Source organism: Arthrobacter sp. YAF16 (genome assembly GCF_052113385.1).
Lineage (GTDB): Bacteria > Actinomycetota > Actinomycetes > Actinomycetales > Micrococcaceae > Arthrobacter.
Map to the genome: position 1 here is coordinate 54,985 of NZ_JBFRDC010000011.1, position 47,779 is coordinate 102,763.

At 67.6% G+C, this 47,779-nt stretch carries 38 protein-coding genes and 3 rRNA genes (1 of these 41 cut by a window edge); 30 read left to right on the plus strand and 11 right to left on the minus strand.

Annotated features, from left to right (window positions below; all coding sequences use genetic code 11):
* The 3 genes from rpmI to AB4Y91_RS16060 all read left to right on the plus strand — a co-directional run.
* On the plus strand, positions 1 to 189 hold the 3' portion of the coding sequence (gene rpmI, locus AB4Y91_RS16050; RefSeq protein ID WP_009358635.1) for a 50S ribosomal protein L35. 6 nt of this gene lie to the left of the window's left edge; only the last 189 of its 195 coding nucleotides appear in the window; its start codon lies off the left edge, out of view; it ends in the stop codon at positions 187 to 189.
* Between the two features lie 119 nt (positions 190 to 308).
* Positions 309 to 779, plus strand: a complete 471-nt coding sequence (rplT, locus tag AB4Y91_RS16055; protein ID WP_175323251.1) for a 50S ribosomal protein L20 — start codon at positions 309 to 311, stop codon at positions 777 to 779.
* Positions 780 to 844: 65 nt separating this feature from the next.
* Entirely contained in the window at positions 845 to 1,744 is a 900-nt protein-coding gene (locus AB4Y91_RS16060; RefSeq protein WP_441419415.1) for a TrmH family RNA methyltransferase, read from the plus strand.
* A 111-nt stretch (positions 1,745 to 1,855) separates the two neighbouring features.
* Here the strand turns inward: AB4Y91_RS16060 and AB4Y91_RS16065 are convergent, their stop codons facing one another.
* Positions 1,856 to 2,122 (minus strand): GlsB/YeaQ/YmgE family stress response membrane protein, encoded by a 267-nt coding sequence (locus AB4Y91_RS16065; protein ID WP_441419416.1) that lies wholly within the window; start codon positions 2,120 to 2,122, stop codon positions 1,856 to 1,858.
* Positions 2,123 to 2,352: 230 nt separating this feature from the next.
* Here AB4Y91_RS16065 and AB4Y91_RS16070 point away from each other — a divergent pair, with 230 nt between their 5' ends.
* Complete coding sequence (locus AB4Y91_RS16070) at positions 2,353 to 3,273, plus strand: cation diffusion facilitator family transporter (RefSeq protein ID WP_441419417.1); 921 nt, start codon at positions 2,353 to 2,355, stop codon at positions 3,271 to 3,273.
* 56 nt (positions 3,274 to 3,329) lie between these two features.
* Here the strand turns inward: AB4Y91_RS16070 and AB4Y91_RS16075 are convergent, their stop codons facing one another.
* A complete protein-coding gene (locus tag AB4Y91_RS16075; RefSeq protein ID WP_441419418.1) occupies positions 3,330 to 4,538 on the minus strand; it encodes an MFS transporter in 1,209 nt (402 codons plus the stop codon).
* Positions 4,539 to 4,724: 186 nt separating this feature from the next.
* Here AB4Y91_RS16075 and AB4Y91_RS16080 point away from each other — a divergent pair, with 186 nt between their 5' ends.
* The 4 genes from AB4Y91_RS16080 to AB4Y91_RS16095 are packed head-to-tail and all read left to right on the plus strand — an operon-like array spanning position 4,725 to position 8,088.
* On the plus strand, positions 4,725 to 5,168 hold the full coding sequence (locus AB4Y91_RS16080; RefSeq protein ID WP_441419419.1) for a (deoxy)nucleoside triphosphate pyrophosphohydrolase: 444 nt from the start codon (positions 4,725 to 4,727) through the stop codon (positions 5,166 to 5,168).
* A gap of 42 nt (positions 5,169 to 5,210) precedes the next feature.
* Positions 5,211 to 6,368 carry a Re/Si-specific NAD(P)(+) transhydrogenase subunit alpha gene (locus tag AB4Y91_RS16085; protein WP_441419420.1) on the plus strand — a complete coding sequence of 386 codons (1,158 nt, stop codon included), beginning with the start codon at positions 5,211 to 5,213 and terminating at the stop codon, positions 6,366 to 6,368.
* On the plus strand, positions 6,368 to 6,718 hold the full coding sequence (locus AB4Y91_RS16090) for an NAD(P) transhydrogenase subunit alpha (protein WP_441419421.1): 351 nt from the start codon (positions 6,368 to 6,370) through the stop codon (positions 6,716 to 6,718). Before AB4Y91_RS16085 ends, AB4Y91_RS16090 begins: the two co-directional genes overlap by 1 nt.
* On the plus strand, positions 6,715 to 8,088 hold the full coding sequence (locus AB4Y91_RS16095) for an NAD(P)(+) transhydrogenase (Re/Si-specific) subunit beta (RefSeq protein ID WP_441419422.1): 1,374 nt from the start codon (positions 6,715 to 6,717) through the stop codon (positions 8,086 to 8,088). The genes AB4Y91_RS16090 and AB4Y91_RS16095 overlap by 4 nt, the downstream gene beginning before the upstream one ends.
* A gap of 58 nt (positions 8,089 to 8,146) precedes the next feature.
* On the opposite strand, the gene AB4Y91_RS16100 is transcribed toward AB4Y91_RS16095, so the two are convergent.
* Positions 8,147 to 9,274, minus strand: a complete 1,128-nt coding sequence (locus AB4Y91_RS16100; protein WP_441419423.1) for an Rv2578c family radical SAM protein — start codon at positions 9,272 to 9,274, stop codon at positions 8,147 to 8,149.
* Positions 9,275 to 9,367: 93 nt separating this feature from the next.
* Here AB4Y91_RS16100 and pcp point away from each other — a divergent pair, with 93 nt between their 5' ends.
* Positions 9,368 to 10,009, plus strand: coding sequence for a pyroglutamyl-peptidase I (gene pcp / locus AB4Y91_RS16105; protein ID WP_441419424.1), 642 nt, complete (start codon positions 9,368 to 9,370; stop codon positions 10,007 to 10,009).
* A gap of 36 nt (positions 10,010 to 10,045) precedes the next feature.
* On the opposite strand, the gene AB4Y91_RS16110 is transcribed toward pcp, so the two are convergent.
* Positions 10,046 to 10,684: an SIMPL domain-containing protein gene (locus AB4Y91_RS16110; RefSeq protein WP_441419425.1), complete on the minus strand. Its 639-nt coding sequence runs from the start codon at positions 10,682 to 10,684 to the stop codon at positions 10,046 to 10,048.
* Positions 10,681 to 11,175 (minus strand): hypothetical protein, encoded by a 495-nt coding sequence (locus tag AB4Y91_RS16115; RefSeq protein ID WP_441419426.1) that lies wholly within the window; start codon positions 11,173 to 11,175, stop codon positions 10,681 to 10,683. Before AB4Y91_RS16115 ends, AB4Y91_RS16110 begins: the two co-directional genes overlap by 4 nt.
* A 202-nt stretch (positions 11,176 to 11,377) precedes the next feature.
* Here AB4Y91_RS16115 and pheS point away from each other — a divergent pair, with 202 nt between their 5' ends.
* The 3 genes from pheS to AB4Y91_RS16130 are packed head-to-tail and all read left to right on the plus strand — an operon-like array spanning position 11,378 to position 15,717.
* The gene (gene pheS, locus AB4Y91_RS16120) at positions 11,378 to 12,439 is read left to right on the plus strand and encodes a phenylalanine--tRNA ligase subunit alpha (RefSeq protein WP_441419427.1); all 1,062 of its coding nucleotides are present in this window, start codon (positions 11,378 to 11,380) and stop codon (positions 12,437 to 12,439) included.
* Positions 12,440 to 12,441: 2 nt separating this feature from the next.
* A complete protein-coding gene (gene pheT / locus AB4Y91_RS16125; RefSeq protein ID WP_441419428.1) occupies positions 12,442 to 14,985 on the plus strand; it encodes a phenylalanine--tRNA ligase subunit beta in 2,544 nt (847 codons plus the stop codon).
* 54 nt (positions 14,986 to 15,039) lie between these two features.
* A complete protein-coding gene (locus AB4Y91_RS16130) occupies positions 15,040 to 15,717 on the plus strand; it encodes a 4'-phosphopantetheinyl transferase family protein (protein ID WP_441419429.1) in 678 nt (225 codons plus the stop codon).
* A 28-nt stretch (positions 15,718 to 15,745) separates the two neighbouring features.
* On the opposite strand, the gene AB4Y91_RS16135 is transcribed toward AB4Y91_RS16130, so the two are convergent.
* The 4 genes from AB4Y91_RS16135 to AB4Y91_RS16150 form a co-directional block, all read right to left on the minus strand.
* Entirely contained in the window at positions 15,746 to 17,122 is a 1,377-nt protein-coding gene (locus AB4Y91_RS16135; RefSeq protein WP_441419430.1) for a M1 family metallopeptidase, read from the minus strand.
* Between the two features lie 66 nt (positions 17,123 to 17,188).
* Positions 17,189 to 21,121: a Pls/PosA family non-ribosomal peptide synthetase gene (locus AB4Y91_RS16140; RefSeq protein WP_441419454.1), complete on the minus strand. Its 3,933-nt coding sequence runs from the start codon at positions 21,119 to 21,121 to the stop codon at positions 17,189 to 17,191.
* A 94-nt stretch (positions 21,122 to 21,215) separates the two neighbouring features.
* On the minus strand, positions 21,216 to 22,181 hold the full coding sequence (locus tag AB4Y91_RS16145) for a quinone oxidoreductase family protein (RefSeq protein ID WP_441419431.1): 966 nt from the start codon (positions 22,179 to 22,181) through the stop codon (positions 21,216 to 21,218).
* A gap of 128 nt (positions 22,182 to 22,309) precedes the next feature.
* Positions 22,310 to 23,413: a fatty acid desaturase family protein gene (locus AB4Y91_RS16150; RefSeq protein WP_441419455.1), complete on the minus strand. Its 1,104-nt coding sequence runs from the start codon at positions 23,411 to 23,413 to the stop codon at positions 22,310 to 22,312.
* Positions 23,414 to 23,598: 185 nt separating this feature from the next.
* Here AB4Y91_RS16150 and argC point away from each other — a divergent pair, with 185 nt between their 5' ends.
* The 10 genes from argC (at position 23,599) to AB4Y91_RS16200 (ending at position 33,788) form a co-directional block, all read left to right on the plus strand.
* Positions 23,599 to 24,630 carry an N-acetyl-gamma-glutamyl-phosphate reductase gene (argC, locus tag AB4Y91_RS16155; protein ID WP_441419432.1) on the plus strand — a complete coding sequence of 344 codons (1,032 nt, stop codon included), beginning with the start codon at positions 23,599 to 23,601 and terminating at the stop codon, positions 24,628 to 24,630.
* Positions 24,627 to 25,793 (plus strand): bifunctional glutamate N-acetyltransferase/amino-acid acetyltransferase ArgJ, encoded by a 1,167-nt coding sequence (gene argJ / locus AB4Y91_RS16160; protein ID WP_441419433.1) that lies wholly within the window; start codon positions 24,627 to 24,629, stop codon positions 25,791 to 25,793. Before argC ends, argJ begins: the two co-directional genes overlap by 4 nt.
* A gap of 16 nt (positions 25,794 to 25,809) precedes the next feature.
* Entirely contained in the window at positions 25,810 to 26,742 is a 933-nt protein-coding gene (argB, locus tag AB4Y91_RS16165; protein WP_441419434.1) for an acetylglutamate kinase, read from the plus strand.
* Between the two features lie 107 nt (positions 26,743 to 26,849).
* On the plus strand, positions 26,850 to 28,079 hold the full coding sequence (locus AB4Y91_RS16170) for an acetylornithine transaminase (protein ID WP_441419435.1): 1,230 nt from the start codon (positions 26,850 to 26,852) through the stop codon (positions 28,077 to 28,079).
* Between the two features lie 8 nt (positions 28,080 to 28,087).
* On the plus strand, positions 28,088 to 29,083 hold the full coding sequence (argF, locus tag AB4Y91_RS16175) for an ornithine carbamoyltransferase (protein WP_441419456.1): 996 nt from the start codon (positions 28,088 to 28,090) through the stop codon (positions 29,081 to 29,083).
* Positions 29,083 to 29,613 carry an arginine repressor gene (locus AB4Y91_RS16180; RefSeq protein WP_441419436.1) on the plus strand — a complete coding sequence of 177 codons (531 nt, stop codon included), beginning with the start codon at positions 29,083 to 29,085 and terminating at the stop codon, positions 29,611 to 29,613. Before argF ends, AB4Y91_RS16180 begins: the two co-directional genes overlap by 1 nt.
* A 60-nt stretch (positions 29,614 to 29,673) precedes the next feature.
* The gene (locus AB4Y91_RS16185) at positions 29,674 to 30,879 is read left to right on the plus strand and encodes an argininosuccinate synthase (RefSeq protein WP_175323273.1); all 1,206 of its coding nucleotides are present in this window, start codon (positions 29,674 to 29,676) and stop codon (positions 30,877 to 30,879) included.
* 5 nt (positions 30,880 to 30,884) lie between these two features.
* Entirely contained in the window at positions 30,885 to 32,321 is a 1,437-nt protein-coding gene (gene argH / locus AB4Y91_RS16190; protein ID WP_441419437.1) for an argininosuccinate lyase, read from the plus strand.
* 148 nt (positions 32,322 to 32,469) lie between these two features.
* Positions 32,470 to 32,991: a pyridoxine/pyridoxamine 5'-phosphate oxidase gene (locus tag AB4Y91_RS16195; RefSeq protein WP_441419438.1), complete on the plus strand. Its 522-nt coding sequence runs from the start codon at positions 32,470 to 32,472 to the stop codon at positions 32,989 to 32,991.
* A gap of 56 nt (positions 32,992 to 33,047) precedes the next feature.
* Entirely contained in the window at positions 33,048 to 33,788 is a 741-nt protein-coding gene (locus tag AB4Y91_RS16200; RefSeq protein WP_441419439.1) for a maleylpyruvate isomerase family mycothiol-dependent enzyme, read from the plus strand.
* On the opposite strand, the gene AB4Y91_RS16205 is transcribed toward AB4Y91_RS16200, so the two are convergent.
* The gene (locus tag AB4Y91_RS16205) at positions 33,785 to 34,300 is read right to left on the minus strand and encodes a methylated-DNA--[protein]-cysteine S-methyltransferase (protein ID WP_441419440.1); all 516 of its coding nucleotides are present in this window, start codon (positions 34,298 to 34,300) and stop codon (positions 33,785 to 33,787) included. The genes AB4Y91_RS16200 and AB4Y91_RS16205 overlap by 4 nt on opposite strands.
* Positions 34,297 to 35,880, minus strand: coding sequence for a DNA-3-methyladenine glycosylase 2 family protein (locus AB4Y91_RS16210; protein WP_441419441.1), 1,584 nt, complete (start codon positions 35,878 to 35,880; stop codon positions 34,297 to 34,299). The genes AB4Y91_RS16205 and AB4Y91_RS16210 overlap by 4 nt, the downstream gene beginning before the upstream one ends.
* A 102-nt stretch (positions 35,881 to 35,982) precedes the next feature.
* Between AB4Y91_RS16210 and AB4Y91_RS16215 the strand changes: the two genes are divergently transcribed.
* The 8 genes from AB4Y91_RS16215 to rrf all read left to right on the plus strand — a co-directional run bounded on the left by AB4Y91_RS16215 (position 35,983) and on the right by rrf (position 47,734).
* Positions 35,983 to 36,624 carry a DNA-3-methyladenine glycosylase gene (locus AB4Y91_RS16215; RefSeq protein ID WP_441419442.1) on the plus strand — a complete coding sequence of 214 codons (642 nt, stop codon included), beginning with the start codon at positions 35,983 to 35,985 and terminating at the stop codon, positions 36,622 to 36,624.
* A 9-nt stretch (positions 36,625 to 36,633) separates the two neighbouring features.
* Positions 36,634 to 37,269 (plus strand): hypothetical protein, encoded by a 636-nt coding sequence (locus AB4Y91_RS16220; RefSeq protein WP_441419443.1) that lies wholly within the window; start codon positions 36,634 to 36,636, stop codon positions 37,267 to 37,269.
* Positions 37,270 to 37,323: 54 nt separating this feature from the next.
* Complete coding sequence (locus AB4Y91_RS16225; protein ID WP_441419444.1) at positions 37,324 to 37,887, plus strand: adenine phosphoribosyltransferase; 564 nt, start codon at positions 37,324 to 37,326, stop codon at positions 37,885 to 37,887.
* A gap of 128 nt (positions 37,888 to 38,015) precedes the next feature.
* Positions 38,016 to 40,244 carry a HelD family protein gene (locus tag AB4Y91_RS16230; RefSeq protein ID WP_441419445.1) on the plus strand — a complete coding sequence of 743 codons (2,229 nt, stop codon included), beginning with the start codon at positions 38,016 to 38,018 and terminating at the stop codon, positions 40,242 to 40,244.
* 148 nt (positions 40,245 to 40,392) lie between these two features.
* Positions 40,393 to 41,706: a tyrosine--tRNA ligase gene (gene tyrS / locus AB4Y91_RS16235; RefSeq protein WP_441419446.1), complete on the plus strand. Its 1,314-nt coding sequence runs from the start codon at positions 40,393 to 40,395 to the stop codon at positions 41,704 to 41,706.
* 516 nt (positions 41,707 to 42,222) lie between these two features.
* Positions 42,223 to 43,749: ribosomal RNA gene (locus AB4Y91_RS16240) — 16S ribosomal RNA — on the plus strand.
* A gap of 498 nt (positions 43,750 to 44,247) precedes the next feature.
* Positions 44,248 to 47,371: ribosomal RNA gene (locus tag AB4Y91_RS16245) — 23S ribosomal RNA — on the plus strand.
* A gap of 246 nt (positions 47,372 to 47,617) precedes the next feature.
* Positions 47,618 to 47,734, plus strand: a 5S ribosomal RNA gene (gene rrf, locus AB4Y91_RS16250).
* Together the 16S, 23S and 5S rRNA genes form the textbook arrangement of a ribosomal RNA operon.
* The last annotated feature ends 45 nt before the right edge of the window (positions 47,735 to 47,779 follow it).

Sequence of the window (47,779 nt, forward strand, 5' to 3'; positions counted from 1 at the left end):
AAGATGAAGACCCACAGCGGTGCTAAGAAGCGCTTCAAGCTGACCGGTAGCGGCAAGCTGCGCCGCCAGCAGGCCAACCGCCGCCACTACCTCGAGCACAAGTCCTCCAGGCTGACCCGCCGCCTCGCCGGCGACAAGATCGTCTTCAAGGGCGACGCCAAGGTCATCCGGAAGATGCTCGGCATCTAAGTTCCAAGTTCTCGGATCGATTGCCACCTGGCAGCGGTCCACTACCAAAAAGGCTTCTCAGGCCAGCCGGGTTTTCCGGCAGTAGATGCTTGGGATCAGAATTCTGAAGGAGTACGCACGTGGCACGTGTGAAGAGGGCGGTCAACGCCCACAAGAAGCGCCGGGTTATCCTCGAACGCGCAAAGGGCTACCGTGGACAGCGTTCACGCCTGTACCGCAAGGCCAAAGAGCAGCTGCTGCACTCGTTTGTGTACAGCTACGGCGACCGCAAGAAGAAGAAGGGCGACTTCCGCCGCCTGTGGATCCAGCGCATCAACGCTGCTTCCCGCGCCAACGGCCTGACCTACAACCGTCTGATCCAGGGCCTCAAGGCCGCTGAGGTCGAGGTTGACCGCCGTATGCTGGCCGAGCTGGCCGTCTCCGACGCCAACGCCTTCGCCGCGCTGGTCAAGGTCGCCAAGGACTCGCTGCCTGCCGACACGTCCGCTCCGGCCGTCCAGGTCGAGGCTGCTGCGGCCCCGAAGGCTGCGAAGAAGCCTGCCGCGAAGAAGCCTGCTGCCAAGAAGGCTGACGCCGAGGCCGCAAAGTAGTTCCTCCCGCCGTCGAAAGACAGCGTCGTTCAAGAACTGCTCGCGAGAGCAACTAAGGTTCTTATATGAACGAAACCGGGCGCCCGCAAGACTTTCCACTTTCCAACCCTCGAGCCGATCGAGTGAGGAAGGTGGCACAGCTTGCCGGGCGCCCGGCCCGTTTAAAGCGCAGCGAGTTCCTGGCGGAGGGGCCGCAGGCCGTCCGGGAAGCCCTGGTCCTGCACCAGAAGAGGGTTGCCGCGGGGGAGCCCGGCATCGTCTACGAGGTCTACGCGAGTGAGGCCTGCCTGGACCGGCACCCGGACCTGGAGGCACTCGCGGAGGGCACCAGCGCGTACCTGGCCACCGACGAAGTGCTGGCCGCGATGGCGGACACGGTCACCCCGCAGGGCATCCTCGCGGTCTGCGGCTTCCTGGACGTCGGCCTCGATCAGGTGCTGGACGCGGACCCGCAACTGGTCGCGGTCCTGTGCCAGGTGCGCGACCCCGGCAACGCCGGAACCGTGCTCCGGGCCGCCGACGCCGCCGGGGCGGATGCCGTCATCCTGACTGCCTCCAGCGTTGATATCTACAACCCCAAAGCTGTGCGCTCTACGGCCGGATCCCTGTTCCACCTGCCCGTGGTGCTCGGCGCCGATGTCGAGGAACTGGTGGCACGCTGCAAGGAACGCGGCATCGGTGTCCTCGCGGCGGACGGCCAGGGCCAGCTGAATCTGGACCGGCTCCAGGACGAGAACGCGGCCCGGCGGCTCGGCGCGTCCGCGGCCGAATCAGAGTACGCCCTGGAACAGCCAACCGCCTGGCTGTTCGGCAACGAGGCCCAGGGGCTCTCCGAAGAGGAACTCGCCCTCGCAGACCACCGTGTCGCCGTGCCGGTCTACGGAGCGGCGGAAAGCCTCAACTTGGGCACCGCGGCAACGGTCTGCCTTTACGCCAGCGCCCGGTCGCAGCAGCGCACGGCTTAGCCGGCAACACCTTTAGAAGAACCAACGACGGCGGGGGCCCACCAATTGGTGAGCCCCCGCCGTCGTGCCTTCACCGCTGCGGCATTGCTGCCGGGCGGTGGCGTGAGAGATTTACGTGGTCCGGTTTCGCCCGGTGATGGCGCCGTAGATGCCTGCTACGACGAGGCCGCCGACTATGGCCAGGATCCAGGAACCCAGGTTCCAGAATTCCATCTTGCCGCCGCCGAACAGCAGGTCGCCGATCCAGCCGCCGACAACGGCCCCGACGACGCCGAGCACGAGGCTGGTGACCCAGCCGCCGCCGACCCTGCCAGGCATGATTGCCTTAACGATTGCACCTACAATGAGTCCGAGAATGATCCAGCCTAGAAAGCCCATGTCTCCTCCTACATATTCGTCGGCATTCACCTTAGGAATCCCGATTATGGCTTCAAGCTAACACAGGCGTGATCGCGTGTCAGCAACATCACACTCAATCGTTACGTACCGCAAACCGGCCCCGCCGCGGTGCGGTGGCGGGGCCTAAACGGGTACGGTGTTCCTTGCGGACACGGGCCCCAAGCGCTTTCCGCACGTTCCCCTGAAAAACCTCCAAAGGAGAAGCTCTCTTGGCTGCAAACGGCGGTACCAAGGCGATTGTCGCGGCGTTGGCCGCCAACCTGACGATCGCCGTCCTCAAGTTCGTCGCATTCATCCTGACGCTGTCCTCGTCGATGCTCGCGGAGGCCATCCACTCGCTCGCCGATTCAGGGAACCAGCTGCTCCTGCTGGTCGGCGGAAAGCGCGCCAAGAAGGAAGCGAGCCCTGAACACCCGTTCGGGTACGGCCGGGAACGGTACATCTACGCGTTCATCGTCTCGATCGTGCTCTTTTCCGTCGGCGGCCTGTTTGCGCTCTACGAGGCCTGGGGCAAGATCCAGCACCCGCACGGCATTGAAGGCGACTTCTGGTGGGTCCCTCTGGCCGTGCTGATCGGCGCCATCGTCGCCGAGTCCTTTTCGTTCCGGACCGCGATCCGGGAGTCCAACCCGCTGCGCGGCAACCAGAGCTGGGTCCACTTCATCCGCAACGCCAAACAGCCCGAGCTGCCCGTGATCCTGCTGGAGGACTTCGGCGCCCTGCTGGGCCTGGCCTTCGCCCTCTTCGGCGTGAGCATGACGCTGGTGACCGGCAACGGCATCTGGGACGCCCTCGGCACCGGGATGATCGGCCTGCTGCTGGTGGCGATCGCCGGGGTGCTGGCGGTGGAAACCAAGTCCCTGCTGCTGGGCGAGTCGGCGACCAAGGCCGACGTCGCAAAGATCCGCGGCGCCATCGAGTCCGACGGCACCAGCATCATCCACATCAAGACCATGCACCTCGGCCCCGAGGAACTGCTGGTGGCGGCCAAGATCGGCGTCGGCGCGGCCGACTCGGGCCGGGACATCGCGGCGGCCATCGACGCCACCGAGGTCCGGATCCGCGAAGCCGTGCCCACCGCACGGGTGATTTACCTGGAACCGGACGTGCAGCGCGTCAGCGCCAGCTAGTTCGCGCGTTCCACCCGTTCAACCCGAGGCCGCTGGGCCGGTACCGCTTCAGTCGGCTACCGGACCAGCGGCTTCCTGCGTTCGACCGCACCGCTGAGGGCGGCGACGCCGAGGCCCAGGATGGCCAGCACCGCCCCCACGAGGGCCGGCGCCACGTAGCCCCAGCCCCAAGCGATGACGAGGCCGCCGAGGAAAGCGCCCAGGGCGTTGGCCACGTTGAGGGCCGCATGGTTCAGCGAGGACGCCAGCGACGGCGCGCCGGGGGAGGCATCGAGGAGCCGCGTCTGCAGCGCCGGGACGAGCATGGAACCGGCGGCCCCCACGACGAAGACCATCACGTAGGCGGACCAGGGCCAGTGCACGGCCACCGCGTAGACCACGAGTGCCACGGCAACGCCGGGCAGGACCCAGTAGATGGTGCCCATGACGGACTTGTCCGCAATCCGTCCGCCGACGATGTTTCCCACCACCATGCCCACGCCGTAAAGGGCGACGACGAGCGGCAGCCACTCCGAGGGAATGCCCGCCACTGAGGTCATGGTGTGCGCGATGTAGGTGTACGTGGCGAAGAAACCGCCGAAGCCGACCACGCCGATCAGGACTGCGAGCCAGACCTGCAGCCGCTTCAGCGCGCCGAGTTCACGGCGGATGCTCGCGTCGGCGTGGGGTTTCTGGAACGGCACGAACTTCCACAGCATGGCCATGGTGGCGATGCCGATCAGGCCGACCAGCAGGAAGAGCAGCCGCCAGCCAAAGTTCTGGCCCAGCCAGGTCCCGAACGGCACACCGATGACGTTGGAAACGGTCAGGCCCGCCATCACCATCGAGATGGCCCAGCCCCGTTTGGTCGGGGCGACCAGGGACGAGGCAATGACCGCGGCAACCCCGAAGAAGGCGCCGTGCGGCAGACCTGCGGCGAAGCGGGACACCAGCATGGTGCCGTAGTCCGGGGCGATGAAGGAACTGAGGTTCGCGAGGCTGAAGAACAGCATGAGCCCCAGCGCGAGGTACTTGCGCGGCAGTTTGGCTCCGACGGCGGCCAGCACCGGTGCGCCGACCACCACGCCCAGGGCATAGGCGGAGATCAGGTGCCCGGCCTCCGGGGTGCCGATGCCCAGGCCCTGTTCCACCTCCTTGAGCAGGCCCATCATGGTGAACTCTGTGGTGCCGATGCCGAATCCGCCCATCGCAAGGGAAATGATGGCGAGGGCAAGGTGGCGGCTGCCGGTTTTCGGCGTCGCGGGGGCGTCTTTGGTGGTTGTCATTCATCTACTTTTCGGGAATGATCCCGGCTGGAGCCAGGAGAATGCGGCGCAGTGGTTCGGCGTGGAGTCTCTGAGCAGGGAATGCGGGGCGCAGGCTCCGGTATTCCAATATTCCAACGGCGTACGCCAGGTCTCCCATCATTGTCCCCCGGCAACCACGGCCGCGGCGCCCCTAGACTGGTGGACGTGACTGAACTCATCAACGTCGTCGGCGGCGCAGTAGTGGATTCCCTGGCCGACCCCCGGACCCTCCTGGTGGCGAGGCGGACCGCACCACCCCAGTTTGCCGGCATGTGGGAGTTCCCCGGCGGCAAGGTGGACCCGGGTGAGGCTCCGGAGCGTGCACTGCACCGTGAACTGCTGGAGGAACTCGGGGTGGAAGTCCGGCTGGGGCCGGAGCTGCCCGCTGAGGCACCGGCCGGCTGGCCGCTCAACGACCGGGCCGCGATGCGAGTCTGGTTCGCCGAGCTGGCGGCCGGCACGCCGCAGCCACTTCAGGACCATGACGAACTCCGCTGGGTGGCGCTGACGGACCCGCAGGAAGTCCTGGAGCTGCCCTGGATCCCGGCCGACCTGCCGATCGTGGAAGCACTCCTGGCGGCGGTCGCGGCGGAACCCTCGCCAAACTAGGCGCTGTGTGCCTACGCTGGGGCGAACCGAGAGGAGCTTGGCGTGCAGGTGGGGGTCAGACGGGAACAGCGTGCGGGGGAACGCCGGGTTGCGGCCACCCCCGAGACGGTGCGGCAGCTCACGGGCCTCGGCTTGTCGCTGCTGGTGGAATGCGGTGCCGGCGTCGAATCCGGCTACGGCGACGCCGACTATGAGGCGGCCGGGGCCAGCCTCACCCCGGAGCTCCCGCTGGACGCCGTGGATGTCCTGTTGCACGTCCGCCCGCTCTCCCCGGAAACCGCCGGCGCGCTGCAGCCCGGCACCGTCACCATCGGCTTTGCCTCACCGGCTTCGGAACTGCCAGCCGTGGGCGCCCTCGCCGCCGCCGGCGTGACGTCCTTTGCCCTGGAACTCGTGCCCCGGATTTCCCGTGCCCAGTCGATGGACGCGCTCAGCTCCCAGTCCCTGGTCGCCGGCTACCGCGCCGTGCTGGAGGCGGCACTGCGCTACCCGAGGTTCTTTCCGCTGTACATGACCGCTGCCGGGACCATCCCGCCGGCCCGGGTGCTGGTCCTCGGCGCCGGCGTCGCAGGCCTGCAGGCGATCGGCACCGCGAAACGGCTCGGCGCGCGGGTATCGGCCAACGACATCCGCGCCGCCTCCGCCGACGAGGTCGCTTCGATGGGCGGCACCTTCATCAACCTGGAGCTCGAAACTGGAGCTGCGAACGCGTCCGCTGAGGGCGGCGGCGGCTACGCCCGCGAACTCGCTGAGGACCGCGCCGCCCGGCAGCGCGCCTTGCTGGCGCCACACGTCGCTGCGGCGGATGTGCTGATTACGACGGCGGCGATTCCGGGCCGCCCCGCCCCGCTGCTTGTCACCGCCGACATGGTGGCCGGGATGCGGGCGGGATCGGTCGTCGTGGACCTCGCCGCTGAATCCGGTGGCAACGTCGAGGGAGTCATCGCCGGCCGGGACGTCCTGGTTCCGGTCCCGGGCGGCGCCGTGACGCTGGTAGGGATGCAGGACGCGGCGTCGGCCGTAGCGTCCGATGCGTCCCGGTTGTACGCCAAGAACGTCGCCAACCTGCTTGCCCTGATGACCCTGGACGGCAAGGTGGTCCCGGACTTCGACGACGACGTCGTCGCCGGAGCCTGTCTGACCCACGACGGCGCCGTCCGGCACGCCGGCACGGCGGCAGCGATGGAGGCCCACAACTAATGGATGCTGTCACGTTACTCACGGTGGTGGTGCTCGCCGTCTTTGTCGGCTTTGAGGTCGTCTCCAAAGTCACCAGCAAGCTGCATACCCCGCTGATGTCCGGCGCCAATGCCATCCACGGCATCATCCTGGTCGGAGCGGTCATCGTGGCGGGCCAGACCGACGACCCCTGGCTGCTCGCCGTCGCCTTGCTCGCGGTGGTCCTCGCGACCGTCAACCTGGTCGGCGGCTTCGTCGTCACTGACCGGATGCTGGAGATGTTCGGCCCGCGGAAGGCCGCCGGTCCCGGTGGTTCGGCCGGAGCCGCCCCTCCTGCCGGCACCGCCCGGACGGGGGAGGAGGGCAAATGAGCGTCCTCGCCCCGGGCTGGACCGCGCTGTTCTACCTCGTGGCGGCCGTCTGCTTCATTCTCGCCCTGAAGGGCCTCAGCTCGCCCCGGACCGCCCGTCGCGGCAACGCCATCGGCGCGGCCGGTGCTGCGGTGGCCGTGGTGACCGTGTTCCTCTCCGCGCGGCTGGAGAACATTCCGCTGATCCTGGCCGCCATCGCCGTCGGCACCGCACTGGCCGTACCGGTGGCCCGGCGGGTGCAGATGACCCAGATGCCGCAATTGGTGGCCCTGTTCAACGGGGTGGGCGGCGGCGCGGCGGCGCTGGTAGCGGTGCTGGAACTCGGCCACAGCGCGGACTCCTGGGTGCGGCCGGCCGTCGTGTTCACCATGCTGGTCGGCGCGGTGTCCTTCGCCGGTTCGGCCGTCACGGTCGGGAAACTGCAGGAGCTGATCAGCACCCGACCATTGCTCTTCCCGGGTATGCCTGCCGTGATGGTGCTCGTCCTGGCGGGCGCCCTGACCGCGGGTGCACTCGTTGTGCTGACGGGGTCGGCGGCCTGGGCCGGGGCGCTGCTGGTGCTGGGCCTGGCCGCGGGGCTACTGCTGGTGCTCCCGGTCGGCGGCGCCGACGTGCCGATCGTGATCTCGTTGCTGAACGCCTTCACCGGCCTCGCCGTCGCGGCGTCCGGGATCGTGCTCGGCAACGTGCTGCTGCTCGTCGCCGGGACACTTGTGGGCGCCAGCGGCACCATCCTGACCAAGGTGATGGCCTCGGCCATGGGGCGCGGCGTGGCCGGCATCATGTTTGGCGCCTTCCGGGGCGGATCCACAGCGGGTTCGACCGCCCTCAGCGACCGGCCGGTGCGCTCCTCCTCGGCCGAGGACGTCGCCGTCCAGCTCGGCTATGCCCAGCGCGTCGTGATCGTGCCGGGCTACGGCCTCGCCGTCGCCCAGGGCCAGCACACGGTAGCCGAGCTTGCCACCGCCCTCACCGCCAGGGGAGTCGACGTCGTCTTCGCCATCCACCCGGTCGCGGGCCGGATGCCCGGGCACATGAACGTGCTGCTGGCGGAGGCAAACGTGCCGTACGAGTCGCTCCGGGAACTCGAGGAGGTCAACCCGGAGTTCGCCAACACGGACATCGCCCTGGTGGTGGGCGCGAACGACGTCGTCAACCCGGCCGCGAAGTCGTCCCCGGGGTCGCCGATCTACGGGATGCCGATCCTCGAGGTGGTCCAGGCGCAGCAGGTGGTGTTCCTGAAGCGCTCGATGCGGCCGGGCTTCGCAGGCATCGAGAACGAGCTCCTGCATGACCCCAAAACCACCCTGCTGTTCGGCGACGCCAAGGATTCGCTCTCCAAGGTCCTCGGAGCGGTCAAAATCCTCTAGGCGCCGGACTAGGCACCGGCGAGGCGCCCTGCCGGAGAACAGGAAGAGGACGCGCCGGTCAGAAGAGCGTGGGCTGCGCTGTTCCGGCGTTGACGCCGGCACTGTAGGCCGCCGCTCCCGGCGCTCCCGGTCCGGGGATGCTGCCCGCCGGGTACTGGGCTTCCTCCTCCCGCGGATCATCGTTGAGGTCCCGGTGGCTGAACCCCGAGGATCCCAGGAAGCCGTGCCGGGACTTGAAATACCGGATGCGGCCCGCCAGCCACGCGCGGTATTCCTTGGAAGCGTAGGAACCGCTGCCATAGAGGCGGCGGTATTTTCCGGCGAGCTGGGGGTGCTCACGGGCGATCCACTGCATGAACCACTCCCGGGTGCCGGGCTTGAGGTAGAGCGCCCCTGCCGTGACGCCTGTGGCGCCAGCCGCTGCGAGCGAGCCGAAGAGCGAGTCCAACGCTTCGTCGGAGTCCGAGAGCCAGGGCAGGATGGGCATGGCCATCACGCCGCAGGGAAGCCCCGCGTCGCGCAGCCGGGAGACCAGCTTCAATCTGGCCCGCGGGCCCGGCGTTCCGGGTTCCACCGCCTCGGCGAGCCGCTCGTCGGTCATGGCCAGCGAGATCCCAACGCCCACCGGGACCTGGGCGGCGGCGTGCTTGAGCAGCGGGATGTCCCGGGCCAACAGCGTGCCCTTGGTGAGGATGGACAGCGGAGTGCCGGAGTCGGCCAGGGCGCCGATGATGCCGGGCATCAGCTGGTAGCGGCCTTCGGCGCGCTGGTACGGGTCCGTGTTGGTTCCCAGGGCGACGTGGTGGCGCTGCCAGGAGGGCTTGGCGAGTTCCTTGCGCAGCACCTCGGCGGCGTTGATCTTGACTACTACCTGGCTGTCGAAGTCGAGGCCGGAGTCGAAGTCGAGGTAGGTGTGGCTCTTGCGGGCGAAGCAGTAGACGCAGGCGTGGCTGCAGCCGCGGTAGGGATTGACCGTCCACTCGAACGGCATGCGGGAACCGGCGGCCACCTTGTTGAGCACCGATTTGGCGGTGACCTCATGAAAAGTGACCCCGGCAAACTCAGGGGTGGAGACGGACCGCACGAGTCCGGCCAGCGGCAGCAGGGCCGGCGAGGCGGGCCCTGCGGCGGACCCTGCAGGGAGAGCTTCGCCGCTTGGCTTCAGTGCTTGCGCGTCCCATCTCATGGATACATTCGAATATATGTTCGATCTTAAGTCAAGGACCCGGGGCCAAAGAAACAGCGCCGGCACGGATCATAGCGTTGCTAGGCTGGGCGCATGATTCTCCTGACTGGCTTCGAACCGTTTGGCGGCGAAAGCACCAACCCGTCCTGGACCGCGGCGCGCGGTGCGGCGGCCCTGCTCGAAGCCGAAGGCCATGAGGTGACGGCGATCGAACTTCCCTGCGTCTTCGGGGAGGCCATCACGGTGCTGCACGCGGCCCTGTCGGAGCACCGCCCCGACCTCGTGGTCTGCGCAGGACAGGCCGGCGGCAGGGCACGCATTTCGCTGGAGCGGATCGCGATCAACTGCGATGACGCGCGAATCCCTGACAACGCGGGCAACGCCCCGGTCGACGAGCCTGTGGTGCCCGGCGCTCCAGCGGCCTACTTCAGCACGCTGCCGGTAAAGGCGGCGCTGGCGGCGCTGGGAGCGGCGGGCATTCCCGCCGAGGTGTCACAGACGGCCGGGACCTACGTCTGCAACCACGTCTTTTACGGCCTGATGCACGCCCTGCGGCTCACCCAGGGGGCGCGCGGCGGCTTTGTCCATGTACCGTACGGGCCGGACCAGGTCCCGCCGGGAAGCGGACTGGCCTCACTCCCGCAGGAGCAGATGGTGCAGGCGCTCGCCGTCGTCGTACGGACCGCGCTGGCGACGACGGCTGACCTCAAGCTCGCCGCGGGCGCCACCCACTAGCCCCGCCCCGCACGAAGTCCCGCCCGTCCGGCGAGCTCAGTCGAGCAGCTCCCAGACGACGTCGACAGTCGCCGTGACGCTCGAACCGCCCGCCTCGACGGTCAGCGGCTCGGATGCCGCCACGCGCTGCATCTTGGCCAGCGGGATGGGTGAGGCGGTCCCGGACTGCTGCGTTACCGAGAGTGTCCTGCCTAGCCGGGCGCCCGCCAGCGCGGCGAAGTGCTCGGCCGCGGTGCGGGCGTCGTTCCAGGCCGCCTCCCGGGCGCGCACCTCGACCGCCGACGGATCGGTAAAGCCGAGCTCCAGCCCGTTGAGGCGCACATCGTCCCCGCCTGCCGCGACCGCCGCGGCGATGAGCGCCGACGCGGCCGCCGGCTCGCGGAGCCGGACACTCAGCATGCTGGAGGCCAGGTATCCGGAGACGAGCTGCCCGCGGCCCTCCTGCCAGCTGACCTCGGCCCGGACGTTCAGCCCCGACGTCGTGATGTCCGCGTCCGGCACGCCGTGCCTCCTGAGCACGGCCGTGATCGCGGACGAGGCGAGGGCGGCGTCGCCATACGCCGCCTCCACGCCGGGCCGGCGGCATTCGACGCCGATGGCGAGGGTCAGCAGGTCCGGCGCGGCTTCCGCGGTGCCGGATCCGGTGACCGCAATGGACCGGGGAGTTTCCGTCATGTCATGCCTCGTTCCGCTCGGGGGGCCTTGCTGGCCGGTTTTCCTGGGGCGCCTTTTCCTGGGGGCCGTCGTCGGGAAGCGCTTGGGGAGGGCAGGAGGGGGTAACCGCCGGCGCGGAGCCCGGCGTGCCGTTCAAAGGGGTTGGCCGATCCGGGATTGCCCGTCCGCCACAGGGACCAGGCAGCGGACAGGAAGTACAGCGGCAGGAACGGCATGCCCAGGCACCAGGCGTACTGGGTGCTGTGGCGTTCCTCGTGTCCCAGCAGCACCGGGTTGCCCAGGGCTTCGGCGGGACCGGCCCGGAACAGCACCACGTTGCCCACGGTGAACGCCGCCGCGAACGGCAGCCGCCAGCGGTAGCCGGTGGCGAGGATCAGGCCGCGGGGGCCGCGACGGACCCTGGTTCGGGCGCAGGCTGCCAGCAGCAACCCCAGCGGGGTAGATGCATTCAACAGATTGGCAAGCTGCCGCAGCCGCTGTCCGGAGGTCATGAGGCCATGGTAGCGGGGGAGCCGTGCTGCCCGGCGGTCCCTGTCCGTCACGTTCGGGCGCCCGGACGCGTTCAACTAGACTGGACGGGAGCGCCCGCCGGGAAGTTCCGGTGAGCCCTGACCTTTGTCCATGCACCGGTCCCTGCACCCGTTGAGGCCCTGCGTGCGTTGGCATCACCCGACTCGTAGCTAAGAACACTAGATGACTGAAACTTTGCCGGGCGCCCCCGTCCCGAACCCTCTGGATGAAGCCGCCATCACCGCCGCCGTAGACCAGGCCGTCGCCGCCATTGCCGCCGCCTCGACGCTCGATGAGCTCAAGGCCGTGCGCCTCGCCCACACCGGGGAGAAATCCGCGCTGAGCCTGGCCAACCGTGAGATTGGCGCCCTGCCCAAGGACCAGAAGGCCGCCGCCGGCAAGCTCATGGGAGCCTCCCGCGGACGCATCAACAAGGCGCTCGCGGACCGCACAGTCGAACTTGAGGCGGAGAACGACGCCCGCATCCTGGTCGAGGAAACCGTGGACGTCACGGCTGCTCCGCGCCGCCGTCGCGCCGGTGCCCGCCACCCGCTGTCCACGCTGCAGGACCGCGTGGCGGACATCTTCGTCGGGATGGGCTGGGAGATCGCCGAGGGCCCCGAGGTCGAGTCGGAGTGGTTCAACTTCGATGCGCTGAACTTCAAGCCGGACCACCCGGCCCGCGAAATGCAGGACACCTTCTTCGTGGAGCCGCCCGAGGCCCACCTGCTGATGCGCACCCACACCTCCCCGGTGCAGGTCCGCTCCATGCTGGAACGCGAGGTGCCGATCTTCGTGCTGTGCCCGGGCAAGGTCTTCCGCACCGACGAACTCGACGCCACGCACACCCCGGTCTTCCACCAGTTCGAGGGCCTCGCGATCGACAAAAGCCTGTCCATGGCGGACCTGCGCGGGACCCTGGAGCACTTCGCCCGCCAGATGTTTGGCGACGAGGCCCAGATCCGGTTGCGCCCCAACTACTTCCCGTTCACCGAGCCGTCCGCGGAGCTGGACATCTGGCACCCCGGGGCCAAGGGCGGCCCGCGCTGGATCGAGTGGGGCGGCTGCGGCATGGTCAACCCCAACGTGCTGCGCGCCGCCGGTATCGATCCGGACGTCTATTCAGGTTTTGCCTTCGGCATGGGCATCGAACGCACCCTCATGTTCCGCAATGAGGTCGGCGACATGCGCGACATGATCGAAGGCGATGTACGTTTCAGCGAGCACTTCGGGATGGAGATCTAACAGTGCGTATCCCACTTTCCTGGCTGCGTGAATTCGCCGCGGTACCGGCCGGAGCGACGGCCGAAGACGTGATGGCCGATCTGGTCAAGGTCGGTTTTGAAGAGGAAGCGGTCCACCGCCCCACCGATGCGCTCCAGGGCCCCATCGTGGTGGGCCAGGTCCTGAGCCTGGTCAAGGAGCCGCAGTCCAACGGCAAGACCATCAACTGGTGCCAGGTCCGTGTGGTCCCCGAAGGCCAGGAGCAGACGCTCACCGGCGACGGCATCGACCCCTCCGGCGTGCAGGGCATCATCTGCGGCGCCCACAACTTTGTGGAAGGCGACAAGGTGGTGGTCACGCTTCCGGGCGCTGTCCTGCCCGGCGACTTCCGGATCTCCGCCCGCAAGACCTACGGGCACCTTTCCGCCGGCATGATCGCCTCGGTCCGCGAACTCGGCATCGGCGAGGACCACGACGGCATCCTGGTGCTGTCCCGGATCGGCCTGGACCCGGAACTGGGTACCGACGCCATGGAACTGCTCGGCCTCTACGACCAGGCCGCGGAAATCAACGTCACTCCGGACCGGGGCTATGCCTTCTCGATCCGCGGCGTGGCCCGGGAATACGCGCACGCCACCGGCACGCCCTTCACCGACCCCGCGTCCAAGGTGCAGGCCCCCGCCGCCCTGGCCGGCGGCTACCCGGTCAAGCTCAACGACGACGCACCGATCTACGGCAAGCCCGGCTGCGACCGCTTCGTGGCCCGCACCGTGCACGGTGTGGACGCCACCCGGCCCACCCCGCCCTGGATGTCCGCCCGGCTCCGCCTCGCCGGCATCCGCTCCATCTCGCTGCCGGTGGACATCTCCAACTACGTCATGCTGGAGCTCGGCCAGCCGCTGCACTTCTACGACCAGGACAAGCTTTCCGGCGAGATCGTGGTCCGCCGCGCCGTCTCCGGCGAGAAGCTCAAGACCCTGGACGGCAAGGACCGCGCGCTCGACGCCGAAGACCTCCTGATCACGGACGGCTCCGGCCCGATCGGCGTCGCCGGTGTGATGGGTGGCGCCGCCACCGAAGTCAGCGACGCGACGTCGACCATCCTGATCGAAGCGGCGCACTTTGAGGAAGTCTCGATTGCCCGTTCGCGCCGCCGCCACAAGCTGCCCTCCGAGGCGTCCAAGCGCTTCGAACGCGGCGTGGACTGGCACGTTGCCCACGTGGCCGCCCAGCGCGCCGTCGACCTCCTCGTTGAACTCGCCGGAGGCACCGATGCGGCCGAGGGCACCGACGTTGGCACCGCGCCCGCTCCGGTTACCGTGCAGTTGCCGGCGGCCTTCGCCGCCGAGCGGATCGGCATCGACTTCACCGAGGAACAGATCCTGACCTCGCTCCAGGACCTCGGCGCCGTCGTCGAAAAGACCGGCACCGGCTACAGCGTCACGGCCCCGAGCTGGCGCAACGACCTGGAAACGAAGGAAGACCTTTCCGAGGAAATCGCCCGGCTGGTCGGCTACGACAAGATCCCCGCGACCCTCCCGGTGGCGCCCCCGGGACGCGGCCTTACTCGAGTCCAGCAGCAGCGCCGCCGGCTCGTGCAGGCCCTGGCCGACGCCGGCCTCACCGAGGTGATGGCGTACCCGTTCGTCTCCAAGGCGGCCAACGACACCTTCGGGGTTCCCGTGGCCGGCGCGGAGCGCAAGGCGCTCAAGCTGGCCAACCCGATCAGCGAAGAGCAGGGCTACCTGCGGACCTCCATCCTGCCGGGCCTGATCGAGGTCGCCAAGCGCAACCACTCCCGCGGCTTCCGCGACCTCGCGCTCTTCGAGTCCGGGCTGGTCTTCCTGCCCGGCGAAACGCTGGGCACCGCCTCGATTCCGCCGCTGGGCGCCAAGCCCTCCGACGAGGTGCTGGACGGTCTGTACGACGGCGTCCCGGACCAGCCGCTGCATCTCGGCGCCGTGCTGACCGGCCACGATTCCCCGGCTGCGCCGGCACACACGCCCCGCGCCTGGGACTGGGCCGACGCGCTGGACATCGCCCGGCTCGCCGGCGATGTGCTCGGCGTCGAACTCGTGGTCAGCAAGGGCCAGCACCAGGCGTTCCACCCGGGTCGTGCCGCGCAGCTGGCGCTGCGCAGCGGCGAGGTCGTGGGCTACGCCGGCGAACTCCACCCGAAACTGCTCGCAGCGCACGACATGCCGGCCCGCTCGGTGGCGCTGGAGCTGGACGCCGAGGCGCTCTTCGAAGCCGCCGCCGACGTGATCGTCGCCCGGCACATCTCCAGCTACCCCGTGGCGACCCAGGACGTCGCCCTCGTGGTCGCGGCCGACGTTGCGGCGGACGAGGTGCTGGCCGCCCTGCGCGAGGGCGCGGGGGAGCTGCTTGAGGAGGTGTCCCTGTTCGACGTCTACGCCGGCAAGGGCATCGAGGAGGGTAAGAAGTCGCTCGCCTTCAACCTGCGCTTCCGGGCCGACGACCGGACGCTGACCGCGGACGAGGCCTCGGCTGCCCGCGACAGCGCGGTCGCTGCCGCCCACGAGCGTTTCGGCGCCGTGCAGCGCTAGCGGCCCGGAGTGAAGCCCCCGGCGGGAGAGCCTGAAATATAGGAGGGAGGGACCATGGCATCGCAGCTGATTGTGCGGTCGGTCCCGCCCTTTGGCGTACCTGGCGCACCCGGGTTACCGGACGCCGTCGCCCGCGAACAGCTGGACGACGTCGAGCTCGGGCGCGCCCTGGGACTGGAGCCCGGTCCGCGGGCGGCGTTCCTGGCCGGCCGGCTGGCTCAGCGGCAGCTTGCCGCCGAACTGCTGGACGTGCCGCCGTCGGAGCTCATAGCCGCCTACGACTGTCCGCAGTGCGGTCCCGGAAGCCCGCACGGCAGGCCCGGCTACACCCTGGCCGGCGCGCCGGCTCCGCTTCTGCTCAGCCAGTCCCGCAGCGCGGGCTGGGTCCTGCTGGCCGCCGTGCTGGATCCTGACGCGGGGCTGCGCCTTGGCGTAGACGTGCAGGACCCGGCGGGTGCTGATTTTGACGGCTTCGATCAGGTGGCGCTGGGCCCGGCAGAACGCCAGAGCCTTCGCGGCCTCTCCGGTGCGGAGCTGTTGCACGGACGTGCCCGGCTCTGGGCACGCAAGGAGGCCTGGCTCAAGCTGTGCGGCACCGGGTTGCGCACCGCGCCCGAGACCGTGGAGGTGCTGCACCAGCCCGGCATCCGGGACCTGCCACCCGATGAATCCGGACTGCCCGCGCAGTTCGCTGCCGCCGTCGCCCTTTCCGCGCTCCCGGCCCGGGATTAGCGCGGTCCCGGGGTCAGCTTTCAGGCGGTCAGCTGGCCGGAAGGGGCGGCAGCGCCTCTTGATAAAGCCAGGGGTGCAGCACAGCCTCGGCGTCCATCCCGGTGACGCGGTCCGCCGCCACGATGAAATCCTCGGTGGTGACGGAGCCGTGCCGGTGGCTGCCGGTCCACTCGTGCAGGAGCGCGAAGAAGGCAAGATCGCCGCAGTGGAGGCGGACCGCGTGCAGTGCGAGGGCGCCGCGCTTGTAGACGCGGTCATCGAACATCAATTCCGGCCCCGGGTCACCGACCAGCAGGTCCTGGCCCTCGCGGTTGAGCATCCGCCAGGCCGCCCGGGCGCGGTCGGCCACACTCATGATGCCGGCCTCCTCGGACCAGATCCACTCGGCGTAGCAGGCGAAGCCTTCGTGCAGCCAAATGTCCTTCCACGACGCTGCCGTCAGCGAATTCCCGAACCATTGGTGGGAGAGCTCGTGCGCGATCAGCCGCTGGGATTCCCAGTCCGGCGTCAGGTGGTTGCGCCCGAAAATGGACAGGGACTGGGCCTCCAGCGGGATCTCCAGGACGTCCTCGGTCACCACAACGGTGTAGTCGGCGAACGGATAGGGCCCGAAGCGGCTGGTGAAGGTACGCATCATCTGCGGCTGGCGGGCGAGCCCGGCGCGGGCCTCGGCCGACAGTTCGGCCGGCACCGCGGCGGTCTGGGCGACCTCGCCGGCCGTCCGGTCCGGGTTCAGCGGCAGCAGTTCGTACCGGCCGATCTGGACCGTGGCGAGGTAGCTGGCCATGGGTTCGGACTGCTCGTAGACCCAGGTTTCGCGGCTGGAACGGGCCTGGTGCGAGACCAGTACCCCGTTGCAGACGGCCCGGTAGTTGGCGTCGGTGGTGACCGCGATGCGGTAGCTGGCCTTGTCCCGCGGATGGTCGTTGCAGGGAAACCACGACGCCGCGCCGTTGGGCTGCCCGGCGACCAGGACGCCGTCGCTCAGTTCCTCCCAGCCCACCTCTCCCCAGAGCCCGCGGCGGGGCGCCGGGTTGCCCTCATAGCGGATGTCCAGGGTGAATTCGTCACCGGGCAGCAGCGCCGTGTCCGGCACCACGACCAGCCGCTCAGCCCGCTGGTTGAACTTGCGCACCTTCCGGCCGGGCATCAGCACCTTCGTGGCGCGGAGCCCGGTCAGGTCCAGGACAATCGCGGAGCTCTGGCGCCGGGCGACGGCGTGCAGCGTCGCCCGGCCGCCCAGATGGTTGCTGCTGATGCGGTAGTCGAGCTCCAGTTCGTAGCGCGTGACGCGGTAGACGTCGGTGCCATGGCCCGGCATGTACGGATCCGGAGCGGCTGCGGGCGTTGCGGGCGGCAATTCAGCGGGGAATTCCTCGGCAGCGGCTGAGGCGATGGGACTCATGGCACGGCTTTCGGTCGTTGCGGTGGACGGGAGGCGTCTTCCGGGCGGGGAACTACCCGGGCGGGGCTACTTGGGCTTGGGCGCCGGAACATCCGGGCCGACCCACGGGCTGACCGGATTTCCCATCCAGTATGTGGCGGCCGGGACCGTTTCGCCCCGCATCACGAGTGATGCAGGGCCCACCGTCCCGCCGTTGCCGATCCGGGCCCGCGGCAGGATGACCCCGTGCGGACCCATCGTGGCCCCGTCTTCGAGCGTAACAGTGTCGATGCTCATGACCCTGTCGTGGAAGAGATGGGTTTGGACCACGCAGCCGCGGTTGACCGTGGCGCTGCGGCCCAGGGTGACGAGGTCCGCCTCCGGCAGCCAGTAGCTCTCGCACCAGGTGCCAGCCCCGATCTTGGCGCCCAGGGCGCGCAACCACCAGACGAGGGCCGGGGTGCCGGATGCCGCGCGCGCGAACCATGGGGCGCTGACCATCTCGATGAAGGTGTCCACCACTTCGTTCCGCCAGATGAACGAACTCCAGAGCGGGTGCTCACCGGGGCGGATGCGTCCCACCAGGAGCCACTTCGCGACGACGGCGCTGCCGGCAGCGGCCGCGCCGGCCAGCAGGACCACGACGCCGCCCAGGAGGGCGGCTACGGCGTAGTTGAAGGTGCCGGCCAGCCAGTCCAGGGCCACGAGCACGGCCGCGGCGACGGCGACCGTGAGGACCACCGGGACAAAGCGGCAGAGCTCCCACAGGGCGCGGGCCAGTTTGAGCCGCAGGGGCGGCTGGAAGGTGCGGGTGTCATCGGAGGCGATGGCGGTCCTGCGCAGCCGCACCGGCGGGCTGCCCAGCCAGGAGGTCCCTGATTTCGCCTTCGCGGGGGTCGCGGAGAGGACCGCCACGAGGGAGTTCTTGGGCACGCTGCGCCCTGCGGCGGTCATGCCTGAGTTGCCGAGGAAGGAGCGTTTGCCCACCTTTGCCGGCGCAATCCTCATCCAGCCGCCGCCGAGCTCGTAGGACGCGATCAGGGTGTCGTCGGCCAGGAAGGCACCCTCGCCCACGGTCGTCATTTTCGGGATCAGCAGAACCGTGGAGGCCTCCACGTTCCGGCCGACCCTGGCGCCGAGCAGGCGGAGCCAGGCCGGCGTGAAGAGGCTGGCGTAGACCGGGAAGAGCAGGTCGCGGGCCAGGTCGAGGACCCGTTCCGTCGCCCACACCTGCCAGCCGATCCGGCTGCGCACCCGGTAGTAGCCGGGGCGAAGCCCGGCGCCGAGCAGGCGCGTGGTCGCGAGAACCAGGACCAGGTTGGTGCCGAACCACGCGAGCGCGGCCGGCGGGAGTGAGACGGCCAGCTGCGGCAGGGCCGCGGCCAGCGAGTCGCGGCCCTGGATAAAGAGGAACATCACCAGTCCGGCCGCAGCGGCGGACAGGTAGGGGATCAGGGCCAGGAGAGCCGAGGCGGAGGCGAAACCGGCAAACCAGAGCCGGCCGATCAGATGGTGCTCCGGTGGCGTCGCGGGCCAGCCCTGTTTGGCTTTGCCCCGGCGTTCTGCCGGGGAGCCGGCCACCAAATGGCCGGCCTTGACCCGGCCAAGGACGGCCGAACCCGGCTCCACCTGCGCCCCGGCGCCGATGCTGGCACCCGGCATGAGCGTGCTGCGGGCGCCGACGACGGCACCGGCGCCTATCCGGATCGCGCCGATGTGGACGGAGTCGCCGTCGATCCACCAGCCGGAAAGATCGACTTCGGGTTCGATGTTGCAGCCGTTGCCGAGAGTGAGCAGCCCGGTCACCGGCGGCAGCGAATGGAGCTGGACGTTGTTACCTATTGTGGCGCCCAGAGCCCGGGCGTAGTAGGGCACCCACGGGGCGCTGGCGAGGCTGACGGCCCCGGCCAGGTCCTGGATTTGTTCGGCCAGCCACAGGCGCAAATGCACTCGGCCGGAGCGAGGGTAGCTTCCGGGGGAGACATTGCGCAGCAGGAGCCGGGCCGCGGCCACCGAAATAGCCATCCGCCCGGCCGGGCTGACGAACACCAGCCAGGAGGCTCCCACCCACCACCAGGACAGGGTCGGCGCCGCGGTGAACCCGGCGAGGGACGCGAGCAAATTGTTCGCCACCATCAGGTAAGTCAGCCAGCGCATCCCGACGAGGATGTGCAGCGGAACACCCAGCAGCGTCTGGACCCACTGGGCGCGGCGGGACGTGGGACGGACCGAACGCTGGCCGGCCGCCGGGGCCCCGCCTTCCGGGAGGGACTGGCGTGCGGTGTCGATCAGGGCGCCGATCCGGGGCGTGGCGTAGATATCCGCCACCGTGATCGTCGGGTAGCGGACCCGCAGCGCGGAGACCAGCTGGGCCGCGGCCAGCGAGCCGCCGCCGAAGGCAAAGAAATCGGCATCGAGGTCCGAAACGGTCCCGCCCAGGACAGCGCTCCACTGCTCGACGATCCAGCGGGCGTCCTGCGGGAGGTCCATGGGCGCCGCCGCAGTATCCGCCGCCCCCGGGCCGGTCAGCGGCCACGGCAGTGCTTGCCGGTCCACCTTGCCGCTGGTCTTGGTCGGTAAGGCGTCCACGACGGTGAGCAACGGGATCAGCGGGGCGGGCAGGGTGGACGCGAGCAGCAGCCGGGCGGCTGCCAGGTCCAGTTCCCTGCCGTCGGCCGGTGAGAGGTAGCCGACCAGCACCTGGTTCCCGGCCGCCGTCGTCCGCACCGCTGCCGCCGCCCCGGCGACGTCGGGCAGCGACTGGAGGGCGGCGTCGATTTCGCCGAGCTCGATCCGGCGCCCACCCAATTTGACCTGTTCGTCCGCGCGGCCGACGAAGAGCAGTCCCGCCCGCTCGTAGCGGACCAGATCGCCGGAGCGGTAGGCGCGGGACCAGCCCAGCGCCGGCAGGGGAGCATACTTCTCCGCGTCCTTGGCCGGATCGAGATAGCGGGCTAGCCCGACTCCGCCGATGATCAGCTCACCGATTCCGCCCTCGAAGACCGGCACCCCGTCGGAGTCGACGACAGCGAGGTCCCAGCCGTCGAGCGGTAGCCCGATCCGGACCGGTCCCGGGCCGCCCAGCGGCGCGGCGCAGGCGACGACGGTGGCCTCGGTGGGTCCGTAGGTGTTCCAGACTTCGCGTCCGTCCACGGCCAGCCGCTCGGCGAGTTCGGGCGGGCAGGCTTCGCCGCCGAAGATCAGCAGTCGGACGCTTTCGAGCGACTCCACCGGCCACAGCGCCGCGAGAGTGGGCACCGTGGAGACCACCGTGATGCCGTGGTTGATGAGCCAGGGGCCCAGGTCCATGCCGGTCCGGACCAGGGCGCGCGGCGCCGGGACCAGGCACGCACCGTGCCGCCAGGCGAGCCACATTTCCTCGCAGGAAGCATCGAAGGCCACCGAAAGCCCGGCCAGCACCCGGTCCTGGGGCCCGATCGGTTCGGCCTGGAGGAAGATCCGAGCCTCGGCGTCGGCGAAGGCGGCAGCCGAACGGTGCCGGACGGCGACGCCTTTGGGCGTGCCGGTGGATCCGGAGGTGAAGATGACCCAGGCATCGTCGCCTGGGACCGGCTCCCTGGCGGCCGGGAAGGGCCGGGGACGGCCGGAGTCCGTGACGATCGTCCCGCCGGCACGCAGCACGCCGGCAACGCCGGCCTCGCCGAACACCAGCGAGGCCCGCTCCTCGGGGTCGTCGGCGTCCACCGGAACGTAGGCGGCCCCGACGAACAACACCGCCAGGATGGAGATGTAAAGCTCGTTGGTGCCCGAGGGGATCCGGACGCCGATCTTGTCGCGCGCGCCCAGCCCGGCCAGGTGCAGCTTCCTCGCGGTGGCCCGGACCTCGTCCATCAGCTGGGCATAGCTTAGGGAGCGTCGGCCGTCGTCGAGCGCGGAGGCGTCCGGAAAGCGGTCGGCGGTCTCCCGCAGGACGTCGACCAGGGTCCGCTCCGGCGGCGCCGCGAAGGCGCCCGGCAGCTGCGGCTGATAGGCGGCGCCGGCCGGGCGGCCGCCGCCCAAGGGAACGCCGACGGCCGGCGTTTGCTGCTCAATCACAGGGTGATTCTCCCTGCAGCAGATGAACGGAAGACATCGGTGCCACTCCAGGGCCGATTCAGGGGACCAGGATGACCTTGCCGGTGGTGCGGCGCTGCTCCAGGTCGGTGTGGGCTGCGGCGGCGTCGGCGAGATCGTAGCGGGCGCCGATCCGGACCTTGAGGCTGCCTTCCGCCACTGCGGCGAAGAGTTCGTCGGAGCGCCAGCGGCGTTCCCGCGCGTCGCGGAGGAAGTGCGTGATGGTCGGCCGGGTCAGGTAGAGCGAGCCGCCGGCGTTGAGCCGCTGCGGGTCGAACGGCGGCACCGGACCGGACGCGGCGCCGAAGAGCACAAGGGTGCCGCGGATCCGGAGCGCCGCCAGGGAATCGTCGAAGGTGTCTTTTCCGACGCCGTCGTACACCACGTGCGCGCCGGCGCCGTCCGTCAGCTCGCGCACCTTTGCGGCGAAGCCGTCATAGCGCAGCACGTGGTCCGCGCCGGCGCCGCGGGCCAGCGCCTCCTTCTCATCGGTGGAGACGGTGGTGATGACGTTCGCGCCCTTGGCCTTGAGCAACTGGATCAGCAGCAGGCCGACGCCGCCGGCGCCGGCGTGCAGCAGCACGGTATGGCCCTCTTCCACCTTGAAGGAGGAGTTGATCAGGTAGTGCGCGGTGATGCCCTGCAGGGGGAGGGCAGCGGCGGTGTAGTCGTCGACGCCGCGGGGCACCGGCAGCGCCTTGTCCGCGTCCACGAGGGCGTACCCGGCGTAGCAGTTGACACCCTCGGCGGTCGCGACCCGGTCGCCGGCGGAGAAGTTGCTCACGCCGTCGCCCAGCTCCTCCACGGTCCCGGAGGCCTCGGAGCCCGGAGTGAAGGGGTACTGCACCTTGTAGACGCCGCTGCGCTTGTAGGTGTCGATGAAGTTCACGCCCGCGGCGGCGACCTTGATCAGCAGCTGGCCGGGCCCCGGAACCGGCCGGTCGACTTCTGCCAGCTCGAGGACCTCCGGTCCGCCGGCCTGCCGGGCGAGGATTGCGTGCGTCATGTGTCTCCTTCTGAAGTGTCAGGGCCTTTTGAAGCGCCAGCGCTCCGGGCGAGGAAGCTTCCTCGGCGCGGATCCTGAGACCATCCTAGGGACACCGGCGCGCCGGGCGCAGTATGCCCCGCGTGCCGCTAGTAACGGCGGGTAACGGTGGCCATTGGGCACTCGAAGTGGCGGCCCGCGGCGAGGCCGACGTCGTTGAGGTAGCGCACGATGATGCCGTAGGACTGCAGCAGGGTGGTTTCGGTGTACGGGACCTGGTGCTTGGCGCAGAACTCGCGGACGATCACGGCGGCCTTGTCCAGATGGGGGCGTGCCATGTCCGGGAAGAGGTGGTGCTCGGCCTGGCGGTTGAGGCCGCCGAGCAGGATGTCCATGAAGCGGCCGCCGGAGATGTTCCGGGACGTGAGGACCTGGCGGCTGAAGAAGTCCACCCGGCTGTCAGCCGGCAGCACGGGCATGCCCTTGTGGTTCGGTGCGAAGGAGGCGCCCATGTAGAAGCCGAAGACGGCGAGCTGCACGCCGATAAACGCCAGTGCCATGCCCCAGGGCAGGAACGCGAAGGCGAGCACGGGCAGCAGGCTCAGCCGGGCCGCGAGGATGGGGATCTCCACCCAGCGGTGCGTGACCTTGGCGCGGCGGACGATGAACCTGACCGAATCGATCTGCAGGCCCAGGCCCACGAGGAACAGCAGCGGGAAGAAGAACCAGCCCTGCTTGCGGGTCAGGAAGGAGAACCGTCCCTGCCGGGTCGCCGCGGCTTCGGGGAAGAAGGCGATCGCGCCGGTGGCGATGTCCGGATCCTTGGAAATCACGTTCGGGTGGTTGTGGTGCGCGCCGTGCTTCTGCTCCCACCAGGAGTAGCTGATGCCGGCCACCGACGTGGCCAGCAGCCGTGCGGCCCAGTCGTTGGCGCGGCGGGAGGCGAAGATCTGGCGGTGCCCGGCCTCGTGGGCCAGGAAGCTCAACTGGGTGCAGAGGATACCCAGGGCTGCCGCGATGAGGAGCTGGAACCAGCTGTCCCCGATCAGCGCGAAGCCGAACCAGGTGGCGGCCATCAGCAGGGCCAGGATGGAAAACACCGTCACGTAGAACCCGGTGCGGCGTTCCAGCAGGCCTTCGGCCTTGACGCGCTTCAGCAGTTCCGAATAGCTCAGGACGACGGCGTTGGGCTGCCGGACCCGCGGCTGCGGGTGCGCCGGGGAGTCGGCGGAAAGTGTGGTGGAGGGGGTCATGAAACGCATGCCTCGTAACTGTTACGGGCAACGCTGCAGCCGACATTTGCGGCCGCACGGTCTGGATCACCCTCTACCCAGCATACGCTGACGGTTTCGTCCGCGTCCGGACACGGCCTTGGGCATGGCCGCGCGCATGCATAAATATCGGGCTCTATGCATAGTCTTGCTGTACACTCGGTGCTATGACTATTTCTGTTGCCGTCTCCGGCGCAAGCGGCTACGCCGGCGGCGAGGTATTGAGGCTCCTGGCCGGTCATCCCGACGTCACCATCGGGGCCATTACCGCGCACAGCAACGCCGGTTCCAGACTAGGGGAATTGCAGCCGCATCTCCATGGCCTGGCGGACCGCATCCTCGAAGACACCACCGTGGAAAACCTGGCCGGACATGACGTCGTGTTCCTTGCCCTCCCGCACGGGGCGTCCGCCGAGATCGCGGCGCAACTGCCCGCCGGCACGGTCGTGATCGACGCCGGCGCGGACCACCGGCTGGAGGATCCGGCGGCGTGGGAGAAGTTCTACGGATCGCCGCACGCCGGCACCTGGCCCTACGGGCTGCCCGAGCTGCCGGGCCAGCGCGAGGCACTGCGCGGCGCCACCCGAATCGCCGTGCCCGGCTGCTACCCGACGTCGGCCCTGCTGGCCCTCACCCCGGGCTTCAGCAACCACCTGCTACAGGCCGACGACGTCGTGATCGTTTCCGCTTCCGGTACGTCCGGGGCCGGCAAGGCCGCGAAGGTGAACCTGATCGGCGCCGAGGTGATGGGTTCGATGAGTCCTTACGGCGTCGGCGGCGGGCACCGGCACACCCCGGAGATCGAGCAGGGGCTGTCCAAGGCGCTGAACGCGCCGGTGACGGTGTCCTTTACCCCCACGCTGGCCCCGATGAGCCGCGGCATCCTCACCACGGCCACCGCGAAAGTCCGGCCGGGCGTGACTGCTGAGGAACTGCGCCGCGCCTGGGCCGAGGCGTACGACGAGGAGCCGTTCGTGCACCTGCTGCCGGAAGGCCAGTGGCCCTCCAGCAAGTCCGTGCAGGGCTCCAACCACGCCGTGATGCAGCTGGCCCTCGACGGACACACCGGCCGCGTGATCGTCACCTGCGCCATCGACAACCTCACCAAGGGGACCGCCGGCGGCGCCGTGCAGTCCATGAACATTGCCCTCGGCCTGGCGGAAACCGCCGGCCTCGACCTCCAGGGAGTCGCACCGTGAGCATCACCGCCCCCAAGGGATTCCGCGCTGCCGGGGTCAAGGCCGGCCTCAAGGCCTCCGGAAACCCGGACCTGGCCCTCGTGGTCAACGACGGCCCCAACAAAGCCGCCGCCGCCGTCTTCACCTCGAACCGGGTGGCCGCCGCGCCCGTGCACTGGTCCCGCGAAGTCATCAAGGACGGCCGGGTGGACGCCGTGATCCTCAACTCCGGCGGCGCCAACGCCTGCACCGGCCCGCAAGGCTTCCAGAACACCCACACCACCGCCGAAAAGACCGCCGAGGCACTCGGGGCCTCAGCGACGGACATCTTCGTCTGTTCCACCGGCCTGATCGGCGAACAGCTTCCGATGGACAAGCTCGTCCCCGCGATCGGCGTCGCAGCCGCGGAATTGAACGCCGACGGCGGCCCGGCAGCGGCTGCCGCAATCATGACCACCGACTCGGTGTCCAAGCAGGCGGTCTTCACCGGCGCCGACGCCGAGGGCCGGGAATTCACCATCGGCGGCATGGCCAAGGGAGCCGGCATGCTTGCCCCGGGCCTGGCCACGATGCTCGTGGTCCTCACCACGGACGCGGAGGTCCAGCCCGAACTGCTCGACGTCGTGCTCCGCGACGCCACCCGCGTCACCTTCGACCGGGCCGATTCGGACGGCTGCATGTCCACCAATGACACCGTGGTGCTGCTCGCCTCCGGCGCCACGGGCGCCGTGCCCTCCGCCGTCGACTTCGGCAAGGGGCTCACCCAGGTGTGCGCGGAACTGGCCCGCAAACTGATCGGCGACGCCGAGGGTGCCAGCCACGACATCGCCATCCGTACCTTCAACGCCGCGAGCGAGAAGGACGCCGAAGTGGTCAGCCGGGCCGTGGCCCGCTCCAACCTCTTCAAGACGGCGATCTTCGGCAAGGACCCGAACTGGGGCCGCGTGCTGTCCGCCGTGGGCACCACGGACGCGGCCTTCGAACCGGACCAGCTGAATGTCTCGATGAACGGTGTGCAGATCTGCCGCAACGGCAGCATCGGCGAGGACCGCGGCCTGGTGGACCTGGAGCCGCGCGAAGTCCTGGTCGAGATCGACCTGCAGGCTGGCGCCGCCGAGGCCACGATCTGGACCAACGACCTGACGCACGAGTACGTCCACGAAAACAGCGCCTACTCCAGCTAAGGGAATGACGAACGACATGAGCACCCAGACCCGCGAGACCACTTCCATGGCCGACGCGCAGGGCAAGGCCGGCACCCTGATCGAGGCGCTGCCCTGGATCCAGCGCTTCGCCGGAACCACCATGGTGATCAAGTACGGCGGCAACGCCATGGTCAACGACGAACTCCGCCGCGCCTTCGCCGAGGACGTCGTCTTCCTGCACCACGTCGGCATCCACCCCGTCGTGGTGCACGGCGGCGGCCCGCAGATCAACGCCATGCTCAGCCGGCTCGGCATCGAATCCGAGTTCAAGGGCGGCCTGCGCGTCACCACCCCCGAGGCCATGGACGTGGTCCGGATGGTCCTTACCGGCCAGGTGGGCCGCGAGCTCGTGGGCCTAATCAACTCGCACGGGCCCTACGCCGTCGGGATGTCCGGCGAAGACGGCGGACTGCTGCGCGCCGTCCGCACCGGCACCGTGGTGGACGGCGAAGAGGTGGACCTGGGCCTCGTCGGCGAAGTCGTCGGGGTGAACCCGGAAGGCATCCTGGACATCGTGGCGGCCGGCCGGATCCCGGTGATCTCGACCGTCGCGCCGGAGATCTCCCCGGACGGGTCCACCACCGGGCAGGTACTCAACGTCAACGCGGACACGGCTGCGGCGGCGGTCGCGTCGGCCCTGGGTGCCTCCAAGCTGGTCATCCTGACCGATGTCGAGGGCCTCTACGCCAACTGGCCGGACAGGTCATCGCTCATCTCGTCGCTGACGGCGTCGGAGCTGCGCGAGATGCTCCCGCGTCTTGAATCCGGCATGATCCCGAAGATGGCGGCCTGCCTGAAAGCGATTGACGACGGCGTCGAGCGCGCGCACATCGTGGACGGCCGGCTGCCGCACTCGATGCTGCTGGAAACCTTCACGACCGCCGGCATCGGCACCCAGGTCGTCCCGGACGAGGAAGTGAACGCATGAACGAAACTGTAGGCGCGAGCCCGACCGGCGATGGGGCCCCCGCCCGCTTCGCGGTGCCCGACCACACCCGGGCCCCCATCGCCGGCCGGGCTCCGACAGCTTCCGTTATGACTGGCGAAAGTAGCGGCGCGCAGTGGCTGTCCCGCTACTCGTCCTCGCTGCTTGGCGTCTTCGGCACCCCGCAGCGCGTACTGGTCCGCGGCGCCGGCTGCCTCGTCTGGGACGCGGACGGCAAGGAATACCTGGACCTGCTTGGCGGCATCGCGGTCAACGCGCTGGGCCACGCCCACCCCTTCGTCACCTCGGTGATCTCCAGCCAGTTGGCCACCCTGGGCCACGTCTCCAATTTCTTCACCAGCCCCACCCAGATTGCCTTGGCGGAGAAGCTGCTGGAAATTTCCAAGGCACCGGCCGGGTCCAAGGTGTTCTTCGCCAATTCCGGCACCGAGGCCGTCGAAGCGGCGTTCAAGCTGGCCAGGCGCAATGCTGGCGTCAGCCAGACAGACACGGACGCGCAGCCGCGGACCAAGATCATCGCCCTCGAAGGCGCCTTCCACGGCCGCACCATGGGCGCCCTGGCCCTCACCTCGAAGGAAGCCTACCGGGCGCCGTTCGCGCCGCTGCCCGGCGGCGTCGTCCACGTCCCCTTCGGTGACATCGACGCCCTCCGCGCCGAGATCGACGACTCCACCGCCGCGGTCTTCCTCGAACCCATCCAGGGCGAGGCGGGCGTCCGCCCGCTGCCCGCCGGCTACCTCCGGGCCGCCCGCGAAGCCACCAGCGCCGCCGGCGCCCTGCTGATCCTGGACGAGGTCCAGACCGGCATCGGCCGCACCGGCAAGTGGCTGGCCAGCGAAGACGCCGGAATCGTTCCCGACGCCGTGACCCTCGCCAAGGGCCTGGGCGGCGGGTTCCCGATCGGCGCCCTGCTCACCTTCGGCCCCGAGGTGTCCGCACTGCTGTCCGCCGGCCAGCACGGGACGACATTTGGCGGCAACCCGGTCGCCACCGCGGCCGCCCTGGCCACCCTGCACGTGCTGGAGAACCAGCAGGTGCTCGCCCACGTCCGGGAGGTGGGGGAGCACCTGCGCACCGGGCTCGCCGGAATCGCCGGCGTCACCGAAGTCCGCGGCGAAGGCCTGCTGATCGGCTTCGACCTCGACGCCGACGTCGCCCCCGCCGTCGTCACCGCCGGACTCGACGCCGGATTCATCGTCAACAGCCCCGGCCCGCACACCATCCGGCTCGCGCCGCCGCTGATCCTCACCGAGGCCCAGGCCGACCGCTTCCTCGCCGCCCTGCCGGCCCTCCTCCAGACCGCAAAGGACGCCCAGTGACCGCCTCCATGACCGCATCCGTGCCGACCCGCCACTTCCTCAAGGACACGGACCTCACCCCGGCCGAGCAGGCCGAGGTCCTGGACCTCGCCCTCCGGATGAAGGCGGCCCCGTACAGTGTCCAGCCCTTCGCCGCGGAAGGCAGCGGCCGCAAGACCGTGGCCGTGATCTTCGACAAGACCTCCACCCGGACCCGTGTCTCCTTCGCCACCGGCATCGCGGACATGGGCGGCAACGCCCTCATCATCAACCCGGGCGAAGCCCAGATCGGCCACAAGGAGTCGGTTGAGGACACCGCCAGGGTCCTCGAACGCATGGTTTCCACCGTCGTGTGGCGGACCGGGGCGCACGCCGGCCTCGTCGCGATGGCCGAACACTCGCGCGTCCCGGTGATCAACGCCCTGTGCGACGACTACCACCCCTGCCAGCTCCTGGCCGACCTGCTGACCGTCAAGGAGCACAAGGGCACGCTGGCCGGCCTCACCATGAGCTACCTCGGCGACTCGGCCAACAACATGGCCAACTCCTACCTGCTGGCCGGCGTCACCGCTGGCATGCACGTGCGCATCTCCGGCCCGGAGGGCTACCTGCCCGCAGCGGAGATCGTCGCCGCCGCGGAGGAGCGCGCCGCGGAGACCGGCGGCTCGGTGCTGGTCACCGTGGACGCCGCCGAGGCGCTCCGCGGAGCCGACGTCGTCGCCACCGACACCTGGGTGTCGATGGGCCAGGAGGACGAGAAGGAGGCCCGGCTGCAGCTGTTCCGCGACTACTCCGTGGACGAGGACGCGATGACGCTTGCCGCGCCGGACGCCGTCGTGCTGCACTGCCTCCCGGCCTACCGCGGCTACGAAATCTCCGCCGGCGTGATCGACGGCCCGCAGTCCGTGGTCTGGGATGAGGCCGAGAACCGGTTGCACGCGCAGAAAGCCCTGATGGCCTGGCTCATGCACCGCTCCGGCCTGGCAGTTGTTGACGGGCTCGCGCCGGTTGACGGGCTGGGCTGATGTCCGTCCAGCCCGCCGCCCAGGGAGCCAGCCCGGCCACCAAGACGGCCCGGCAGGCGCGGATCACCGCCATCCTGACCGGCGAATCCGTCCGCTCGCAGGCCGAGCTGGCGGCCCTGCTCGCGGACGACGGCGTCCAGGTCACCCAGGCCACGCTGTCCCGCGACCTCGTGGAGCTCGGCGCCGTCCGGGTCCGCGGCAAGGAAGGCGTGCTCGTGTACGCCGTGCCGGGGGAGGGCGGGGAACGCGCGGCCAAAAGCGGCGTGACGCAGGAGATCCTCGACGCCCGGCTGGCGCGGCTCTGCGGGGAACTGCTCGTCACGGCCGAGGCCTCCGCGAACCTTGTGGTGCTTCGCACCCCGCCGGGCGCCGCGAACTTCCTGGCCCTCGCGATCGACCACTCGGTGATGCCCTCGATCCTCGGCACCATCGCCGGGGACGACACCGTGCTGCTGGTCACCCGCGACCCGGCCGGCGGCGCCGCGGTCGCCGCCCGTTTCCTGTCACTGGCCGAAGAGGCCGGCCAATGACCCCCACCCGTGAACTTTCACCAGAGACCCCAAGAACCCAACAACTAAGGAGCATTTGAAGTGACTGAGCGTATTGTGCTGGCCTACTCCGGTGGCCTGGATACTTCCGTAGCCATCGGCTGGATCGGAGAAGCGACCGGCGCCGAGGTCATTGCCGTGGCGGTCGACGTCGGACAGGGCGGCGAGTCGCTGGAGACCATCCGCCAGCGTGCCCTCGGCTGCGGCGCCGTCGAAGCCTACGTGGCCGACGCGTCCGACGAGTTCGCGAACGAGTACTGCATGCCCACCCTGAAGGCGAACGCCCTCTACCAGGGCCACTACCCGCTGGTCTCCGCAATCTCCCGCCCGGTGATCGTCAAGCACCTGGTCAAGGCCGCCCGCGAATTCGGCGCCACCACTGTGGCCCACGGCTGCACCGGCAAGGGCAACGACCAGGTTCGTTTCGAGGTCGGCATCCAGACCCTCGGCCCGGACCTGAAGTGCATCGCCCCGGTCCGCGACCTCGCCCTGACCCGCGACAAGGCCATCGCCTTCGCCGAGGAGAAGGGACTGCCGATCGAGACCACCAAGAAGAACCCGTACTCGATCGACCAGAACGTCTGGGGCCGCGCCGTCGAGACCGGCTACCTTGAGGACATCTGGAACGCCCCCACCAAGGACATCTACGACTACACCGCCACCCCGGAGTTCCCGCCGGCCCCGGATGAAGTCACCATCTCCTTCGAAGCCGGCGTGCCGGTCGCAATCGACGGCGTCAAGGTCACCCCGCTGCAGGCCATCAAGGAACTGAACCGTCGCGCCGGCGCCCAGGGCGTCGGCCGGATCGACGTCGTCGAGGACCGCCTGGTCGGCATCAAGTCCCGCGAAATCTACGAGGCCCCCGGCGCGATGGCGCTGATCACCGCGCACAAGCACCTCGAGGACATCACGATCGAACGCGAGCAGGCCCGCTTCAAGGCCACGGTCGGCCAGCGCTGGTCCGAGCTGGTCTACGACGGCCAGTGGTTCTCCCCGCTCAAGCGCTCCTTGGACGCCTTCATCGAAGACACCCAGCGCTACGTCTCCGGCGACATCCGCATGGTGCTGCACGGCGGCCAGGCGATCGTCAACGGACGCCGCTCCGAGACCTCGCTCTACGACTTCGACCTCGCCACCTACGACACCGGCGACACCTTCGACCAGTCGATGGCCCGCGGCTTCATCGAGCTGTGGGGCATGTCCGCCAAGGTTGCCTCCGGCCGCGACATCCGCGTCGCAGGAAAGTAGCCCCTGTGGCTGAGTCGGAATCCACCAAGTCCGAGGCTACGAACACGGGTGCGTTGTGGGGCGGCCGGTTCGCCGGCGGCCCCGCCGACGCCCTCGCGGCGTTGAGCAAGTCCACACACTTTGACTGGCGGCTGGCCCGCTACGACATTGCCGGGTCGCAGGCGCACGCCCGCGTGCTGCACAAGGCCGGGCTGCTGGACGACGCCGAGCTTGAAGGCATGCTGGACGCCCTGGGCCGGCTGGATGCGGACGTCGCCTCCGGCGCCTACACCCCGGCCGAGTCCGACGAGGATGTGCACGGTTCGCTGGAACGCGGCCTGATCGAGCGTGCCGGCAGCCAGCTGGGCGGCAAGCTCCGCGCCGGCCGGTCCCGCAACGATCAGGTGGCCACGCTGGGCCGGATGTTCCTGCGCGACCACGCCCGGATCATCGCCCGCGGCGTCCTCGCCACCATCGACGCGCTGATCGGCCAGGCCAAGGAACACCGCGGGGTGGCCATGCCCGGCCGCACCCACCTCCAGCACGCCCAGCCGGTCCTGCTCAGCCACCACCTGTTGGCCCACGCCTGGGCGCTGCTGCGCGATGTGCAGCGGCTGGCCGACTGGGACAAGCGCGCTGGGGTCTCGCCCTACGGCTCCGGCGCCCTCGCCGGTTCCTCGCTGGGCCTGGACCCGGAGGCCGTCGCGGCGGACCTTGGCTTCAACTCGGCCACGCACAACTCGATCGACGGCACCGCCTCCCGCGACGTCTTTGCCGAGTTCGCGTGGGTGTCGGCGATGATCGGCGTGGACCTGTCCCGGGTCTCGGAGGAAGTGATCCTGTGGGCCACCAAGGAGTTCTCCTTCGTGACCCTGCACGACTCCTACTCCACCGGCTCCTCGATCATGCCGCAGAAGAAGAACCCTGACGTGGCCGAACTGGCCCGCGGCAAGGCCGGCCGGCTGATCGGCGACCTGACCGGGCTGCTCGCCACGCTCAAGGGCCTGCCGCTCGCGTACAACCGCGACCTGCAGGAGGACAAGGAACCGGTCTTCGACGCCGCCGACACCCTGGAGCTGCTGCTCCCGGCCGTGTCCGGCATGATCGCGACCCTGAAGTTCAACACCGAACGGATGGAAGCGCTGGCACCCCAAGGCTTCGCACTGGCCACGGACATTGCCGAATGGCTGGTCCGGCAGGGAGTTCCGTTCCGCGAGGCGCACGAGCTCTCCGGCGCCGCCGTGAAGCAGGCCGAAAGCCGCGACGTGGAACTCTGGGACCTGACGGACGAGGAATACGCCGCCATCTCGGAGCATTTGACCCCGGAGGTCCGCACGGTGCTGTCAACCGAGGGCTCGCTCAACAGCCGCAACTCGCAGGGCGGCACCGCGCCGGCCGCCGTCGAACGCCAGCTGCTGGCGCTCGAGGCGGAGCTCGACGGCGTGCGCGCGTACGCGGGGTAGCACTTCGACACCCGCGAGATGGGGGCCCACACCCGCAGGGTCCCCTGACCGAGCTTGCGAGGTTAGGGGGCGGGTGGGGACACTTCGCGGCAATGTTTTTCGTAAACACTGCCGCGAAGTGTCATCTCGTGGCGCTTAAGGTGGGTGCATGAGCGAATCGTTCCGCCAGTTCCTGCGTGCCCTGCCCGACTTCCCGGACGTGCTCCCGGACTTCGACCCGGCGACGGCACCCGAGGACCCGGGGGAACTGTTCCGGCAGTGGCTCGCCGAAGCCCTGGCGGCCGGAGTTCCGCAGCCCAACGCCTGCAGCCTGGCCACCGCCGACGCACTCGGACGTCCGTCCTCGCGGATGCTGATCCTCAAGGACATCGACGACGACGGCTGGCACTTCGCGACGTCCCGCCAGTCGCGCAAGGGCCGGGAACTGGCAGAGAACCCGAGCGCTGCGCTGAACTTTTTCTGGCAGCAGCAGGGCCGCCAGGTCCGTGTGGCCGGCCAGGTTGTGGCGCTCTCCGCGGAAGCCTCCGCCGCCGACTGGCACGATCGGCCCGGCGCCGACGGCAGCGAGAACCCCAGCTGGCAGCTCTACGCGCTCCGGCCCCGCGAACTCGAATTCTGGCAGGCCCGGCATGACCGGCGGCACATCCGGCACCGCTACGGGGCGCGCTGAGACGGCTCAGCCCAGTTAATCACCGTTAATCCGGAGGCTCCGTTAGGATGGGCGCCATGACCTCAATCACCCCTGAAAACCTGCTGGAGGAACTCCGCCGCGCCGCGGACGTCGTGACCGGAATCGCCGCCAAACTCAACGACCAGGACGTCCTGGCCGCGTCCGAACTCCCTGGCTGGACCCGCGGGCACGTGCTGGCCCACCTGGCCGGAATCGCCAACGCGATGGCCCGCCAGGTTGAGTACGCCGGCCGCGGCGAAAGCATCGAACTCTACGACGGCGGCTTCGAGGGACGCACCCGCGCCATCGAACTGGCGGCCGGCCACAGCGCTGAGCAGCACCGGGCCGCGCTGGCCGCGGCCTTCGAGCGTGCCCTGGGCGCCTTCGGTGCGCTGGAGGCGGCGGGCTGGCGGGAGCCGATCAGTTACCGCGGCGGCGTTGTGTTCGACGGCGGCCTGGCGCTCTGGCGCGAACTCACCATCCACGCCACGGACCTGGGCACCGGCCGCGGCCCCGAAACGTGGAGCAAGCCGTTCTGCGAGCATCTCTTCGAGTTCCTGGCCGCCCGGGTGCCTGAGGGCGAGCGTTTTGTGCTCCAGCCGCTCGGCCTGCCCTCCGTCGCGATCGGCGCCGCCGGCGGACGCTCCACCGCGATCAACGGCATGCTCACCGACATCGCGGCGTGGCTGGCCGGCCGCACCTCCACCCTGGCGAGCCTGCGCGCCACGGCAGCGGCCGACGGCGTCGAGCTGCCCGCGCTGTTGCCGTGGCCCGCGGGCGTTCCAGTGACGAACTAGGCCCGCACGGCCAGGGCCAGCTGCCGTTCGCGGTCCAGCAGGCTCTTTTTGATGGCGAGTCCCCAGCGGAACCCGCCCAGGCTCCCGTCGGTGCGGATCACCCGGTGGCATGGCACGAACAGAGCGGCCGCGTTGAAGGCGCAGGCGCTGGCCGCCGCCCGGACGGCCTTCGCGTTGCCGGACAGTTCCGCGTACTCGGTGTACGTCACCGGATGCCCCGGCGCCACGGTCCGCAGCATGTCCCAGGCATGGCTGCGGAAGGGGCCCGATTTCTGCAGCACCGGGACTTCCATCGCGGCTCGCGGGTTGCCGGCGTAGAACTCCTCGACGGCGGCCGAGATGCCGCGCAGTTCCGACACCGGTTCGTAGCCGCCGGGCAGCAGGTCCGGGTGGATCTGGCCCGTGAGTTCGCCGGGCACCGCGGTCCAGCCCGAGGCCAGCACCGCGCCGTCCCGGGCAATGATGGTGAACGGACCGTCCGGGGTGGAGATGGTCAAAAGCTGGGCTTTCATGTCGTCACTTTCTTCGAAGCTGCTGTCTTGGGCCGGGCTGCCATGGTCCGCGCTGCGGACTGGGCCGCTGCGGCCGCACGCCAGAGGTGCATGGTGGCGTAGGAGCGCCAGGGACTGACCTCCCGAAAATCGGGAGAGAGCGAATCGGGGGCGATCGGGTCGGCGGGCAGGCCATCCGCAGCCGCGGCGGCGCCACCGGCGTTATCGTCTGACGCCTGCGCCAGCGAGCGGATACCATTGCGGACCGCGGCGTCGTTGGCCAGGAAAACGTCCGGGGCGCCGATCACGCGCATTGCGACATAGCCCACAGTCCAGGGCCCGACGCCGGCCAGCGGCAAGAGCTTGGCCTGCAGGCCGGCGAGGTCGTCGCCGTAGCCAAAATCCAGGTCACCGGCGGCCATTGCCGCGGCGGCGGCACGGACCGAGTCGATGCGGCGCTGAGGTCCGCGCAGCAACTGGAACCCGGTGTCCGCGATGTCCGCCGCCGTCGGGAAGAGCCGGTGCAGGCCGTCCGCCGGAACCAGGCTCTCGCTGCCGCACGCGGAAAGCTGGACCAGGGCCGTCCTCGCAGCCGCCACGGTGATCTGTTGGCCGATCATGGCGCGAATCAGCAGCTCCTGCGGATCCACGGCCCCGGGCATCCGCATGCCGGGGGCGGCGGCAACGCTGGCCGCCAGCCGCGGATCGGCGGCGAGGGAGGTATCGATCGCGACCGGGTCGGCGTCGAGATCCAGCAGGCGCCGCACCCGGCTGAGCAGCGAGGCCAGGTCCCGCAGGTCCACGGCCCCAATCGTCAGCCTCAGGGGCCGGCCCGGGGAGCCGGCGTCGTAGTCCACCCGGAAGCGGGCATCCCCGTGCGCCAACCGCAGGGTGCGGGCGTAGGAGGTGGAGCTTCCTTCCTCGATGCCCGGAATGGCTCGGACGGCCAGGAATGCGAACACCCCAGGATCGAACGGCTCCCGGTACGGCAGGTTCAACGTAAGCGCCGTGGAGGCCACCGCCGTCCGGGCCGTCGCCTGCTGGTGCCGCGCCGTGGCCCGCAGCGCCGAGGGGGTCATGGCAAAGACCTCGGTGATGGTCTCGTTGAACTGCCGGACGCTGCTGAAGCCCGAGGCGAATGCGATGTCGGCGGCCTTCATTGAGGTGGAGACCAGCAGGGTCCGGGCGGTCTGCGCACGGCTGGCCCTCGCCAGCGAGAGCGGGCCGGCACCGAGTTCGTGGCTGAGGATGCGGTTGAGCTGGCGCGAGGAGTAGCCGAGCCGCGAGGCGAGCCCTTCCACGCCGTCGCGGTTGATCACGCCGTCGTTGATCAGGCGCATGGCCCGGCCGGCGATGTCCGAGCGGACATTCCACGCCGGGGTGCCCGGCACGGCTTCGGGGAGGCAGCGTTTGCATGCCCGGTAGCCTGCGTCATGCGCGGCGGCGGACGTCTCGTAAAAGGTGACATTGCCGGCCTTCGGGGTCCGCGCCGGGCAGGAGGGCCGGCAGTAGATGCCGGTGGTGCGGACAGCGGTATAGAACTGCCCGTCGAAACGGGGGTCCCGGGCATCGATTGCCCGGTAGCGCTGCCAAAAGTCCATGGCTCCATCCTGCCAGCTTCCGGCGGACCTCTGCTAGCGGAAATCGGACACGGCCGTGAGGGGCCGCTATGCCGCGATTCAGGGGTTTGTTAAAGTCGGAGGATGGATTCCAGCCTGACGCCAGACGCCCTGCGCGGGCTGCTGTCCGCCGACGCCCGAACCGTGGCCCCGCTGCTGCTCGGCGCAGTGCTGACGCACAGCAGCCATGGTGGGCCGGTAGCGGTGCGGATCACCGAGGTCGAGGCCTATCTGGGGCCGGAGGACTCGCTGCACCCTGATCCCGGCTCGCACACTTTCCGCGGCCAGACCCGGCGGAACGCCCCGATGTTCGGCCCGGCGGGGCACCTCTACGTCTACTTCACCTACGGGATGCACCATTGCGCCAACATCGTCTGCGGCCCCGAGGGAGTGGCCTCCGCCCTGCTCCTGCGCGCCGGTGAAGTCGTGGTCGGGGAGGAACTGGCCCAGGCGCGGCGGCCGACGTCGAAAGCCCCGAAGGACCTCGCCAGCGGTCCGGCCCGCTTCGCCACCGCCCTGGGACTGACGACGGCGGACAGCGGCCGCGACGCGCTCAGTGCACCGTTCCGGCTCGAGCTCCCGGCCGTGCCGGCGGCCGCGATCAGTTCCGGGCCGCGGGTGGGCGTCTCCGGCGCCGGCGGCACCGACGACTACCCGTGGCGCTTCTGGCTCAGCGGCGACCCGACTGTATCCCGTTACAAGGCCGCGAAGGTCCGAACGGCTTAGCCGGCAATCATGGGCGAAGGCAAGCGCGGGAAGCCAGGCAGCGAGCTCGAACGGCTGGTGATCTTCGAGCAGCTCGCCGCCGAGTACTTCCGGATGGTGGCGCTGTTCCAAGCCGACGCGGAGCCGCCGGCGGTGCCCTCCAGCGCGGGTGGGACAGAGGGGGAGCGCCGGCATTGGATCGAGCTTTTTCGGGCCGCACTGCTGCGCAAATTCATCGTGCGCGATGAACACGTTTCACTCAAGCTGGTGGTGAGGGCACTCCGCCTCTGCAACTACTCGGCGGACCGACACCTGACGGAAGGCACGGAACACGTGGTTGAGCTGTTCACCGCGGAGATGGTCCAGGGACGTCAACGTGTGCTGCCAGGGCCCGGCCATGACGAAGTGCCGGCCCCGGATGAAGGGCCGGACCGCTTCGAAGACGTTCTCTATGGACGGCTTTTGCACGGCGACGCCGACCGCTTCCGCCGGTCCGGTTGGGCAAACGACTACGCCCGCCTCAGCGCCGCAGCGGACAGCCGGTTCGACGCGGAGCACGCGCTCGCCAAGGCGCTGGAACTCGTCAGGTACGGATTTGCCCATGACCTCTTGCGGTCCCCGGAAGCAGCGGGTGACGCGGCCGGGCCCCCGACGGCCGGAGGGTAGGCCGGTAGCCCGCGGCCGGAACGGCCGTTTGCTACCAGCCAGTAAGATTGATGGGTGAAACAAAGCGAGCAGGCCCAGCCCCAGACCAGCAACGCAATCCCGGTGGACGAGCTGATCGCCAGCCTGTGCGCCACCGTCCCTGACTACCCCAAGCCGGGAATCATCTTCAGGGATCTGACCCCGGTCTTCGCCGACGGGGCCGCCCTCAAAGCTGTGGTCGATGCGCTGGTGGCGCCCTTCCACGGCCAGTTCGACGCCGTCGCCGGGGTGGAAGCCCGGGGCTTCCTGTTGGCTGCGGCCGCCGCCTACGCCACGGACACCGGCGTCGTCACCGTCCGCAAGGCCGGCAAGCTGCCGCGCGAAGTGGTCTCCGAGGACTACTCGCTGGAATACGGCACCGCCACCCTGGAACTGCACAGCTCGGACCTGGCGCCGGGTACCCGGGTGCTCATCCTCGATGACGTCCTCGCCACCGGCGGCACTTTGGGCGCAGCCTCCCGGCTGTTCGAACGCTGCGGCGTCGAGGTGGCTGGCGTCGGCGTCGTGATGGAGCTCGGCGACTTGAACGGCCGCGCGGCCCTGGCCGGCCACCGCATCCACTCCCTGCTGAACCTCTAGCGGCCAGCAAACGCCTCGGTAGAATGCCTGCAAAAAGTCCAGTCTGATGAAAACTGACATATTTCGGGAGCGAACACCGAAATGGTTGTAGAATGGTTGGTCTGTCTTTTTCGATAGGGGAACGTTCGATGCACGACGCTGATTTGGCCCATGAACGCGACTATGTAGCCGGACTGTATGCCCGGCTGGATGAGCTGCGGGCGGAGAAGCGCGCCCAGCTCGCCCAGGTTCGCCGCGCCGGTGCCGTGGGCACCATGCAGAACGTCTCCGAGCGGGACGCGTTCGCCGCACTCTACGAGGACCGCCTCGCACAGCTCGACGCCGTCGACGACCGCCTCGTGTTCGGCCGCCTCGACCTCGACTCCGGGGAAGCCCAGTACATCGGCCGCATCGGCCTGACCACCGAGGACCTGCAGCGGCTGATGGTGGACTGGCGGGCGCCCGAAGCCGGCCACTTCTACCAGGCCACCGCCTTCGACCGTCAAGGTGTACGCCGACGCCGGCACCTGATCCTGCAGGGCCGCGAAGTCAAGGCCATCGAGGATGACGTGCTCGACGCCGACATGCTGGCCGACAACGCCTCCCTGCAGGGCGAAGGCGCGCTGCTCGCGGCCCTGAACTCCAAGCGCACGGGCCGGATGTCGGACATCGTGGGCACCATCCAGTCCGAGCAGGACCGGATCATCCGTTCGTCCATCTCCGGTGCCCTCGTGGTCCAGGGCGGACCGGGTACCGGCAAGACCGCCGTCGCCCTGCACCGCGCCGCCTACCTGCTCTACACCCACCGGGACCGGCTCAAGACCGCCGGCGTGCTGCTGGTGGGCCCGTCGTCGTCGTTCATGAACTACATCGAACGGGTGCTGCCGTCCCTGGGCGAGACCGGCGTCGTGATGGCCAGCCTGGGCCGGCTGATGCCCGGCATCCACGCCGTTGCCGAAGACGATTCAGACGTCGCGGCGATCAAGGGCCGGCTCGACATGGCCGAGGTCGTCGCCAACGCGGTCGCCAACCGGCAGCGGATCCCGGCCGAAAACCGTGTCCTCGAAGTGGACGGCCGCAAGCTGGTGCTGACGCCGAGGCAGGTCCGCCGTGCCCGCGAAAAGGCGCGCGCCACCGGGAAGCCGCACAATGAGGCCAGGGTCTCCTTCGTCAAGATCCTGCTGCGCGAACTGACCGAGCAGATGACCGAACTGGTCGAGGCCAGCAGCATCGGCAACAACGCCGACCGTTCCTACCTCGCGGAGGACGTCCGTTCGGCGCGTGACGTGCGTGTGGCCCTGAACCTGTGCTGGATGCCGATGACCCCGGAGAAGCTGGTGGGCGAGTTGCTGAGCAAGCCCGCCATCCTCGAGGCCTGCACCCCGAACCTCAGCGCGGCCGAACGCGCCCGACTGCTCCGGCCGGCCGGTTCGCCGTGGACCGAGGCCGACGTGCCGCTGCTGGACGAGGCCGCCGAACTGCTCGGCGAACTGGATCCGGCTGCTGGCCGTGGCCTGGCCCAGCAGGAGCACGACCGGGCCCGCGATCTCGCCAACGCCAAGCAGACCCTGGTCAACATGGAAACGGCCGGGGTGGATGTCCTCATCTCAGCCGAAGAACTTGTGGACCAGAACCAGGAACGCGAGGCGCGGCTGACCGCGGCGGAGCGGGCCACGAGCGACCGCAGCTGGGCGTTCGGGCACATTGTGGTGGACGAGGCGCAGGAGCTCTCGCCCATGCAGTGGCGGCTGCTGGTCCGCCGCTGCCCGCTGAAGTCCTTCACGATTGTCGGCGACATCGCCCAGACGAGTTCGGTGGCCGGGGCGAAGTCCTGGCAGAGCGCGCTGGCCCCGATGTTCGGGGACCGCTGGCAGCTTGAGGAACTCACCGTCAACTACCGCACCCCGTCGCAGATTGCCGAGGCGGCGGCCCGGATGGCCAATGCCGCCGGACTCGTCGTCTCCGCGCCAAAGGCAGTCCGCGAGGGACGCTGGTCGCCGGTGATTGATCGCGTCGAGCCCGGGGCGATCGTGGACCGGCTCCTTGAGGTGCTCCCCGAGGAACTGGATGCGCTCGACGGCGGCCTGCTGGCCGTGATCGCCGACGGCGGGCTCTTGCCGGAGGCCACCGCCGCGTTGCGCGCAGCGTACGGCCGCCGCGTCGGCACGGGCGCCGGCAGCTACGAGCAGGACATCGTGGTGATCAGCCCCCGCGAGGCCAAGGGCCTGGAGTTCGACGGCGTCGTGGTGCTGGAACCGTCTGCCATGCTCAACCACGAGCACGGCCGGGTAGGCGATCTGTACGTCGCGATGACCCGCCCCACCCAGCGCTTACGGCTCATCGCGGCTGCTCCCGTACCGGCAGGCATCGAAGACTGAGGCTCCCCTCCCCGGTGGCGGCGGCCTGGGTTGCCGCCCCGGACGCTGCGGCTGTGCCGGGCCCGTCACGACGGCGCCGTCGCGCCCGGCGCCGTCACGAGCTGGAGCGGGGCCGTCCGGCCCTGTCGATCCTGCTAACTTAGATTCCGTGTCCCAGCTAAATGATCTTCAGTCCCAGCAGAACGACCCCGGCTTCGCCAACATCTGGCAGGAGCTGAAATGGCGCGGCCTTGTGCACGTTTCGACGGACGAGGCGGAGCTGGAGAAACTGCTCGCCGGCGCCCCCGCAACGTACTACTGCGGCTTCGACCCCACCGCGCCAAGCCTGCACCTGGGCAACCTCGTGCAACTGCTGCTGATGCGCCGGCTCCAGCTGGCCGGGCACAAGCCCCTCGGGTTGGTGGGAGGTTCCACCGGACTGATCGGTGACCCCCGGCAGACCGCCGAGCGGGTGCTCAACACTCCGGAGACCGTGGCGGAATGGGTCGGCCGGCTGCAGGGCCAGGTCCAGCGCTTCCTCAGCTTCGAGGGCGATAACGCGGCCCGGATGGTCAACAATCTCGACTGGACCGCCCCGCTGAGTGCCATTGATTTCCTGCGCGGCATCGGGAAGCACTTCCGCGTCGGCACGATGATCAAGAAGGACATCGTTGCCACCCGCCTGAACTCGGATGAGGGGATCAGCTACACCGAGTTCAGCTACCAGATCCTGCAGGGCATGGACTACCTGCAGCTGTTCCGCGACTACGGTTGCGTGCTGCAGACCGGCGGCTCGGACCAGTGGGGCAACCTCACCAGCGGCACGGACCTGATCCGCAAGGTGGAGGGCAAGCACGTCCACGCGCTGGGCACGCCGCTGATCACCAACTCGGACGGCACCAAGTTCGGCAAGAGCGAGGGCAACGCGATCTGGCTGGACGCGGAGATGTGCAGCCCGTACGCCTTCTACCAGTTCTGGCTCAACACCGCCGACGCCGACGTCGCGGCCCGCCTCAAGGTCTTCACCTTCCTCAGCCGCGCCGAAATCGAAGCCCTCGAAACCTCGGTTGCCGAGCGCCCGTTCGCACGTGTTGGCCAGCGGAAGCTTGCCTACGAGGTGACCTCGCTGGTGCACGGCGTCGAGGCCACCGAAAAGGTCATTGCCGCCTCGGCAGCCGTGTTCGGCGGCGGGGACCTGACCGCACTGGACGCAGAGAGCCTCAAGGCCGCGACGGCGGAACTGCCCTCCGCCACCGTGGACGGCTCCGGGCTCGGCATCATTGACCTGCTGGTGGCTACCGGGCTCTCCGAAAGCAAGTCCGCGGCCCGGCGTACCGTGGGGGAGGGCGGGGCTTACGTGAATAACACCAAGATCTCCGACCCCGACGCCGTCATCACGGCCGACGAACTGCTGCACGGGCGCTACCTGTTGCTGCGCCGCGGCAAGAAGAACCTGGCAACCGTGGAGGTTTCGGGAGCCTAGCCGGCACTGCACGGCTAAGCAGCGGTTCAGCCTCATGCACGCTCCCCTCCGGCCGATTTGCACGGCCGCAGGGGAGCGTGTATTGTTTTCTGAGTCGCCGCCGTTGAGCGGTGACCAACCCCCAACAAAAAAGAAGCAATTCTTCCTGCGCAAGATGTGGGAAAGCGAAATTGCTTCGAATTTTGCTGGGCGGATTCGCTTCTTCGGAGTGAATTTCGGAAGAACTTCCGGGTTTGCAAAGTGGAAATGAATGAAATAAGCTAAATACATCGCAGCGAAGAAATGCGGAACAAAAAGAAATTCACTGAGTGAATTGTTTCGAGAAGTATTCGAATGTGTCTGTTGTTTGAGAACTCAATAGTGTGCCAAGTTTGTTGATACCAATTTTKTATTGAATTGGTTGATTGTGCCGGGCCTGCCACCCCGTGGTTGGGTCCGGTGTTTTTAGCTGGTTTCAAATTTTGTGCATTGTGTTTATCCCGTTTTCCCGGGGTTGCATGGTGTGTCTGTTTTACTTCAACGGAGAGTTTGATCCTGGCTCAGGATGAACGCTGGCGGCGTGCTTAACACATGCAAGTCGAACGATGATCCGGTGCTTGCACCGGGGATTAGTGGCGAACGGGTGAGTAACACGTGAGTAACCTGCCCTTAACTCTGGGATAAGCCTGGGAAACTGGGTCTAATACCGGATATGACTCCTCATCGCATGGTGGGGGGTGGAAAGCTTTATTGTGGTTTTGGATGGACTCGCGGCCTATCAGCTTGTTGGTGAGGTAATGGCTCACCAAGGCGACGACGGGTAGCCGGCCTGAGAGGGTGACCGGCCACACTGGGACTGAGACACGGCCCAGACTCCTACGGGAGGCAGCAGTGGGGAATATTGCACAATGGGCGCAAGCCTGATGCAGCGACGCCGCGTGAGGGATGACGGCCTTCGGGTTGTAAACCTCTTTCAGTAGGGAAGAAGCGAAAGTGACGGTACCTGCAGAAGAAGCGCCGGCTAACTACGTGCCAGCAGCCGCGGTAATACGTAGGGCGCAAGCGTTATCCGGAATTATTGGGCGTAAAGAGCTCGTAGGCGGTTTGTCGCGTCTGCCGTGAAAGTCCGGGGCTCAACTCCGGATCTGCGGTGGGTACGGGCAGACTAGAGTGATGTAGGGGAGACTGGAATTCCTGGTGTAGCGGTGAAATGCGCAGATATCAGGAGGAACACCGATGGCGAAGGCAGGTCTCTGGGCATTAACTGACGCTGAGGAGCGAAAGCATGGGGAGCGAACAGGATTAGATACCCTGGTAGTCCATGCCGTAAACGTTGGGCACTAGGTGTGGGGGACATTCCACGTTTTCCGCGCCGTAGCTAACGCATTAAGTGCCCCGCCTGGGGAGTACGGCCGCAAGGCTAAAACTCAAAGGAATTGACGGGGGCCCGCACAAGCGGCGGAGCATGCGGATTAATTCGATGCAACGCGAAGAACCTTACCAAGGCTTGACATGGACCGGACCGGGCTGGAAACAGTCCTTCCCCTTTGGGGCCGGTTCACAGGTGGTGCATGGTTGTCGTCAGCTCGTGTCGTGAGATGTTGGGTTAAGTCCCGCAACGAGCGCAACCCTCGTTCCATGTTGCCAGCGCGTAATGGCGGGGACTCATGGGAGACTGCCGGGGTCAACTCGGAGGAAGGTGGGGACGACGTCAAATCATCATGCCCCTTATGTCTTGGGCTTCACGCATGCTACAATGGCCGGTACAAAGGGTTGCGATACTGTGAGGTGGAGCTAATCCCAAAAAGCCGGTCTCAGTTCGGATTGGGGTCTGCAACTCGACCCCATGAAGTCGGAGTCGCTAGTAATCGCAGATCAGCAACGCTGCGGTGAATACGTTCCCGGGCCTTGTACACACCGCCCGTCAAGTCACGAAAGTTGGTAACACCCGAAGCCGGTGGCCTAACCCCTTGTGGGAGGGAGCTGTCGAAGGTGGGACTGGCGATTGGGACTAAGTCGTAACAAGGTAGCCGTACCGGAAGGTGCGGCTGGATCACCTCCTTTCTAAGGAGCGCCTACAATCACCGTGCCTCATGTATGTGGGTGTGTCGGGGTTGTCAGGAGTACGCCCGTTGCGCAGACGTAAGTTCTGCGGCGGGTGCTCACGGGTGGAATATCAGCAAATAGCGGCCGCATGGTTTGGTCCTTGCCCAGTACGGATGCTTTTGAGTGTCCTGGAACGGTGGGGGCCYGGGTTGTGCGGTTTAGTGTTTGGCACACTGTTGGGTCCTGAGACAACAGGRCCGGGGGGAGGGYGACTTTCTTCCGGGACTTGTGTTTCTGGTTTCCCGGCTGCAGCGTTTCATGCATTGTGTGGGTCCTTTCGGGGGTCCGGGTGTGTGGGGTGTGTGGTACGGGGTTGTTGTTTGAGAACTACATAGTGGACGCGAGCATCTTTTATAAGAAGCAATTTCCAAGAATATGAACCTGGATCTGGTTCCATGCCTTCGGGTGTGGGGACGGTTTCATGGTTCTCTCGAAAATTACTCCTTGATCTTTTGTGGTCAAGTTTTTAAGAGCACACGGTGGATGCCTTGGCATTAGGAGCCGAAGAAGGACGTAGGAATCTGCGATAAGCCTGGGGGAGTCGATAACCGGACTGTGATCCCAGGGTGTCCGAATGGGGAAACCCCGCCAGACGCGCGAGTGATCTGGTGACCCGCATCTGAACACATAGGGTGCGTGGAGGGAACGCGGGGAAGTGAAACATCTCAGTACCCGCAGGAAGAGAAAACAATAGTGATTCCGTCAGTAGTGGCGAGCGAACGCGGATCAGGCTAAACCGTTCCATGTGTGATAGCCGGCGGGCGTTGCATGGTCGGGGTTGTGGGACTTTCCGTTCTGTCTCTGCCGGGACAGTGGGGTGAGAGCATGTGCATAGGTGAACGGTCTTGAAAGGCCGGCCAGAGAGGGTGTGAGCCCCGTAACCGAAATGTAGTGTGCCGCCTGGGAAGTATCCCAAGTAGCACGGGGCCCGAGAAATCCCGTGCGAATCTGTCAGGACCACCTGATAAGCCTAAATACTCCCTAATGACCGATAGCGGACCAGTACCGTGAGGGAAAGGTGAAAAGTACCCCGGGAGGGGAGTGAAACAGTACCTGAAACCGTGTGCTTACAATCCGTCGGAGCAACCTTGTAGTTGTGACGGCGTGCCTTTTGAAGAATGAGCCTGCGAGTTAGTGTTACGTCGCGAGGTTAACCCGTGTGGGGAAGCCGTAGCGAAAGCGAGTCTGAACAGGGCGTTGCAGTGGCGTGATCTAGACCCGAAGCGAAGTGATCTACCCATGGCCAGGTTGAAGCGACGGTAAGACGTCGTGGAGGACCGAACCCACTTCAGTTGAAAATGGAGGGGATGAGCTGTGGGTAGGGGTGAAAGGCCAATCAAACTTCGTGATAGCTGGTTCTCCCCGAAATGCATTTAGGTGCAGCGTTGCGTGTTTCTTACCGGAGGTAGAGCTACTGGATGGCTAATGGGCCCTACAAGGTTACTGACGTCAGCCAAACTCCGAATGCCGGTAAGTGAGAGCGCAGCAGTGAGACTGTGGGGGATAAGCTTCATAGTCGAGAGGGAAACAGCCCAGACCACCAACTAAGGCCCCTAAGCGTGTGCTAAGTGGGAAAGGATGTGGAGTTGCGAAGACAACCAGGAGGTTGGCTTAGAAGCAGCCATCCTTAAAAGAGTGCGTAATAGCTCACTGGTCAAGTGATTCCGCGCCGACAATGTAGCGGGGCTCAAGTACACCGCCGAAGTTGTGGCATTCAGATATTAGCTAAGCCCTTGTGGTTCAGGCGTCTGGATGGGTAGGGGAGCGTCGTGTGGGCAGTGAAGTCGCGGTGTAAACCAGCGGTGGAGCCTACACGAGTGAGAATGCAGGCATGAGTAGCGAAAGACGGGTGAGAAACCCGTCCGCCGAATGATCAAGGGTTCCAGGGTCAAGCTAATCTGCCCTGGGTAAGTCGGGACCTAAGGCGAGGCCGACAGGCGTAGTCGATGGACAACGGGTTGATATTCCCGTACCGGCGAAAAACCGCCCATGCTGAACAGGGGATACTAACCGCCCGAGACCTGCCCGATCACCCTTGTGGTGTGAGGGTTTTGGTGGAGCGCGGGACCTGATCCTGGGAGGCAAGCGTATTAACAGGTGTGACGCAGGAAGGTAGCCGAGCCGGGCGATGGTTGTCCCGGTCTAAGGATGTAGGGCGAACGGTAGGCAAATCCGCCGTTCATGATGCCTGAGACCCGACGGGACCCCCGTATGGGGGGATTCGGTGATCCTATGCTGCCTAGAAAAGCATCGACGCGAGGTTTTAGCCGCCCGTACCCCAAACCGACACAGGTGATCAGGTAGAGAATACTAAGGCGATCGAGAGAATTATGGTTAAGGAACTCGGCAAAATGCCCCCGTAACTTCGGGAGAAGGGGGGCCCCCATCGTGATGGACACAAGCTGTCCGGAGCGTGCAGGGGCCGCAGAGACCAGGGGGAAGCGACTGTTTACTAAAAACACAGGTCCGTGCGAAGTCGCAAGACGATGTATACGGACTGACTCCTGCCCGGTGCTGGAAGGTTAAGAGGACCGGTTAGCCGCAAGGCGAAGCTGAGAATTTAAGCCCCAGTAAACGGCGGTGGTAACTATAACCATCCTAAGGTAGCGAAATTCCTTGTCGGGTAAGTTCCGACCTGCACGAATGGAGTAACGACTTCCCCGCTGTCTCAACCATAAACTCGGCGAAATTGCAGTACGAGTAAAGATGCTCGTTACGCGCAGCAGGACGGAAAGACCCCGAGACCTTTACTATAGTTTGGTATTGGTGTTCGGAGTGGCTTGTGTAGGATAGGTGGGAGACGTTGAAGCCCGGACGCCAGTTCGGGTGGAGTCATCGTTGAAATACCACTCTGGTCACTTTGGACATCTAACTTCGGCCCGTAATCCGGGTCAGGGACAGTGCCTGATGGGTAGTTTAACTGGGGCGGTTGCCTCCTAAAAAGTAACGGAGGCGCCCAAAGGTTCCCTCAGCCTGGTTGGCAATCAGGTGTCGAGTGTAAGTGCACAAGGGAGCTTGACTGTGAGAGAGACATCTCGAGCAGGGACGAAAGTCGGGACTAGTGATCCGGCGGTACATTGTGGAATGGCCGTCGCTCAACGGATAAAAGGTACCTCGGGGATAACAGGCTGATCTTGCCCAAGAGTCCATATCGACGGCATGGTTTGGCACCTCGATGTCGGCTCGTCGCATCCTGGGGCTGGAGTAGGTCCCAAGGGTTGGGCTGTTCGCCCATTAAAGCGGTACGCGAGCTGGGTTTAGAACGTCGTGAGACAGTTCGGTCCCTATCCGCTGCGCGCGCAGGAAATTTGAGAAGGGCTGTCCTTAGTACGAGAGGACCGGGACGGACGAACCTCTGGTGTGTCAGTTGTACTGCCAAGTGCACCGCTGATTAGCTACGTTCGGATGGGATAACCGCTGAAAGCATCTAAGCGGGAAGCTCGCTTCGAGATGAGATTTCCATACACCTTGTGTGTGAGAGGCCCCCAGCCAGACCACTGGGTTGATAGGCCGGATGTGGAAGCGAGGACTAACGACTCGTGAAGCTGACCGGTACTAATAGGCCGATAACTTACACCACACACTCCYTTGCGTGAACGGATTCAAAAGACGTTCACACCAGCASAGGAGTACAAAGAAACAAGACTGCTTGCGTCCACTATGTGGTTCCCAAACAACAAACCCGCCACGGGCACGTTGCTAGAAGGAACCAAAACTGAATAACAACACCACCACCGCCCCGCCACGGGCGGTAGCGGACAAGTTGTAACCACCAGATTTCCCACCCCGGGACTCTCTACACAGACCAGGGGCGCGGACACAGGGTTACGGCGGTCATAGCGTGGGGGAAACGCCCGGTCCCATCCCGAACCCGGAAGCTAAGACCCACAGCGCCGATGGTACTGCACCCGGGAGGGTGTGGGAGAGTAGGTCACCGCCGGACAACCATTACAGCCAGGCCCCGACACACAGTGTCGGGGCCTGAGCC

Bases quoted from the DNA above. Each gene is read 5' to 3' on its own strand.
- AB4Y91_RS16060 (WP_441419415.1), top strand. From the start codon at position 845: ATGAACGAAACCGGGCGCCCGCAAGACTTTCCACTTTCCAACCCTCGA.
- AB4Y91_RS16065 (WP_441419416.1), bottom strand. From the start codon at position 2,122: ATGGGCTTTCTAGGCTGGATCATTCTCGGACTCATTGTAGGTGCAATC.
- AB4Y91_RS16075 (WP_441419418.1), bottom strand. From the start codon at position 4,538: ATGACAACCACCAAAGACGCCCCCGCGACGCCGAAAACCGGCAGCCGC.
- AB4Y91_RS16090 (WP_441419421.1), top strand. From the start codon at position 6,368: ATGGATGCTGTCACGTTACTCACGGTGGTGGTGCTCGCCGTCTTTGTC.
- AB4Y91_RS16095 (WP_441419422.1), top strand. From the start codon at position 6,715: ATGAGCGTCCTCGCCCCGGGCTGGACCGCGCTGTTCTACCTCGTGGCG.
- AB4Y91_RS16100 (WP_441419423.1), bottom strand. From the start codon at position 9,274: ATGAGATGGGACGCGCAAGCACTGAAGCCAAGCGGCGAAGCTCTCCCT.
- pcp (WP_441419424.1), top strand. From the start codon at position 9,368: ATGATTCTCCTGACTGGCTTCGAACCGTTTGGCGGCGAAAGCACCAAC.
- AB4Y91_RS16110 (WP_441419425.1), bottom strand. From the start codon at position 10,684: ATGACGGAAACTCCCCGGTCCATTGCGGTCACCGGATCCGGCACCGCG.
- AB4Y91_RS16115 (WP_441419426.1), bottom strand. From the start codon at position 11,175: ATGACCTCCGGACAGCGGCTGCGGCAGCTTGCCAATCTGTTGAATGCA.
- pheS (WP_441419427.1), top strand. From the start codon at position 11,378: ATGACTGAAACTTTGCCGGGCGCCCCCGTCCCGAACCCTCTGGATGAA.
- AB4Y91_RS16130 (WP_441419429.1), top strand. From the start codon at position 15,040: ATGGCATCGCAGCTGATTGTGCGGTCGGTCCCGCCCTTTGGCGTACCT.
- AB4Y91_RS16135 (WP_441419430.1), bottom strand. From the start codon at position 17,122: ATGAGTCCCATCGCCTCAGCCGCTGCCGAGGAATTCCCCGCTGAATTG.
- AB4Y91_RS16145 (WP_441419431.1), bottom strand. From the start codon at position 22,181: ATGACGCACGCAATCCTCGCCCGGCAGGCCGGCGGACCGGAGGTCCTC.
- AB4Y91_RS16150 (WP_441419455.1), bottom strand. From the start codon at position 23,413: ATGACCCCCTCCACCACACTTTCCGCCGACTCCCCGGCGCACCCGCAG.
- argC (WP_441419432.1), top strand. From the start codon at position 23,599: ATGACTATTTCTGTTGCCGTCTCCGGCGCAAGCGGCTACGCCGGCGGC.
- argB (WP_441419434.1), top strand. From the start codon at position 25,810: ATGAGCACCCAGACCCGCGAGACCACTTCCATGGCCGACGCGCAGGGC.
- AB4Y91_RS16170 (WP_441419435.1), top strand. From the start codon at position 26,850: ATGACTGGCGAAAGTAGCGGCGCGCAGTGGCTGTCCCGCTACTCGTCC.
- argF (WP_441419456.1), top strand. From the start codon at position 28,088: ATGACCGCATCCGTGCCGACCCGCCACTTCCTCAAGGACACGGACCTC.
- AB4Y91_RS16180 (WP_441419436.1), top strand. From the start codon at position 29,083: ATGTCCGTCCAGCCCGCCGCCCAGGGAGCCAGCCCGGCCACCAAGACG.
- AB4Y91_RS16195 (WP_441419438.1), top strand. From the start codon at position 32,470: ATGAGCGAATCGTTCCGCCAGTTCCTGCGTGCCCTGCCCGACTTCCCG.
- AB4Y91_RS16200 (WP_441419439.1), top strand. From the start codon at position 33,048: ATGACCTCAATCACCCCTGAAAACCTGCTGGAGGAACTCCGCCGCGCC.
- AB4Y91_RS16205 (WP_441419440.1), bottom strand. From the start codon at position 34,300: ATGAAAGCCCAGCTTTTGACCATCTCCACCCCGGACGGTCCGTTCACC.
- AB4Y91_RS16210 (WP_441419441.1), bottom strand. From the start codon at position 35,880: ATGGACTTTTGGCAGCGCTACCGGGCAATCGATGCCCGGGACCCCCGT.
- AB4Y91_RS16215 (WP_441419442.1), top strand. From the start codon at position 35,983: ATGGATTCCAGCCTGACGCCAGACGCCCTGCGCGGGCTGCTGTCCGCC.
- AB4Y91_RS16220 (WP_441419443.1), top strand. From the start codon at position 36,634: ATGGGCGAAGGCAAGCGCGGGAAGCCAGGCAGCGAGCTCGAACGGCTG.
- AB4Y91_RS16230 (WP_441419445.1), top strand. From the start codon at position 38,016: ATGCACGACGCTGATTTGGCCCATGAACGCGACTATGTAGCCGGACTG.